The organism is Blattabacterium cuenoti (assembly GCF_014251735.1).
Taxonomy (GTDB): domain Bacteria; phylum Bacteroidota; class Bacteroidia; order Flavobacteriales; family Blattabacteriaceae; genus Blattabacterium; species Blattabacterium cuenoti_C.
Map to the genome: position 1 here is coordinate 173014 of NZ_CP059197.1, position 57671 is coordinate 230684.

56 protein-coding genes and 1 tRNA gene (2 of these 57 only partly in view) are annotated in these 57671 nt (G+C 28.0%); 25 read left to right on the forward strand and 32 right to left on the reverse strand.

Features of this window, described 5'->3' with window-relative positions; genetic code table 11:
* The 5 genes in view from purM to guaA are tightly spaced (at most 46 nt apart) and all read left to right on the forward strand, a layout consistent with a single transcriptional unit that may run on beyond the window.
* On the forward strand, positions 1 to 242 hold the final stretch of the coding sequence (purM, locus tag H0H60_RS00800) for a phosphoribosylformylglycinamidine cyclo-ligase (protein WP_185862826.1). 745 nt of this gene lie to the left of the window's left edge; the window shows 242 of its 987 coding nt (coding positions 746–987); the start codon falls outside the window, past its left edge; its stop codon occupies positions 240 to 242.
* A gap of 17 nt (positions 243 to 259) precedes the next feature.
* Complete coding sequence (locus H0H60_RS00805) at positions 260 to 817, forward strand: formyltransferase family protein (RefSeq protein ID WP_185862827.1); 558 nt, start codon at positions 260 to 262, stop codon at positions 815 to 817.
* A 46-nt stretch (positions 818 to 863) separates the two neighbouring features.
* Entirely contained in the window at positions 864 to 2408 is a 1545-nt protein-coding gene (purH, locus tag H0H60_RS00810; protein WP_185862828.1) for a bifunctional phosphoribosylaminoimidazolecarboxamide formyltransferase/IMP cyclohydrolase, read from the forward strand.
* 6 nt (positions 2409 to 2414) lie between these two features.
* Entirely contained in the window at positions 2415 to 3650 is a 1236-nt protein-coding gene (gene purD, locus H0H60_RS00815) for a phosphoribosylamine--glycine ligase (protein WP_185862829.1), read from the forward strand.
* 36 nt (positions 3651 to 3686) lie between these two features.
* Positions 3687 to 5222 (forward strand): glutamine-hydrolyzing GMP synthase, encoded by a 1536-nt coding sequence (gene guaA / locus H0H60_RS00820; RefSeq protein WP_185862830.1) that lies wholly within the window; start codon positions 3687 to 3689, stop codon positions 5220 to 5222.
* 10 nt (positions 5223 to 5232) lie between these two features.
* Here the strand turns inward: guaA and accD are convergent, their stop codons facing one another.
* The 3 genes from accD to tamL are packed head-to-tail and all read right to left on the reverse strand — an operon-like array spanning position 5233 to position 9529.
* Positions 5233 to 6072: an acetyl-CoA carboxylase, carboxyltransferase subunit beta gene (gene accD, locus H0H60_RS00825; protein WP_185862831.1), complete on the reverse strand. Its 840-nt coding sequence runs from the start codon at positions 6070 to 6072 to the stop codon at positions 5233 to 5235.
* Positions 6073 to 6076: 4 nt separating this feature from the next.
* Positions 6077 to 7144, reverse strand: a complete 1068-nt coding sequence (gene fbaA, locus H0H60_RS00830) for a class II fructose-bisphosphate aldolase (RefSeq protein ID WP_185862832.1) — start codon at positions 7142 to 7144, stop codon at positions 6077 to 6079.
* A gap of 54 nt (positions 7145 to 7198) precedes the next feature.
* On the reverse strand, positions 7199 to 9529 hold the full coding sequence (tamL, locus tag H0H60_RS00835; RefSeq protein WP_238784909.1) for a translocation and assembly module lipoprotein TamL: 2331 nt from the start codon (positions 9527 to 9529) through the stop codon (positions 7199 to 7201).
* A 91-nt stretch (positions 9530 to 9620) separates the two neighbouring features.
* Between tamL and H0H60_RS00840 the strand changes: the two genes are divergently transcribed.
* Positions 9621 to 12209 (forward strand): UvrD-helicase domain-containing protein, encoded by a 2589-nt coding sequence (locus tag H0H60_RS00840; RefSeq protein ID WP_238784910.1) that lies wholly within the window; start codon positions 9621 to 9623, stop codon positions 12207 to 12209.
* 7 nt (positions 12210 to 12216) lie between these two features.
* Here H0H60_RS00840 and lipA read toward each other — a convergent pair whose 3' ends face one another.
* Entirely contained in the window at positions 12217 to 13071 is an 855-nt protein-coding gene (gene lipA, locus H0H60_RS00845; protein WP_185862833.1) for a lipoyl synthase, read from the reverse strand.
* A 137-nt stretch (positions 13072 to 13208) separates the two neighbouring features.
* Between lipA and H0H60_RS00850 the strand changes: the two genes are divergently transcribed.
* From H0H60_RS00850 to H0H60_RS00860, 3 genes are read left to right on the forward strand one after another with little or no spacing between them, the layout of a single operon-like run.
* A complete protein-coding gene (locus tag H0H60_RS00850; RefSeq protein ID WP_185862834.1) occupies positions 13209 to 14312 on the forward strand; it encodes a Nif3-like dinuclear metal center hexameric protein in 1104 nt (367 codons plus the stop codon).
* A gap of 8 nt (positions 14313 to 14320) precedes the next feature.
* Positions 14321 to 15115 carry a zinc ribbon domain-containing protein gene (locus H0H60_RS00855; RefSeq protein WP_185862835.1) on the forward strand — a complete coding sequence of 265 codons (795 nt, stop codon included), beginning with the start codon at positions 14321 to 14323 and terminating at the stop codon, positions 15113 to 15115.
* A 17-nt stretch (positions 15116 to 15132) separates the two neighbouring features.
* Positions 15133 to 15687, forward strand: coding sequence for a thioredoxin family protein (locus tag H0H60_RS00860; RefSeq protein ID WP_185862836.1), 555 nt, complete (start codon positions 15133 to 15135; stop codon positions 15685 to 15687).
* On the opposite strand, the gene H0H60_RS00865 is transcribed toward H0H60_RS00860, so the two are convergent.
* The 4 genes from H0H60_RS00865 to H0H60_RS00880 are packed head-to-tail and all read right to left on the reverse strand — an operon-like array spanning position 15671 to position 19524.
* A complete protein-coding gene (locus H0H60_RS00865; RefSeq protein ID WP_185862837.1) occupies positions 15671 to 16684 on the reverse strand; it encodes a DHH family phosphoesterase in 1014 nt (337 codons plus the stop codon). The genes H0H60_RS00860 and H0H60_RS00865 overlap by 17 nt on opposite strands.
* Positions 16685 to 16692: 8 nt before the next feature.
* Positions 16693 to 18111, reverse strand: coding sequence for a CCA tRNA nucleotidyltransferase (locus H0H60_RS00870; protein WP_185862838.1), 1419 nt, complete (start codon positions 18109 to 18111; stop codon positions 16693 to 16695).
* Positions 18112 to 18117: 6 nt separating this feature from the next.
* Positions 18118 to 18690 (reverse strand): L-threonylcarbamoyladenylate synthase, encoded by a 573-nt coding sequence (locus tag H0H60_RS00875; RefSeq protein WP_185862839.1) that lies wholly within the window; start codon positions 18688 to 18690, stop codon positions 18118 to 18120.
* A 15-nt stretch (positions 18691 to 18705) separates the two neighbouring features.
* Positions 18706 to 19524: a 2,3,4,5-tetrahydropyridine-2,6-dicarboxylate N-succinyltransferase gene (locus H0H60_RS00880; RefSeq protein ID WP_185862840.1), complete on the reverse strand. Its 819-nt coding sequence runs from the start codon at positions 19522 to 19524 to the stop codon at positions 18706 to 18708.
* An 82-nt stretch (positions 19525 to 19606) separates the two neighbouring features.
* On the opposite strand from H0H60_RS00880, the gene ruvX reads away from it, so the two are divergent.
* On the forward strand, positions 19607 to 20035 hold the full coding sequence (gene ruvX / locus H0H60_RS00885) for a Holliday junction resolvase RuvX (RefSeq protein ID WP_185862841.1): 429 nt from the start codon (positions 19607 to 19609) through the stop codon (positions 20033 to 20035).
* Positions 20032 to 20574: a peptide deformylase gene (gene def / locus H0H60_RS00890; RefSeq protein WP_185862842.1), complete on the forward strand. Its 543-nt coding sequence runs from the start codon at positions 20032 to 20034 to the stop codon at positions 20572 to 20574. Before ruvX ends, def begins: the two co-directional genes overlap by 4 nt.
* On the opposite strand, the gene rplT is transcribed toward def, so the two are convergent.
* The 11 genes from rplT to H0H60_RS00945 all read right to left on the reverse strand — a co-directional run bounded on the left by rplT (position 20564) and on the right by H0H60_RS00945 (position 33728).
* Complete coding sequence (rplT, locus tag H0H60_RS00895) at positions 20564 to 20911, reverse strand: 50S ribosomal protein L20 (protein ID WP_185849955.1); 348 nt, start codon at positions 20909 to 20911, stop codon at positions 20564 to 20566. The genes def and rplT overlap by 11 nt on opposite strands.
* Positions 20912 to 20923: 12 nt before the next feature.
* Entirely contained in the window at positions 20924 to 21112 is a 189-nt protein-coding gene (gene rpmI / locus H0H60_RS00900; protein WP_185849956.1) for a 50S ribosomal protein L35, read from the reverse strand.
* Positions 21113 to 21123: 11 nt separating this feature from the next.
* Complete coding sequence (gene infC / locus H0H60_RS00905; protein WP_238784919.1) at positions 21124 to 21654, reverse strand: translation initiation factor IF-3; 531 nt, start codon at positions 21652 to 21654, stop codon at positions 21124 to 21126.
* 54 nt (positions 21655 to 21708) lie between these two features.
* Positions 21709 to 22935 carry a threonine--tRNA ligase gene (thrS, locus tag H0H60_RS00910; protein ID WP_185862843.1) on the reverse strand — a complete coding sequence of 409 codons (1227 nt, stop codon included), beginning with the start codon at positions 22933 to 22935 and terminating at the stop codon, positions 21709 to 21711.
* A 57-nt stretch (positions 22936 to 22992) separates the two neighbouring features.
* A complete protein-coding gene (locus tag H0H60_RS00915; RefSeq protein WP_185862844.1) occupies positions 22993 to 23736 on the reverse strand; it encodes an MIP/aquaporin family protein in 744 nt (247 codons plus the stop codon).
* Between the two features lie 25 nt (positions 23737 to 23761).
* On the reverse strand, positions 23762 to 25258 hold the full coding sequence (gene glpK / locus H0H60_RS00920) for a glycerol kinase GlpK (RefSeq protein WP_185862845.1): 1497 nt from the start codon (positions 25256 to 25258) through the stop codon (positions 23762 to 23764).
* A gap of 37 nt (positions 25259 to 25295) precedes the next feature.
* The gene (locus H0H60_RS00925) at positions 25296 to 26900 is read right to left on the reverse strand and encodes a glycerol-3-phosphate dehydrogenase/oxidase (protein ID WP_185862846.1); all 1605 of its coding nucleotides are present in this window, start codon (positions 26898 to 26900) and stop codon (positions 25296 to 25298) included.
* A gap of 146 nt (positions 26901 to 27046) precedes the next feature.
* Complete coding sequence (gene ffh / locus H0H60_RS00930; protein WP_185862847.1) at positions 27047 to 28399, reverse strand: signal recognition particle protein; 1353 nt, start codon at positions 28397 to 28399, stop codon at positions 27047 to 27049.
* 16 nt (positions 28400 to 28415) lie between these two features.
* The gene (gene argS / locus H0H60_RS00935) at positions 28416 to 30164 is read right to left on the reverse strand and encodes an arginine--tRNA ligase (RefSeq protein ID WP_185862848.1); all 1749 of its coding nucleotides are present in this window, start codon (positions 30162 to 30164) and stop codon (positions 28416 to 28418) included.
* A 3-nt stretch (positions 30165 to 30167) separates the two neighbouring features.
* Positions 30168 to 31229 (reverse strand): branched-chain amino acid aminotransferase, encoded by a 1062-nt coding sequence (locus H0H60_RS00940; RefSeq protein WP_185862849.1) that lies wholly within the window; start codon positions 31227 to 31229, stop codon positions 30168 to 30170.
* Between the two features lie 54 nt (positions 31230 to 31283).
* Positions 31284 to 33728, reverse strand: coding sequence for an alpha-ketoacid dehydrogenase subunit alpha/beta (locus H0H60_RS00945; protein ID WP_185862850.1), 2445 nt, complete (start codon positions 33726 to 33728; stop codon positions 31284 to 31286).
* A gap of 121 nt (positions 33729 to 33849) precedes the next feature.
* On the opposite strand from H0H60_RS00945, the gene ndk reads away from it, so the two are divergent.
* The 3 genes from ndk to H0H60_RS00960 are packed head-to-tail and all read left to right on the forward strand — an operon-like array spanning position 33850 to position 35693.
* Complete coding sequence (gene ndk / locus H0H60_RS00950) at positions 33850 to 34272, forward strand: nucleoside-diphosphate kinase (RefSeq protein ID WP_185862851.1); 423 nt, start codon at positions 33850 to 33852, stop codon at positions 34270 to 34272.
* Between the two features lie 54 nt (positions 34273 to 34326).
* Positions 34327 to 34929 carry a LemA family protein gene (locus tag H0H60_RS00955; protein ID WP_185849966.1) on the forward strand — a complete coding sequence of 201 codons (603 nt, stop codon included), beginning with the start codon at positions 34327 to 34329 and terminating at the stop codon, positions 34927 to 34929.
* A gap of 17 nt (positions 34930 to 34946) precedes the next feature.
* Positions 34947 to 35693: a TPM domain-containing protein gene (locus H0H60_RS00960; protein WP_185862852.1), complete on the forward strand. Its 747-nt coding sequence runs from the start codon at positions 34947 to 34949 to the stop codon at positions 35691 to 35693.
* Position 35694: 1 nt separating this feature from the next.
* Here the strand turns inward: H0H60_RS00960 and H0H60_RS00965 are convergent, their stop codons facing one another.
* A complete protein-coding gene (locus H0H60_RS00965; RefSeq protein WP_185862853.1) occupies positions 35695 to 38334 on the reverse strand; it encodes a valine--tRNA ligase in 2640 nt (879 codons plus the stop codon).
* 24 nt (positions 38335 to 38358) lie between these two features.
* Between H0H60_RS00965 and H0H60_RS00970 the strand changes: the two genes are divergently transcribed.
* Entirely contained in the window at positions 38359 to 38871 is a 513-nt protein-coding gene (locus H0H60_RS00970) for a dihydrofolate reductase (RefSeq protein WP_185862854.1), read from the forward strand.
* Between the two features lie 7 nt (positions 38872 to 38878).
* On the opposite strand, the gene H0H60_RS00975 is transcribed toward H0H60_RS00970, so the two are convergent.
* Positions 38879 to 39502: a bifunctional nuclease family protein gene (locus tag H0H60_RS00975; protein ID WP_185862855.1), complete on the reverse strand. Its 624-nt coding sequence runs from the start codon at positions 39500 to 39502 to the stop codon at positions 38879 to 38881.
* 183 nt (positions 39503 to 39685) lie between these two features.
* On the opposite strand from H0H60_RS00975, the gene H0H60_RS00980 reads away from it, so the two are divergent.
* The gene (locus H0H60_RS00980) at positions 39686 to 40384 is read left to right on the forward strand and encodes a hypothetical protein (RefSeq protein ID WP_185862856.1); all 699 of its coding nucleotides are present in this window, start codon (positions 39686 to 39688) and stop codon (positions 40382 to 40384) included.
* 135 nt (positions 40385 to 40519) lie between these two features.
* Positions 40520 to 41497 carry a pyruvate dehydrogenase complex E1 component subunit beta gene (locus H0H60_RS00985; protein ID WP_185862857.1) on the forward strand — a complete coding sequence of 326 codons (978 nt, stop codon included), beginning with the start codon at positions 40520 to 40522 and terminating at the stop codon, positions 41495 to 41497.
* On the opposite strand, the gene metF is transcribed toward H0H60_RS00985, so the two are convergent.
* A complete protein-coding gene (gene metF, locus H0H60_RS00990; protein WP_185862858.1) occupies positions 41498 to 42457 on the reverse strand; it encodes a methylenetetrahydrofolate reductase [NAD(P)H] in 960 nt (319 codons plus the stop codon).
* Positions 42458 to 42473: 16 nt separating this feature from the next.
* Positions 42474 to 43748, reverse strand: coding sequence for a serine--tRNA ligase (serS, locus tag H0H60_RS00995; RefSeq protein WP_185862859.1), 1275 nt, complete (start codon positions 43746 to 43748; stop codon positions 42474 to 42476).
* Positions 43749 to 43816: 68 nt separating this feature from the next.
* Between serS and rsmA the strand changes: the two genes are divergently transcribed.
* From rsmA to H0H60_RS01010, 3 genes are read left to right on the forward strand one after another with little or no spacing between them, the layout of a single operon-like run.
* Complete coding sequence (rsmA, locus tag H0H60_RS01000; RefSeq protein WP_185862860.1) at positions 43817 to 44590, forward strand: 16S rRNA (adenine(1518)-N(6)/adenine(1519)-N(6))-dimethyltransferase RsmA; 774 nt, start codon at positions 43817 to 43819, stop codon at positions 44588 to 44590.
* Positions 44587 to 45474 (forward strand): bifunctional 5,10-methylenetetrahydrofolate dehydrogenase/5,10-methenyltetrahydrofolate cyclohydrolase, encoded by an 888-nt coding sequence (locus H0H60_RS01005; RefSeq protein ID WP_185862861.1) that lies wholly within the window; start codon positions 44587 to 44589, stop codon positions 45472 to 45474. The genes rsmA and H0H60_RS01005 overlap by 4 nt, the downstream gene beginning before the upstream one ends.
* The gene (locus tag H0H60_RS01010) at positions 45461 to 46075 is read left to right on the forward strand and encodes a 7-carboxy-7-deazaguanine synthase QueE (RefSeq protein WP_185862862.1); all 615 of its coding nucleotides are present in this window, start codon (positions 45461 to 45463) and stop codon (positions 46073 to 46075) included. Before H0H60_RS01005 ends, H0H60_RS01010 begins: the two co-directional genes overlap by 14 nt.
* Here the strand turns inward: H0H60_RS01010 and hisIE are convergent.
* From hisIE to hisG, 8 genes are read right to left on the reverse strand one after another with little or no spacing between them, the layout of a single operon-like run.
* Complete coding sequence (gene hisIE / locus H0H60_RS01015; RefSeq protein WP_185849977.1) at positions 46072 to 46683, reverse strand: bifunctional phosphoribosyl-AMP cyclohydrolase/phosphoribosyl-ATP diphosphatase HisIE; 612 nt, start codon at positions 46681 to 46683, stop codon at positions 46072 to 46074. The genes H0H60_RS01010 and hisIE overlap by 4 nt on opposite strands.
* Positions 46684 to 46691: 8 nt before the next feature.
* Positions 46692 to 47453: an imidazole glycerol phosphate synthase subunit HisF gene (gene hisF, locus H0H60_RS01020; protein WP_185862863.1), complete on the reverse strand. Its 762-nt coding sequence runs from the start codon at positions 47451 to 47453 to the stop codon at positions 46692 to 46694.
* A gap of 8 nt (positions 47454 to 47461) precedes the next feature.
* Positions 47462 to 48187 carry a 1-(5-phosphoribosyl)-5-[(5-phosphoribosylamino)methylideneamino]imidazole-4-carboxamide isomerase gene (hisA, locus tag H0H60_RS01025; RefSeq protein ID WP_185862864.1) on the reverse strand — a complete coding sequence of 242 codons (726 nt, stop codon included), beginning with the start codon at positions 48185 to 48187 and terminating at the stop codon, positions 47462 to 47464.
* A gap of 31 nt (positions 48188 to 48218) precedes the next feature.
* A complete protein-coding gene (gene hisH, locus H0H60_RS01030; protein ID WP_185862865.1) occupies positions 48219 to 48809 on the reverse strand; it encodes an imidazole glycerol phosphate synthase subunit HisH in 591 nt (196 codons plus the stop codon).
* A gap of 21 nt (positions 48810 to 48830) precedes the next feature.
* On the reverse strand, positions 48831 to 49970 hold the full coding sequence (gene hisB / locus H0H60_RS01035; protein WP_185862866.1) for a bifunctional histidinol-phosphatase/imidazoleglycerol-phosphate dehydratase HisB: 1140 nt from the start codon (positions 49968 to 49970) through the stop codon (positions 48831 to 48833).
* Positions 49971 to 50004: 34 nt separating this feature from the next.
* On the reverse strand, positions 50005 to 51090 hold the full coding sequence (gene hisC / locus H0H60_RS01040; RefSeq protein ID WP_185862867.1) for a histidinol-phosphate transaminase: 1086 nt from the start codon (positions 51088 to 51090) through the stop codon (positions 50005 to 50007).
* Positions 51091 to 51099: 9 nt separating this feature from the next.
* Positions 51100 to 52392, reverse strand: a complete 1293-nt coding sequence (gene hisD, locus H0H60_RS01045; RefSeq protein ID WP_185862868.1) for a histidinol dehydrogenase — start codon at positions 52390 to 52392, stop codon at positions 51100 to 51102.
* A gap of 12 nt (positions 52393 to 52404) precedes the next feature.
* Positions 52405 to 53262 (reverse strand): ATP phosphoribosyltransferase, encoded by an 858-nt coding sequence (gene hisG / locus H0H60_RS01050; RefSeq protein ID WP_185862869.1) that lies wholly within the window; start codon positions 53260 to 53262, stop codon positions 52405 to 52407.
* Between the two features lie 185 nt (positions 53263 to 53447).
* Between hisG and H0H60_RS01055 the strand changes: the two genes are divergently transcribed.
* Entirely contained in the window at positions 53448 to 54212 is a 765-nt protein-coding gene (locus H0H60_RS01055) for an exodeoxyribonuclease III (protein ID WP_185862870.1), read from the forward strand.
* A gap of 16 nt (positions 54213 to 54228) precedes the next feature.
* Here the strand turns inward: H0H60_RS01055 and H0H60_RS01060 are convergent.
* Positions 54229 to 54301, reverse strand: a tRNA-Lys gene (locus tag H0H60_RS01060).
* Positions 54302 to 54336: 35 nt separating this feature from the next.
* On the opposite strand from H0H60_RS01060, the gene H0H60_RS01065 reads away from it, so the two are divergent.
* The 4 genes from H0H60_RS01065 to H0H60_RS01080 form a co-directional block, all read left to right on the forward strand.
* A complete protein-coding gene (locus H0H60_RS01065; RefSeq protein WP_185862871.1) occupies positions 54337 to 54852 on the forward strand; it encodes a shikimate kinase in 516 nt (171 codons plus the stop codon).
* The gene (tilS, locus tag H0H60_RS01070; RefSeq protein ID WP_185862872.1) at positions 54849 to 56171 is read left to right on the forward strand and encodes a tRNA lysidine(34) synthetase TilS; all 1323 of its coding nucleotides are present in this window, start codon (positions 54849 to 54851) and stop codon (positions 56169 to 56171) included. Before H0H60_RS01065 ends, tilS begins: the two co-directional genes overlap by 4 nt.
* Before the next feature lie 76 nt (positions 56172 to 56247).
* On the forward strand, positions 56248 to 57312 hold the full coding sequence (gene serC / locus H0H60_RS01075; RefSeq protein ID WP_185862873.1) for a 3-phosphoserine/phosphohydroxythreonine transaminase: 1065 nt from the start codon (positions 56248 to 56250) through the stop codon (positions 57310 to 57312).
* A gap of 11 nt (positions 57313 to 57323) precedes the next feature.
* Positions 57324 to 57671 carry the 5' portion of a YggS family pyridoxal phosphate-dependent enzyme gene (locus H0H60_RS01080; RefSeq protein ID WP_185862874.1) on the forward strand. Its footprint extends 321 nt past the window's final position, so only the first 348 of its 669 coding nucleotides appear in the window; the start codon lies at positions 57324 to 57326; its stop codon lies off the right edge, out of view.

Below are 57671 nucleotides of genomic sequence, written 5' to 3' on the forward strand. Positions count from 1 at the left end.
ATTTGTCAGCTATAGTAGAAAAGAAAAAAATACCTGTTCAACCCGTGTTCAATTATATTCAGGAAAAAGGTTTTTTATATGATCATGAGATGTGGGAGACTTTTAATATGGGAGTAGGAATGATTGTAATAGTACCCGTTCAAGATAAATACTCTCTATTGCAGAGATTATGTGCGTTAGGAGAGAGACCTTTTGTTTTTGGTCATATAGTTAAAGGAAATAAAAGAGTATTTTTGAAATAAAAAATATTTTCATATATATGAAAAAACTAGCTGTTTTAGTTTCTGGAAAAGGAACTAATATGCTGCATATTATACAATCAATTTCTAATGGTGAACTTGACAATTTTAAAGTAAGTTTAGTAATTTCTGATAGAAATTGTCAAGCTATTCAATATGCATGCAAAGAAAATATTAAAACTTTTTCTTTAAGAAGAACTAATACTCTTTCTAAAGAAATCGACCATATTATGATGAAATATATTCCAGATTTTATAATTTGTTCTGGTTTTCTTTCTATTCTGGATGCAGAATTTTGTGAAAAATGGGCTGGAAAAATCATTAATATTCATCCTTCTCTTTTGCCTAAATATGGAGGAAAGGGAATGTACGGAATGATAGTACATCAAAAAGTACTCAATAATCAAGAAAAGATATCAGGAGCTACAGTTCATTATGTGACAAAAGATATAGATTCAGGAAATATAATTTTAAAAAAATCATGTAAAATTTCTTCACAAGAGACTCCCATTTCTTTATCCAAAAAAATATCTATCATAGAAAAAGAGATTCTTATTCAATCTTTAAAGAATCTTTAGCCGATTGTTTATATACCAAATTGATTTATTTAGTTTTAGTAGTGTTATGAAAAGAGCGTTGATTAGTGTTTATGAAAAAAATGAAGAATTATTTGATTTTGTCAGTTTTTTAGATAAAAAGGAATATCAAATTATTTCTACGGGAGGAACTTTTCAATATTTGAAAAAACATGGAATATCTAATCTATTAGAAATAGCGGATATAATCTCATGTCCGGAGATGTTAGATGGAAGAATAAAAACGATTCATCCTAATATTTATGCAGGAATTTTGGCAAATCGTTCCATGGAAAAACATATGAAATATATCCGTTTTCAAAAAATTGATCCCATTGATATTGTCTTAGTTAATTTTTATCCATTTTTTGAAAAGTTATATCAAAAATCATTCAGAATAAATGGAAATAATAATAATTCATTGATAGAATTTATAGATATAGGAGGACCGTCTATGCTACGCGCAGCAGCCAAAAATTTTTTCCATGTCACACCTATTACAGATAAACATGATTACTTGGTAGTAAAAAATGAAATTGAAAACTATGGATTTCCTTCATTAAAGTTGAGAAAAAAATTGGCTGGAAAAGTTTTTAATCTCACTTCTGCTTATGATTCTGCTATTTCTCAATATCTTCTCACAGAAGAAAATTTCCCTACTTATTTACATTGTTCTTATGAAAAAAAAATGAATCTCCGTTATGGAGAGAATCCACATCAAAAAGCAGCTTATTATGTCAGTACTATTGATCGAGGATCAATGCGGGATTTTCATCAATTACATGGGAAAGAGCTTTCTTTTAATAATTTAAGAGACATGGATATAGCTTGGAAAGTCGTATCTCAATTTTCTAAACCAGCTTGTTGTACCGTAAAGCATTCCACTCCTTGTGGAGTTGCATTAGGAAAAAACATTATGGAAGCTTTTCAAAAAACTTATTTTTCTGATCCTATTTCTTCTTTTGGAGGAATTATGGCTGTGAATGTCCCCATCACGAAAGAATTAGCGGAAAAAATAAACAATCTTTTCTTAGAAGTAATTTTGTCTCCAAGCTATGAAACAGAGGGATTGAATATTCTAAAGATGAAAAAGAATCTGAGAATAATTAATATACATGAACCCATTTCTGATAGATTAGAATATGTAAAAATAGATGGAGGTATCTTAGTGCAAGAAGTAGATAATTTTTTTTCTTACGATTATAAAATTGTTACTAAAAACAAATTTTCCGATCAAGAAATAAGATCATTATTTTTTGCTCAGAAAGTAGTAAAATATGTAAAATCAAATGCTATTGTTGTTGCTAAAGGAACACAAACTATAGGAATTTCTGGAGGTCAAACCAACAGAATTTGGGCTGCTTGTCAAGCTATAGAAAGAGCTTTAGAAAAAAACAAAGAAAAAGAAAATTTAGTACTCGTTTCTGATGCTTTTTTTCCTTTTCGTGATATCGTAGATGAAGCAGCTCGTTCTGGGGTCATAAAAGCAATTATTCAACCAGGAGGTTCTATACGTGATGAAGAATCTATAAAAGCCTGTGATGAATATGGAATAGCTATGGCTTTTACGGGAAAAAGACATTTTAAACATTAAAAAATTATGAAAACTTTGATTCTTGGAAGTGGTGGTCGTGAACATGCTATTGGTAAAAAAATATTAAAAGATTTTTCTCCCATGGAAATTTATTTTTATCCTGGAAATGGAGGGACCAGTCAAATAGGAAAAAATATCGAAAATATTCATTCTACATCAGAATTATGTTCTTTTGCTAAAAATAATGCTATCGATATAACTATTGTTGGTTCTGAAACTTTTCTATGGAATGGAATTGTAGACGTATTTCAAAGTGATGGATTGAAAATAATAGGACCGCATCATCTTGCTGCTAGACTAGAAGGAGACAGAATTTTTTCTAAATCATTTATGAAAAAATATGGAGTACGTACTCCTAAATACAAAGTTTTTTCTTCTTATCAAAAAGCTATGGATTTTTTAGATAAAACTACTTATTCCGTGGCTATTAAAACTAGAGGATTAGCCGAAGGGAAAGGGGTATTATTAACACATAATAAGACAGAAGCGGAAAAAGCTTTGAATTCTATCCTGATAGAGAAAAAATTTGGAAAATCTGGAAATCAAGTGATCATAGAAGAACTTATGCAAGGAAAAGAATCCTCTATATTGTCCATATTTAATGGAAAAGATATTATTCCTTTTTTATCCGCTAAAGATTACAAAAAAATTGGAGAAAAAGAAACAGGAAAGAATACAGGAGGAATGGGAAGTATAGCTCCTAATCCATATATGACAAGTGATATTTGGATAGATTTCCAAGAAAATATATTAAAACCAACTTTAGAAGGTTTATTTTTAGAAAAATTAATTTTTTTTGGATTTATTTATTTCGGATTAATGATCAATTCAAATAAGGTTTACTTATTGGAATACAATACTCGTATGGGTGATCCTGAAACTCAAACTTTATTACCATTAATGAATAGTAATTTTATTCACATAATCCAATCCTCTATTCTTCAGAAAGACATATCCATTTCTTGGAAAAAATTATGTTCTTGTTGTGTCGTTTTATCTTCAAAAGGTTATCCGGACAAATTTCAATATGGAAAAGTGATAGAGGGTTTAAACTCTTTAAAAGAACCTTTTTATATCGCTGGAGCTAAAAAAGAAAAAGAAAAATGGATCACGTCAAAAGGACGTGTTTTAAATGTGGTAGGACTAGGCTTTTCCATGGATGAAGCTAGAAAAAATGCTTATAATAAAGTAAAAAAAGTTCATTTTGACAACTTGTATTTTAGAAACGACATCGGTTTATAGTTTATTTTCTTTCTTTGTCATAAGAAAAAAATTATAATGAAAAAAGACTCTATTTTAATATTAGATTGTGGTTCACAATATAGCCATATGATGGCAAGGAGAATTCGAGAAATAGGGGTTTATTCTATTTTGTGTCCCTATGACATTCCTATTCAGAATATCGTCTCGAAAAAACCAAAAGGAATTCTTTTATCAGGAAGTCCTTTTTCTATTTATGATGAAAAACCTCCATTAATATCTAGAAAATTATTTCAATTAAATATTCCTATACTTGGAATTTGTTATGGAATACAACTGATTTCTTTTCTTTTTGGAGGAAAAATAGAAAAATCAAAGTATAAAGAGTATGGAAAAACAAATTTTATTATAGATTGTCCTAAAAATAAATTATTTCATGGAATTCCTAAAAAATCGGTTGTTTGGATGAGTCATTTTGATGAAGTGAAAAATATTCCAAAAGAATTAAAAGTAATCGGACATACCCAATCTTGTGCTATTGCAGCTTTAATTCATAAGAATAAAGATATTTATGCTCTACAATTTCATCCAGAAGTGAATCATACAGAATATGGGATCCATATATTGAAAAATTTTATTCTTCATATATGTAAATGTCATCCAAATTGGAAACTAAATAATTTTGTCCAAAAAACTGTAGAAAAAATAAAAAAATGTGTGTCTAGTAAAAAAGTTATCCTAGGTTTTTCAGGAGGAGTAGATTCCTTTGTAACCGCTTATATTATTCATCAAGCTATTGGAGATTCTTTACATTGTATTTTTGTGGATACCGGGTTTCTTCTGACAAAAGAAAAAGAAAAAATATCCCATATGTGTAAAAAAATGAATTTTTCTATTAAAATAATAGATGCAAGAGAACGTTTTTTATCTAGTTTAACTGGGATTATTGATCCTGAAATGAAAAGAAAAATTATAGGAAAAGAATTTATTTCTATATTTCAAAACGAGTCAGAAAAAATTAAAAATGTAGAATTTTTAGCACAAGGAACTATTTATTCAGATGTGATAGAGTCTTCGACATTTCACAAAAATTTTTCTATTAAATCTCATCACAATGTAGGAGGGTTACCTCATACCATGAAGTTAAAGCTACTTGAACCTTTAAAAGAATTATTTAAAGATGAAGTCAGAAAAATAGGAAAAGAATTAGGAATTCCAAAAGAAATTTTATACCGTCATCCGTTTCCTGGTCCTGGATTAAGTATTCGAATTCTTGGAGAAGTAAATAAGAGAAAAATCTCTATTCTTCAAAATGCAGAAAGTATTCTTTTACAAGAATTAAAAGATTCGGATCTTTATGAATCCGTAAGCCAAGCTTTTATGGTATTATTACCGGTAAAATCTGTAGGCGTTATGGGAGATAAAAGAACCTATGAATATGCAGCTGTTTTACGTGTGACAAAAACGGAAGATTTTATGACCGCTACTTTTTCCCGTTTACCTTACGAATTTTTAGAAAAAATTTCTAATAGAATTACTAATGAAGTGGATGGAATTAACCGTTTAGTATATGACATTACTTCTAAACCTCCAGCAACTATTGAATGGGAATAAACGATTTTTTTTATATCATCATAGAAACAAGATTACATATGTTTTTTTTTAATTCAGTTCTAGAAGAAATTAGATCTATAAAACCATGTTCCAAGAGAAATTCTGCAGTTTGAAATCCTTCTGGAAGATCTTTCCCTATAGTTTCCCTAATAACTCTAGGACCAGCGAATCCAATTAAAGCTCCTGGTTCCGCTATGTTTATATCTCCAAGCAATGCATAAGAAGCAGTTACACCACCTGTAGTGGGATCTGTAAGAACAGAAATGTAAGGAATTTTTGAATCCCGCAATTGTGTTAATCTAGCTAATGTCTTAGCCATTTGCATTAATGAAAAGGAAGATTCCATAATTCTTGCTCCTCCAGATTTGGATATCAATACATATGGAATTTTTTTTTCAATACAATATTTGATAGCTCTCGATATTTTTTCTCCTACAACGGACCCCATAGACCCTCCTATAAACGAAAAATCCATACAGGATATTACCATATCCAAACCTTCCATTTTCCCCACTCCGGTTCTAATAGAATCATACAAATTTGTTTTTTTTCTTGCTTCTTTAACTCTATCTGTATATTTTTTGCAATCTATCCATTTTATAGGATCTTGACTTGTCATTTTAATATTCATTTCTGAAAAATGCCCATTATCAAAAAGAATTTCAAAATATTCTTTGCTGTGAATTCTTACATGATATCCATCTTCTGGACTCACATAGGCATTTTTTTTTAGTTCATCCGTATCTATGATTTTTCCGCTAGGAGTCCTATACCAAAGACCTTTCGGTAAATCTTTTCTATCCTTTATAGGAGTAATAATATTTTTTTTCTTTCTTAAAAACCAAGCCATGGTTTTATAAAGTGTTAATATTATTCATTAATTCAAAATATTTTTTTAGAGAAATTTTAAAAGATTTTTCTCCTTCTCTGAGCCAGACTCTAGGATCATAATATTTTTTATTTGGAATATTTTCTCCTTGTGGATTTCCTATTTGTTTCTCTAAATATTTTTTATTTTTATTCATATAATCCCGAACCCCACAAGTAAATGCATATTGTAAATCGGTGTCTACATTCATTTTTATCACTCCATAACTAATAGATTCTTGAATTTCTTTTATAGAAGATCCTGAACCTCCATGAAAAACCATAAAAACCGGTTTTTCTCTAGTATGAAATGTTTTTTGTATATACTCTTGAGTTTCTTTTAATATAACCGGACGTAGAACCACATTTCCAGGTTTATATACTCCATGAACATTTCCAAATGAAGCAGCTATAATGAATTTTTTACTGATTTTCATCAATCTTTCATAGGCATAAGCTACTTCTTTAGGGTGAGTATAAAGTTTATCATTTTCTATATTAGAATGATCTACTCCATCTTCTTCTCCACCTGTGACTCCAAGCTCTATTTCAATAGTCATCTGAATTTTATTCATTCTTTCAAAGTATTTTTCACAAATTCCGATGTTTTCTTCTAAAGATTCTTGAGAAAGATCTAACATATGTGAACTAAATAATGTTTTTCCGAAACGTTTATAATTTTCTTCATTAGCTTTTAATAATCCATCTATCCATGGAAGGTATTTTTTAGAACAATGATCTGTGTGAAGAATCACCGTTGCTTTATAAACTTCGGCTAATTCATGAATATGTTTAGCGCTTGCTATAGCTCCTTTGATAGCGGCTTTTTGTCCTTCATTGCTTAATCCTTTTCCTGCATTAAAAATAGCGCCTCCATTAGATAATTGAATGATGACAGGAGAATTCACTTCTACGGCTGTTTCCATTACAGAATTCATGGTATTAGATCCAACTACATTTACAGCAGGTATAGCAAAAATGTTTTCTTTAGCATATTCGAATATTTCTTCGACAAGGCTACCAGTAGCTACCCCATAAGGAAATTTTTTAGACATGTGTTTTTAATTAATTAATTTAAGGATGAACAAATGTAAAAAAAGAATTTTTTTCTAAAAGGGTAAAGGGCTATGAATTCCAAAATTCATCAATGGTTCTTGAATTTTTAGATGATGGATGATCCATTTTTTACCATTTTTTTGATATGGGTCATAAAATTTGTATGCAAAATCTATACGAAAGATAAAAAACTTAAGATCATATCGAAAACCTGTTCCTCCCCCTAATGTTAATTCTTTGTAAAAAGAATTCCATTTAAAATTTCCTATTTCTTTTGAATTTTTTTTGTCTAAAAACCATATATTTCCTAAATCTAAAAAAATAACTGCAATCAATTTAGAAAGTATTTCATATCTGTATTCGTGGACTAATAGGATTTTATTCTGAGAGAAAGATGTATTTTCAAAAATCTTTTCTGGTTGAATAATTTTCGTATAAAAAGAGTCCCATGTCCGAAATTCTTCAGATTCTCCAAGAAAATAACTTTTTTCAAATGGAAGTTTTTCATAAGTAAAAATTATCCCAAAAAATAACTTGGAAACTAAAGTGTGATATTTTGCTAAATAATAAAATCTTTTAAAAGATAAATCATATTTAAAAAAAGAATAAGAAGGAATATTAATGAAAGATGTTTTCCGAAACAAAGGGGATAAAATATTTCCAGAAATTTCTATATCTTCACGTAATACAAACGGATTCCTTTTTCTCTTATCAAGAGTTTGATTCATTTCATAATTATAAATAATAGAATTTATGAAATAATCCTCCATTTTTTCGAATGTTTTTTTTATTTTTTTCGTTCGTATCGGATTTTTATCCTCTTTTTTGCAATGAATAATCTCTTTATCAGGAAAAAAAATATCCTCATTATGATTATTTGTTTCCTGTTTTATGTTTTTAACTAATTGAAAATTAGTGATTCTGATTTTATGTTTGCTATAGGAATGATCCTTCCATTCATAATTCAATACATTTGAGAAATGTATTCTTCTTATACCCATATTTTTTTGACTATTTATTTGAAAAATAATGGAAGTCGGAAGTCGATACAAGGTTTTTTTTTGTTCTATAAAAGAAGAAATATAGAATGGATAAATTAATTTCCCTTGTAGGGAAAATTGAGACATATTCAAAAATTCTTTTTTAGAAAAAGTAAAATTTCCTTTTATGGACAACATCAAATTAGCTCCATGTTTTTTAAGGATGTTTCTACTTAATAAAGTTACTCCTGGATGTATTCCAATATCCATTTTGTTAGATATAGAATTTTCTATGTGAAATTTCAATTCATGATCTTTTAGAGTACTTAAAAAAATTTCTACATTTAAGAGATCATTTTTCTTATTATCTATTTTTTCTTCTATCTTAAATTGATCAATATTAAAATTATGCAAAGAATAAATATTCTGTTGAGTACTCAAAATATCCTTTTTTTTATACAAAGATCCAGGTGTAATCGTTAAAATATCCGTAATCATTTTTGGATTAAATTTTTTATTTTTTGGAATAAAAAATTTATATCCATTGTAAAAAATGGAATGATTTTCTTCTTGATTAATTCTTATCACGATTTCATTGAAAAAATATTTTCTATGTTTATTAGGATTAGGGGGATGTTTGTTAGTAGAGCTATTCACCTTGTTTATTTCCATATATAAATTTATTTTTTTATTTCCTATAGAAGGATCTATACGAAATTTTACATCCGATATATCAAAATTATAATAACCATGATCCTCATACATTTTTTTCATTCTTTCTATTTCCAATATTAAATGAGTTTCATTGTATTGTTTTCCTTCTTGAATCAAACTAGAATTAAGCTCATTTAGATATATATCTTTCAACTCTTTTTCTGGAAATTTATAAATAATAGAATTTATGAAATAAGGATTTCCAGTATAGATATTATAAATGATTTTTCCTTTCTTTTCATTTTCTATCAACAAAGAAAAATCTGTATGGACATCCAAAAAACCTTTGGAATAAAAATAAGAATTCAAATTCTGTATAGAATCTTTTATTAGATTATAATCTATAATTATGGGTTTTTCTCCGTTTTTAAAAAGAAACCAATTCCAATAAATTCTTTTTGTAGAATACTTATTTCTTGGAATACGTTTTAATAAATGATTTAGCACTTTTTTATTCCTATGTTCTTTTGGAATAGAAAAAAAGGAAGAAAAAACCTCTTCTAAATCAGGATGAGAAAAATTATACATCATCAATCTTACAGGAAAAAGGTTTAGTATTTTTTTATTCGGTTTTTGTTTCACATAGTTTTCCAAATTAGAAAAATGAACTTTTTTTTCATTTATTATGAAAATATTTTTTGTAAGTAAATATTTTTCTTTTGGGACTTTTTTTGTCAAATGACAGGACATAAAAACCATTTCAAAAAGAATAATAAGTAAAAAAAAATATATTTTCAAAATTTATTATTTGAATTTTTATCTTTAGATAAATCATTAATAAATGAAATTTATTATGCTTGTTCCATCCACATTAAAAATATACAACGCTTCAGCAGGTTCTGGAAAAACTTTTTTTTTGGTAAAAAATTACCTGTATATTATATTAAAAAGTACTCATCCTGAAGAATTTAAACGTATATTGGCGATAACTTTTACCAATAAAGCTTCTGAAGAAATAAAAAAAAGAATATTACAATGTATAAAAGAATTTTCTAATCAAAAAATTAGAAAGGAATATTATTTTTTATTCGATGATCTTATCAAAGATTTGAAATTAACAAAATATCAACTATTTGAACGTGCTAAAAATATTTTATATGCAATTTTGGATGATTTTTCTTCTTTTTCTATAAGCACTATAGACAAATTCACTTATCGTGCTATTCGATCTTTTCTTTACTACAAGAATAATATCCATTTAGAAATGGATACAAACAGATTTTTATGGGAGCTTGTAGAGAATCGGTTAACCAATTCAGAAATATGTTCGCCTCTTTTGGTACAATTTTCTTTGGAAAAATTAAAAGAAGGAAAAAATTGGGACATCAGCAAAGAAATATTTAAAATTGCTCTCCTTATAGTGGAAGAGAATAGTTTTTTTCCTATGAAAAAAATTAAAATGCATTCTTTGGATAATTATAATTGGATCACCTTAAAGAAGACTTTGTTAAATAGAACTCAAGAATTTGAAAAAAAGTGTAAAAAACAAGGCGATAAATTTTTTGAATTTTTAAAAAAAAATTCTATTCAAAAACATTCCTTCCTTTATTTAGACTTCCCAAAATTTTTTCAAAAATTCTGTATGGGAGATATTTTTCTAAATCCTTTCATTAATAATCAACGTCTTGAAAAAAATATTTCAATAGGAGCATTCTATAAAAAAAACACAGATGTCGATCAAAAAAATATAATAGATAAAAATAAAGAAGAAATACTTTTTTTATATCAAGAAGCTAAATTATTATATAAAAAGAATATTTCATCCTATTTATTAGATAAATTTTTTTTAAAAAACTTAAGTATTTTATCCATAATACATGAAATAGAAAAAGAATATCAATCCTTAAAAGAAGAGAAAAAAATTCTTTTAAATGCTGAATTAAATCAAATTCTTTATGAAAGAATTCTTCAAGATCCCTTTCCACACATTTATGAAAAAAAGGGGATACAATATAAACATTATTTAATAGATGAATTTCAAGATATTTCCATTCTACAATGGGAAAATATTCGAATTTTAGTTGAAAATGCTTTATCGGAAAATGGCTCAGCCATGATAGTAGGAGATCCGAAACAATCGATATATGGTTGGAGAGGTGGAGATGCAAAGACATTTCTTCATCTCATTCATTGTTCCTCTAAATATTACCATAAAGAAGTAGCCTCCATAGAGACTAATTTTCGTAGCTTTGAAGAAATTGTCAAATTTAATAATTCCCTTTATCAATCAGCATCTAAATTTTTTCATGATCCTATATACCAAGATATATATAAGAAATCTACACAAAAAATATTAAAAAAACCTGGAGGATATGTAGAATTGAATTTTTTTCGCATAGAAAAAAAAAATTATCAACAATATGTTTATAATAAAATCAAAGAAAAAATTAAAAAATTAATTAGACAAAAGTATAAATTCTCGGATATAGCGATTTTGGTTAGAAGTAATGAAGAAGGTAATTTTTTGTCTGAAAAACTTATGGAAGATGGATATCTTGTAAATACTTCCGTTTCTCTTCTTATAAAAAATCATTTAGAAATAGAAATCATTATACAATTTTTTTATGTTCTTTTCAAACCGTATTCTTACGAAAAGAGAGCTACTTTAATTTTATGGCTATTGAAAAATAAATTAATTCGCACTCAAAAAAAAGATCATGATTTTATAATAGAGACTGTTTTTTTACCATTTGATCTTTTCCTAAAGAGAATTTCTTACAAATATTCATTAGATTTCAATAATCTATTAGATAATCCATCTCTATACAATAGAGCAGAAAATATAATTTCTGGATTTGGATTATTAAACCAATACAATGCTGCTTCTATCTGTTCTTTTTTAGATTTTGTTCATAGATCTATGAAAATTGTAGGAAATTCTATTGGAGATTTTTTAGAATATTGGGAATCCAAAAAAGAAAAAGAAAGTATCACTCTTTCTGAAAAGATAGATGCCATTCGCATTATGACTATTCACAAGTCTAAAGGGTTGCAATTTCCTGTAGTTATTCTACCCTTCGCCGATTGGAATGCAATTTCAAAAAAAAAGGAAGGAACATGGATAGATATCAGTCCTCATTTATATCATGGATGGGAAACTCTATACTTAGATATAGAACCGTATTTTAAATATATAGAGGATAATTTTCTCATAAAAATTTATGAAGATAATCTATCCAAGAAAAGATTTGATAATCTGAATTTATTATATGTAGCTACGACACGTCCCATTGAACAACTTATTATTTTTTCTAGACATGGAAATGATAAATCTGTTTCATTTTACCTTAAAAAATTTCTTCATGAAAAGAAATTATGGAATGAAAACATATTTCAGTATTCTTTTGGAATAGAAAGAATTCTTCAATGATATATTTTTATTTTACATGTTTTTCTGCATGATAAGAAGAACGAACTAATGGTCCACTTTCTACATATTTAAATCCCATTTTTAATCCAATTTCTTTCAATTCTTGAAATTTATCCGGATCAACAAAAAAACGAACTGGAAAGTGTTTTAAAGAAGGTTGCAAATATTGTCCTATAGTTAGGATATCTACTTGAGAATTTTTAATATCTTTCATAGTTTCTAATATTTCTTCTTCTTTTTCTCCAAGACCCAACATGATTCCCGTTTTTGTACGAATATTTTTATTTTTTTCCTTAATATATTGTAGAACTTCAAGACTTCGATCGTATTTAGCTTGAACACGAATTTGTTTTGTTAATCTAGGAACGGTTTCTAAGTTATGAGAAATAACTTCCGGATGGATATCTATAATTTGATTTATTATTTTTTTATTTCCTTTAAAATCAGGAATTAAAGTTTCTATAGTAATATCTGGATTCATATATCGGGTCATTTGTACAGTTTTTACCCATATAGAAGACCCCATATCTTTTAGATCATCTCTATTTACAGAAGTAATAACAGCATGTTTAATTTTCAATATTTTAATAGATCTAGCTACTTTTTCTGGTTCTTGCCAATCGACATTTTCAGGACGTCCTGTTTTTACTCCACAAAACTTACAAGATCTTGTACAAATATTTCCCAATATCATGAAAGTAGCTACTCCTTTTCCCCAACATTCTCCTATATTAGGACAACTTCCACTTTGACATATCGTATTTAATTTATGTAATGAAACCAATTTTTGTAATTCCTTATAATTTTTTCCTATTGGAATTCTCACTCTTATCCAATTAGGTTTTTTTTGAATGAAGTTCATGATAATTTTTTTATGAAAAGGATTCTATTTGTTAAAAAACAAAAATGTAATTTTATGCACTTATTCTCCTAGTTATTTACTCAAAGATAATAAAATCAATTTTTTTTATAAATTTGTTTCTATTTGGTATTTTTTTTATGGAAGTATTAGTAAGAGATATTGCTAAAAAGTTGGAAGATTTAGCTCCTATAGAATATGCAGAGTCCTATGACAATATAGGATTAATGGTTGGTTCATATGATCAAAAAGTAAAAAAAATATTGATAACTTTGGATCTGACGGAAGAAGTTTTTGCAGAGTCTTTAAATAAAAAATGTAATCTTATAATATCCTTTCATCCTGTTATTTTTAAACCCATAAAAAGCTTAACTGGAGATTCTTTTTCAGAGAGAGTTTTAATTTCTGCATTAAAAAATGATGTATCTATTTATGTTATTCACACTAATTTAGACTTGATATGGGAGGGTACTCATTCTTATATATCTAAACTTTTACAATTAACTAGAGAAAAAGTACTTTTTCCTAAGATAGGATCTATAAAAAAATTAACTACTTATGTCCCAATTAATTACTCTGATAAAGTGAGAAGTTCTTTATTTGAGGCTGGAGCTGGAAATATTTCCAATTATAGTCATTGTAGTTATAATTTTGATGGATTAGGAAGTTTTATGGGGAACGAAAAAACAAAACCTTTTTTCGGAAAAAAAGAATGTTTTCATATGGAAAAAGAAACTTGTATTAATGTCGTTTTTCCATCTCATAAATGGAATATAATTAAAGATGCACTTTTTAAAAGTCATCCTTATGAAGAAGTCGCTTACGAGATTTATAATATTGAAAATATCAATCCATATCTAGGAATAGGAATAATCGGATATTTCCTAGAGGATATGAATGAATATGATTTTCTTTCTTATTTAAAAAATAAGATGAATTTATCCTGTATTAGACATTCTCCACTTACAGGAAAAAAAATTCGAAAAGTCACGATGATAGCAGGTTCGGGTCGCTTTGGAATTGAAAAGGCGATAAAGGAAAAATCCGATGTTTTCATATCTTCAGATTTCAAATATCATGATTTTTTCAAATCGGAAAAAAAAATTTTGATTGTAGATGTAGGGCATTATGAATTAGAAAAGAGCACTAAAAATTTATTGAAATCTTTTTTGGATAAAAATTTTATTCATATTCCTGTTTATGAATCAGAAATTCAGACAAATCCAGTTAAATATTTTTATTGAAAAATATTATGGGAAATAAAATACAAGAAGTGGTTACCGTAGTAGATAAATTACGGGTGTTATATAATCTTCAATTAATAGATTCTCGTATAGATGAAATACAAAATTTCCGTATAAATATACCTATAGAACTTAGTAGTTTGGAAGAAGAACTAGATCAAATGAAAAAAAAATTGGAACATCTTCAGGAAGACATTCTTTCTCTCAAACAGAATCTTGATAAAAGAAATAAAGAGGTTAAATCTTCAGAGATTTTGATAAAAAAATACGAAAAACAAAAAGATAATGTAAGAAACAACAAAGAATTATATGCTCTTGATAAAGAAATTGATTATCAAAAATTAGAAATTCAATTATCTAAAAAAAGAATTCAAGAAATTAATCTGAACATTCAGAAAAATAAAGAAATATTAGAAAAAAAAGAAGAAGTTTTTAAAAATAAAAAAGAACATCTTTTTCATAAAAAAAAAGAATTAAATCAGATTCTTTTAGAGAATGAAAAAGAGGAAAAAATTTTACTAGAAAAATCTAATTTTTTTTCTAAAAAAGTAGATAATAATTTATTAAAAACTTATCAAAAAATAAGAAATGGAGTGAAAAATGGAGTAGCTGTAGCTCCAGTACAAAGAGGGGCACCATTAGGTTCTTATCTTGCTATTACGCCTCAGAAATATTCCGAACTTATACAACGTAAGAAACTTCTAATAGATGAACATAGTGGAAGGATATTAATAGATGCGGAATTAGCTGAAGAAGAGAAGAAAAAATCTTTTGTTTTTTCTTCAAAAAAAAAGAAAAAATAATATAATAGAAAATAATTATGGTACGTACTTATTCTTCTGATGAAATTAAAATAAAAATCAAAAATTTTGAATTATTAGAAACGGTTTCAGGAAAGAAAAAATTTCTTCAAGATTTTTTTTCCGATAATGCGACTGTGATTATGTTTATTTGCAATCATTGTCCATATGTAAAACATATTAATACAGAATTGGTACGTTTAGCTAATGATTATCTCCATAAAGGAGTTTCATTTTTAGCTATCAATTCTAATGATATAGAAAAATATCCAGAAGATTCTCCGGAAAACATGCAAAAAATATCTCATCAATTAGGTTATCCTTTTCCTTATTTTTTTGATGAAAAACAAGAAGTCGCTAAGTATTATGGTGCTAAATGCACTCCTGAATTTTTTATATTTAACGGGGTAGGAGATTTATGTTATCATGGACAATTAGATGATTCTAGACCAGGAAATGGAATATCCGTTACAGGATACGATATAAGAAAAGTATTAGAAGGACTGTTAAAAGGAATAGAAATATTTACAACTGCAAAACCTAGTTATGGATGTAATATCAAATGGAAAACATAAGATTTTTATGATAATTAGGAATAATACTTAAAAAATAATCGATAGATTCGGAAAGACTTTTTTCTAAAAGTCCTCCTGCTGCATTTTTATGTCCACCTCCTCCAAAATGCTTTCTAGCAAAGAAATTCACATCGAAATCTCCTCTTGAACGAAAAGAAATTCTAATAGGATATTTTTCTTTTTCCTCAAAAAATAAAACGGAAAAAACTATGTTTTTGATGCATAACCCATAGCTAATGATCCCCTCTGTATCTCCCTGTTTATATGGATAAGAATTTATATCAGAAGCCTTAATGCTTGTATAAGCCGTACGATATTTTTTTATCACTTTCAATTTTTTCAAAGCTTTAGACAAAAGTTTTAATTTATTTTCGCTATATTTTTCCTGTAAATGATTATATATTTTTTCAATATCAATTCCCTTTTCTATTAATTTACCTGCAATAAAATGAGTTTCTGATGTGACAGAAGGAAAACGAAAAAAACCAGTGTCCGTCATTAAACCAACATATAAACATGTAGCTATATTTTTATCAATTTTATCTAAATTTTCCATATTAGATATCAATCTAAATACTAAAATACTAGTAGCTGCAACCGTAGGATCTGAAAACATAAAATCAAAATAAAAAGGATAAGGAGATGGATGATGATCTATTAATATTTTTTTTGCTTTAGAAGCTGTAAAAAATTCCTGCAATATCTTTATCCTTGATAGATTATTGAAATCTATAAAAAAAATATAATCGGAATCCACAATCTTTTTTTTTATCAAAAATTGAGTATTCTCAGAGAAAACAAGAATATCCTTACTTCCAGGAAGCCATTTGAAAAATTCAGAACATTCTGTAGGAGATATTAAATCTACATCATGTTTAAGTTTTCTCAAATAAAATAAAAGTGCTAAAGAGGAACCTAAAGCATCTCCATCTGGATGAGTATGTGGGACTAATACTATTTTTTTTTTCTCATTTCCGTCAATAATAGAAAATAACATATAATTAATTATTTTTTTTTCAATCCTAATTCTTCTCCTTTTTTTAACATAAGAAAATAAGCAGAATGAAATTCATTGGATATTCTTCCTTCTAAAATAGATTCCTTAATAAAATTTTTGATAATTCCTATTTTTTTACATGGATCAATATGAAAAGCATTCATGATATCGTTTCCTGATATAGGAGATTTCCAGTTTTGAATACGATCTCTCTCTTCCAGTTTTTTAATCCTTTCCATGAGAAGAAAGAAATTATTTGTATATCGATTTTTTTTTTCTATATTTTTCGTAGTGATATCCGCTATACATAGTTTGATTAAATCTTCGATGTCTTCACCAATATCAAATAAAAATCTACGGATGGCGGAATCACTAGTGTTATCTCCTATTAACGCAATAGGTTTATAACTATGTTGTATCATTTTTTTTACATATCTCATAGGTTCTCCTTTTGGCAATTTCAAACGTTGAAATATTTTTGGAACCATTTTAGATCCTACTAATTCATGTGCATGAAAAGACCAACCTATTTTTGGTAAAAATTTTTTAGTATAGGCTTTCCCTATATCATGAAGTAGAGCTACCCATCTTAACCAAATAGAATTGGTTTCTTCTTGACTAATGTTATCTACTACTTGCAAAGTATGATAAAAATTATCTTTATGTTTATATCCGTTTTTTTCTTCTATTCCTTGCAATAAAGTTAATTCCGGTAATATCATTGATAATAATCCAGATTCATACAATAAAAATAATCCTATAGAAGGCTTTTTAGATAAAATAATCTTATTGAATTCTTCTGTAATTCTTTCCATAGAAATAATATTTATTCTGTTTCTATTTCTTTGAATAGATTGAAATGAAGATTTTTCAATAAAAAATTGAAGTTGAGTAGCAAATCGGATAGCTCGCATCATTCGCAATGGATCGTCAGAATAAGTAACATCTGAATTTAATGGAGTTCTTAATATTTTTTTTTCTAAATCTGATAAACCTCCAAATGGATCGATTAATTCTCCGTAATTTTTCTCGTTCAAACTAATGGCTAAAGCATTAATTGTAAAATCTCTTCTATTTTGATCATCTTGCAATGACCCGATCTCTACGATCGGTTTTCTACTGGATAAATGATATGACTCCTTTCTAGATCCCACGAATTCTATTTTTTGATTGTTATATTCTAACATAGCAGTTCCAAAACGCTTAAATATATTTATTCTAGGAGAGGGATTAATGTGTTTAGAAACTTCTTTGGCTAATCTAATCCCTTCTCCTATAGTTAGAATATCTAAATCTTTGTATACTCTTTTCCCAAGTAAAAAATCCCTAACATAACCTCCGACTACATAACAATCTTGTTGTATTCTTTTAGCAGAAAGACTAATAATATGAAATATATCTCTATGAATAGCAGAAAATAACTTCATGGAAATTTACATGCGTAATATTTTCACTTTATTTGAAACAATTTTTAGTATAGAAGAACTACTATAACTAGATATTTCTTTTCTACGTAAGTTCACCGCATAATCTATATTATTTAAAATAGAAGGACTGATTTCATCAAATGATTTAGGAGTAGGAAATCCTGATAAATTAGCAGAAGTAGATATAATGGGTCTATCTAGATTTTGAATTAAACGAGAACAAAAAGGATCCATGGTTAAACGGATGGCTAAAGTATTATCTTTAGTATTTAATTTAGAAACTATTTTTCTAGGATTTTCGTATACGATAGTGATAGGTTTTTTTCTATGATTTTCCTGAAGTATTTTTTTGACGAAAAAAGGAATTTCCTCTACTAATTCGCATAAACGATCCATGCTTTCTACTAAAAGAATCATAGTTTTAGAAAAACTTCTATTCTTTATTTTATATATTTTTTCTATAGCTTTTATATTAAAAGCATCACAACCTAATCCCCATACAGTATCTGTAGGATATAATAAACTTTTTCCTTTTTTTAATATTTTTACACTTTTTTCTATTTCTTCGTAAAAAGACATGAAAATTAAAAAAAATTACAAAACAATATTATGAGTTCTCAAGGCTTCATTTAAAGAGGTTTTTTTATTGGTACTATCTTTTCTTTTTCCTATAATAAGAGCACATGGAACATGATATATTCCTGAAGGAAATTTTTTTGGAAAAGACCCAGGAATAACTACAGAATATTTAGGAATGAAACCTTTCCTCTCAACAGGTTTATCATTTGTGACATCAAATATTTTAGTAGAAGCGGTTAAAACTACATTAGCTCCTAACACAGCTTCTCTCTCTATAATAACTCCTTCGACTAAAATACATCTAGATCCAATAAAAACATCGTCTTCAATAATCACTGGAGAAGCTTGTATAGGTTCTAAAACTCCTCCTATTCCAACTCCACCACTTATATGCACTCTACTTCCAATTTGAGCACAACTCCCTACTGTAGCCCATGTATCCACCATCGTTTTTTCTCCTATATAAGCTCCTATATTCACGTAAGATGGCATAAGAACCACTCCATGAGAAATATAAGATCCATAACGTGCTACAGCAGTGGGTACTACACGAATCCCTTTCTCTTTAAATTTATTCTTAATCGGAATTTTGTCATAAAATTCTAATGGACCTAATTCGACCACATTCATCTCCATAATGGAAAAATACATAATTATCGCCTGTTTTATCCATTCATTTACCCTCCATTTTCCATTTACAAACTCTGAAACTCTTATGGTTCCTTTTTCTAAAAGATCCATAACATGAATCACACGACGACTACTGTCTGTAGACAATTCTTTTCTATTTTTCCAAGCTGTTTCTATATCTAATTTAAGCTGATCTATTTTCATGAAATCCTAAAAACCTTTAAAAAACAAAATTAGTAAAAATAAAATAAGATAACAAGTATATATTTGTTATATTTTTACAAAAATGACAAGAATATTGGGAATAGATTACGGAAAAGTAATAACAGGTTTATCTATAACAGATCCTTTACAAAAATTTGCATTTGGACTAAATGCCATTCCGACTAAAAATTTAATGAATTTTTTAGCTATTTTTATAGCTAACGAACCTATAAAAAAAATTGTTATAGGATTACCCAAAACATTAAACAACAAAAATGCTTTAATAGAAAAATCTATTCAGAACTTTATTTCTGAATTTCATAAAAAAAATCCTAAAATTAGAATAGATCGAATAGATGAACGTTTTACATCTAAAATGGCCTTTTATACTATGATAGAATTAGGTTTGAAAAGAAAAAAAAGAAGACAAAAAGGAATTATAAACAAAATTAGTGCAACAATTATTTTACAATCTTATCTTACAAAAAGAGAAAAAAAAATTAATCTATGATATTACCTATAGTCGTTTATGGAAATCCTATTCTCAGAAAAAAATGCATAGACATAGACATTAACTCTTGTAGAAAAAAAATACAGGAATTAGTCAAAGATATGTTTGAAACTATACACAAAGTGAAAGGAATTGGATTGGCTGCTCCTCAAATTGGGAAAAATATACGACTTTTTATAGTTGAGACTCCCTATTTATTAGAAAATGGAAAGGATATCAATAATTATAAAGAAGTTTTCATTAACGCTAGAATATTAAAAATTCATGGAGAAGAATATGAATTTAATGAAGGTTGTCTTAGTATTCCTGGTATCATGGGACATGTCAAAAGAAAATCTCACGTATTAATAGAATACTATGATCATAACTGGAAAAAAAAGAAAAAAACTCTAAAAGGAATATGTGCTCGAGTGATTCAACATGAGTATGATCATATGGAAGGGAAACTTTTTATAGATTATTTATCTTCTAGAAAGAAAAAACTCATAGAAAAAGAATTAAAGACCCTATTGGATAGAAACAAAAACCCTAAAATGTGATATATTCTACTATTTTTTTAAAAGTATTCGGATCATTCATAGAAAAATCGGAGAGAACTTTTCTGTTAAGTTTAATGTTTTTATCAGATAATTTTTTCATAAATACAGAATAAGACATTCCATATATACGAGCTCCAGCGTTTATACGTTGAATCCAAAGAGATCTAAAATATGTTTTCTTTTTTTTTCTTCCTGAAAAAGCATAGCTAAAAGATTTCTCTACGGCGTTTTTAGCCACGGTATAAACCTTGCTTCTTGCTCCATAAAATCCTTTTGCATATTTAAGTATTTTTTTACGTTTTCGTCTAGAGTAAACCGCATTTGTAGATCTCGGCATAACTTTTATAAGTTAAAATTGTTTTTTTATATTCTTTTTATCTGAACCTTTCAATAAAGAAAATTTAGAAAGATGACGTTTTCTTTTTTTCGATTTTTTAGTCAAAAGATGATTTTTAAATGCCTGTTTTTTTTTTATATGGCCATTAGCTGTTTTTTTAAATCTTTTTTTTGATCCTGATTTTGTTTTCAATTTAGGCATATAAAATATTATTAAAACTTCTTTGGAGCTAAGATCATATACATTCTTTTTCCTTCCATAACAGGCATTTGTTCCACTCTTCCATATTCTTCAATTTCTTCTGCAAATTTTAACAATTTTATTTTTCCTTGATCTTTATATACTATTGAACGACCTTTAAAAAAAACAAAAACTTTCACTTTATCCCCACGCATTAAAAATTTTTCCGCACTCTTTATTTTCACTTTTCCATCATGATCTCCTATTTGTGGACCAAATCGAATTTCTTTAGTATTTACTTTAATTTGTTTTGCTTTAAATTGTTTCTTTTTTTTCTTCTGCTCATATAAAAATTTTTTATAATCCAGTATTTTACATACTGGAGGATCCACTTTAGGATTAATTTCTACCAAATCTAATTCCTTATCTATAGCAAATTGAAGAGCATCCTGGATAGAATAAATCCCGTTTTCTACTATATTACCAACTAAGCGTACTTGATCAGAATCAATATGGGTATTAATGCGATGTCCCTCTTTTTTTTGTGGTAATGGACGATATATCCTCTTTTTTTTATGCCCTCTAGAAAATTTCTTTTTTATGATAATTTTATAAATTTAATTAGTTTCTTTAAAAATAGCATCTATTCCATTATAAATAGTAAATATTCCTATATGACCTAATCCATGACGTCGTAATGAAATCATTTTATTTTTTTCTTCTTTCTCCCCCAAAATAATCATATAAGGAATTTTGTTTTCTTCAGAATCCCTGATTCTCTTATCAATTTTCTCGTTTCTGTCATCAATAAACACACGAATATTATGATTTAACATCAAATTTAAAATTTTTTTTGCATAAATTATATATTTATCACTTATAGGAAGAATAACGGCTTGATTAGGAACCAACCACAATGGAAGATTTCCTTTTGTGTGTTCTATAAGAATGGCAATCAGACGTTCCAAAGAACCCAAAGGAGCACGATGAATCATAACTGGACGATGTCTTTCATTATTTTTTCCCTTATAATATAAATCAAATCTTTCAGGTAAATTATAATCTACTTGAATAGTCCCTAGTTGCCAATTTCTTCCCAAAGAATCTCTGATAAGAAAATCTAATTTAGGACCATAAAAAGCGGCTTCTCCATAATGAACGGATGCATCTATTTTTTTATCTTTAACAGCTTGTAGAATAGCATTTTCAGCCATTTCCCAATTTTTGTCTGATCCAATATAGTTATGGATTTTTTTGGGATCTCTCAATGAAACTCTAATCGTATATTCCAAAAAACCTAAACGACGAAATACGTAAAAAACTAAATTTATGACTTTTTTAAACTCTTCCAATAGCTGATCATACGTACAAAAAATATGAGCGTCATCTTGTGTAAAACATCTTACTCTTGTAAGACCATGAAGTTCTCCACTTTGTTCATACCTATAAACGGTTCCAAATTCTGCAAAACGTTTAGGAAGATCTCTATATGACCATTCTTGAGAACGATAAACTTCACAGTGATGAGGACAATTCATTGGTTTTAATAGAAATTCTTCTTCTGAATGAGGAGTTTTAATCGGTTTAAAACTATCTTTTCCATATTTATCCCAATGTCCACTTCTCACATATAATTTCTTATGTCCAATATGTGGAGTCATAATCATCTCATATCCTGATTTTTTCTGAATATCCGTTAAAAATTCTTCCAAATTTCTTCTGAAAATTGTTCCTCTAGGTAACCATAATGGCAATCCCGTTCCAACTCTATCAGAAAAAACAAAAAACTTTAGTTTTTTCCCTATTTTTCTGTGATCTAGATCAGGAACTGAATATTTATTCATTATACAAATCAAATAAGTAAACTACAACTTTAACAAAAAAAAAGTTACGAGTTTTTTTCATTTTATTGATAAATATAATGCAGCTGCTATTACACTACCAATAATAGGTCCTAATACAGGAACAAAAGCGTAATCCCAGTTGCTATTTGCTTTTCCACCAGATATAGGAATTATAGAATATATAATTCTTGGACCTAAATCACGAGCAGGATTAATAGCATAACCCGTCGTACCTCCTAAAGATAATCCAATTCCTAATATAATTAGAGCTGATGGAAAAGCTCCTAAATATCCTAATCCTGCAAGGGAATATTTTTTTTTATGAAAAAAAATGGATTCTTCTGCAAGATATAAAGTCACAAACATAAAAATAAAAGTCGCTAATATTTCACTCAATAAATTATAATATAAATTTCTTATAGAAGGACTTGTAGTGAATACAGATAATTTATCTTGTTCATTTTTAGTTTCTGAAAAATGATCTTTATATAAAATCCAGACTAATAAAGATCCCAACATTGCCCCTATCAATTGAGATGCAATATAAACAGGAACAAGATTCCATTTCAATTTTCCAATTATAGCAAAACCTATCGTGACAGAAGGGTTTAGATGTCCACCACTATAAGGTGCGGAAACTAATATTCCCATAAAAACAGCTAATGCCCATCCCATAGTAATAGTAACCCATCCACCATCTCCATGTCCTTTTGTTTTAGACAATAGAACATTAGCCACTACTCCATTTCCTAAAAAAACCAAGATCATGGTTCCTATAATCTCTGCAGATATTTTTGTCATTTTATTTTTATATTAAAGAACAACTTTATTTACTAGACCAAGAACGTGTTGTTTTGATTGCTTTTTTCCAACCTTGAATTCGTTCCCAACGACTTGACATCCCTTTTGGTTCAAAAACATGTTCTAATTGCCATTTATCTTGAATATCTTCCAAACTCGTCCAGTAATTAACAGCTAATCCAGCTAAATAAGCGGCACCCGCTGCTGTAAGTTCAGATATTTTGGATTTAACTACTTTTACATTCAAAATATCAGATTGAAATTGCATTAATAATTTATTAACCGTTGCTCCTCCATCTACACGAAGTTCTTTTATAGAAATCCCAGAATCTGCTTCCATAGCTTTAAGCACATCCATATTTTGAAAAGCAATACTTTCCAAAGCCGCACGTACAAAATGAGCAGAAGAAGTTCCCCTAGTAATTCCAACAATAGTCCCTCTAGCTTTTTGATCCCAATAAGGAGCCCCCAAACCAGAAAAAGCCGGAACCATATACATCCCTTCCGTATTATCTACTGAAGATGCTAATTTTTCCGCTTCACTTGAAGATAACAGTAAACCTAACCCATCTCTAAGCCATTGCACAACTGCTCCAGCAATAAATACACTTCCTTCTAAAGCATATTGAACCTTATCTTTAATTTTCCAAGCAATGGTAGTTATTAAATTATTTCGAGAGAAAACAGGATTTTCTCCAACATTCATTAACATAAAACAACCTGTTCCATAAGTATTTTTGACCATTCCAATTTTAGTGCACATTTGACCAAATAGAGCGGCCTGTTGATCTCCAGCAATTCCAGATATTGGAATTTGATGGGATAAAATATGACCCGTTGTATAACCAAAAATTTCACTAGAAGACTTTACTTCTGGAAGCATTGTTTTTGGAATGTCAAATAATTTGATTAAATCTTGATCCCAACTAAGAGTATGAATATTAAAAAGCATGGTTCTAGATGCATTAGTGACATCCGTTACATGAATTTCCTTACCGGTTAAATTCCATATTAACCATGAATCTATAGTTCCGAAAGCTAATTTTCCAGAATTTGCTTTTTTCCTAGCTCCTGGAACATTTTCTAATATCCATTTAATTTTAGTAGCAGAAAAATAAGGATCTATAATAAGACCGGTTTTTTTGCGAATCATTTCAGTCAAACCTTCACATTTCATCTGATCACAATAACTAGATGTACGTCTGTCTTGCCATACGATCGCATTAGAAATAGGTTCTCCCGTTTTTCTATCCCATACAACGGTTGTTTCTCTTTGGTTAGTAATTCCTATAGCAACAATGTTACTACCTTCTAAATTTGCTTTTAAAATTGCCTCTAAAGCTACTGAAGCTTGTGTAGACCATATTTCTTCTGCATTATGTTCTACCCATCCAGGATAAGGATAAATTTGTGTAAATTCTCTTTGAGCTACGGATATAATATTTCCAACCCAATCAAAAACAATAGCTCTAGAACTAGTAGTTCCTTGATCTAATGATAGCACATATTTTTTCATAAGCATATAATGATGGTATTAAACTTCTCTCTGACTTAAAATATTAAACTACTGGATAATAATATTGCATAGCTAACTCTTTGAAAGCAGCTACCTGTGATTTTTCCCATGTTTTATCTCGAGAAAGTTCTTGAGCCATTAATGCTGCTACTCGTGGTGCTATATCTATCGCTTTTTTAGCATTTAAAAATAATAAACGAAACCTTCTTGCTAAAACATCTTCAATCGTTCTAGCCATTTCATAACGGACCATCCATCTCACTTCTGCTTCAGTACAATAATAAGAAGGACACTTAGATATTAAGGACTCTCCCCATAGAGGATTTTCCTCAATTAATTTTTGAATATGAGATTCATCTTCACCATATTTTTTCCAATGAAAATTATGATTCTTGCATGAAGAGATGGATCCATAAATTTTCATATTTTTTGTGATAGAAGGAACTTTATTTAATTTCCCTATCTCAATAGCTTTATTGACAGTTTCTTCTGCCATTTTTCTATATGTCGTCCATTTTCCACCTATGATAGTTACTAGTCCAGAAGGACTAATCATAAGTTTATGAGATCTAGATATATCTTTAGTCTGAGTGGTAGAAGAAGAAGAAAAATGACGGGGAACAAAAAGAGGACGCAAACCTGAAAAAGCACTTAGAATATCCTTTCTTTTCGGTGTATATACAAAATATTGCTTAAAAGTATGTAAAATAAAATCTATTTCTTCTTCTAAAGGTTTAGGTTCAAGATCACTTTTATCCAAAAAAGTATCTGTAGTTCCTATTAAAACATGATCATACCATGGTACACTAAAAAGAATTCGACCATCCGTCGTTTTTGGAATAACTATCGCATTGGAACTGCTAAAAAATGACTTATTTAAAACAATATGCGTCCCTTGACTAGGTTTTATTAAAATGGGCCATGTAGATTCATCCATTTTAGAAATAGAATCTGAAAAAACCCCTGTGGCATTAATAACTGTTTTTGAATAAATAGAATACTTTTTTTTGGTTTCAAGATCATAAGCTATCACTCCAGATATTTTTCCTATTTCTTTAATAAGATTTTTTACTTGAAAATAATTTAATACTACTCCTCCTTGCTGAACACAAGTTTGGGCTATATTAATAGCCAAACGAGCATCATCAAACTGTCCATCATAATATAAAATACCTCCTTTCAAACTATTGGGTCGAATTTCAGGAAACATTTTCAGTGTTTCATTTCTAGATAAAAATTGAGATTTTCCAAAACTCAGAGAACCAGCTAACCATTCATAAAATTTCAAACCAGCCCAATATAAAAGCCCCATTCGCCAACTAAAAATAGGAATAACAAATCGTTGTTTTTTTACCAAATGAGGAGCATTTTTCAACAAATGTCCTCTTTCCTGTAAAGCTTCATAAACTAATTTTATATCTCCTTGAGCCAAATATCGTATTCCTCCGTGAACTAATTTAGTACTACGACTAGAAGTTCCCTTAGAAAAATCAGACTGTTCCAAAAGAAGAGTTTTATATCCTCTAGAAGCTGAATCCAAAGCGATTCCCAATCCTGTTGCCCCACCCCCAATAACAACAACATCCCAAATATTTATATTTTCTAAAATACCTAAAAATCTTTCTCTATTTAAAAAACCTTTCATCATGATTTACTCATTCATGTACATATAAATTCATCCAGAACAGGATACTCCCATTGGGATCTTAAAAAAACATTCATATCAAACGAACAAAATTAAAAATATTTTCAATAAAAGAAAATTTTTATTAAAATTAATCCAATATAAATAACCTATATCCTATTTTCTTTATTAATCATTTTCGATAAAAAATTTTTTATTATTTGTGATCCAGAATTAGCATTAATAGTTTTCATCATTTTACTTATATTATAAAATTTTTTTAAAAAAAGGTCAATCTCCCTTAAGGAAACTCCAGAACCTTTTGAAATTCTTTTTTTTCTTCTCACATCATCAAGCATTTTTGGATGATTTCTCTCATATGGAGTCATAGATAGAATTATAGATTCTATCTCTTTGAAAGAATCTTTTTTTTCGTTCTTATGCTCAAAAAATCTATCCATGCCAGGAATCATGGACATAAGATTTTTCATACTTCCTATTTTTTTCACTTGTTGAAGTTGCTCCAAAAGATCATCAAAATTAAAACGATTTTTTGAAATCTTCTTATAAATATTTTTAGTTTCTTCCTCGTTAAATTGTTCTTGAACTTTTTCTACTAAAGAAACGATATCCCCCATTCCTAAAATACGATTAGCTATTCTTTCTGGGTAAAAAATTTCTATATCTTCTATTTTTTCTCCATTACTAATAAATTTTATAGGTTTTCCAATGACACTAGACATAGTAATAGCTACTCCTCCTCTACTATCCCCATCTAATTTAGTCATTACTATCCCATCAAAATTCAGAGTATGAGAAAAAATTTGAGCCGTATTTATAGCGTCTTGTCCGGTCATGGAGTCTACAACGAATAAAGTTTCATCAGGATTATAATCCTGATAAATTTTTTGAATTTCATTCATCATCTTTTTATCAATAGCTAATCGACCTGCAGTATCAATAATAACGACATTATATTTTTTTTCAGAAGCGTAAATAAGAGATTTTTCAATAATCTCTATTACATTCTTATTTCCTTTTAAAAAGAAAACAGGAAGATGAACTTTATCTGCAATAATTTTTAGTTGATCTATGGCTGCAGGACGATAAATATCTGCAGCTACTAATAAAGGATTTTTATTTTTTTTTCTACACAAAAAATAAGCAAGCTTAGAAGAAAAAGAAGTCTTTCCACTTCCTTGTAAACCACAAATCAAAATAATGGAAGGGTTATTAGAAATATTTATTTCTCTATTTTTTTCTCCCATAAGGGAAACTAACTCATCATATACAAGTTTTATAATTAGTTGTCTTGGATTTAAAGAAGTTAGTACTTTTTTACCTATAGATTTTTCTTTAACTCTTTGAACAAAGGTTTTAGCAATTTTGTAATTAACATCAGCATCAATAAGAGCTCTACGAATTTCTTTCATAGTCTCTGCAATATTTGTTTCAGTTATTCTACTATTTCCCTTCAAAATATGAAAAGCTTTATTCAATTTTTTTTGTAAATGTTCAAACATAAACGTTTATTTTTTTTTACATACGATCAAGCATTTTGATGCCTAATAAATTCATTCCAGATTTTAAAATATTCCCTGTCACATGAATAATATTCATACAAATATTACTATGAATGACATCTAAAGGGTTTATTATTCTTGTATTTTGATACAAATGGTTAAATATCTTAGCTACTTCATATATATAATTAGCTACTAAAGAAGGATTCAAATCTATTGCAGATTTTTTTAATATTAATGGATATTTTTGAATAATTTTAATCATATTTTTTTCATGTATATCCAATTCTGCATTAGACCAATCCTTATGAGTCAAGGAACACAAATAAGTAAATTTTCGTTCAATAGAACGAATTCTCGAATAAGTATATTGGATATATGTAGCTGTCTTCCCCTTAAGATCTATAGATTTATCAGGATCAAAAATGATCCTTTTTTTAGGATCTACTTGCAAAAAATGGTATTTTATAGCTCCTACTCCTATTATTTCTGCATATTTTTCCTGTTCTTCTTTAGGAAAATCTTTTAAAAAATTTTTTTTTACAATAGAAGACATTTCTAATATCAAACTATCAGCATCTATAATATTTCCTTTTCTGGATTTCATTCTACCACTTGGTAAATCTACCATTCCATAAGAAAGATGAGTTAATTTTTTTACCCATATGCATCCTAAACGTTTCAGGATAGTAAAAAGTACTTTAAAATGATAATCTTGTTCTTTTCCTACAATATAAATGAGTTGATCAATATCATACTTTCTAAAACGTTCTACAGCAGTTCCTATGTCTTGGGTTATGTATACAGAAGTTTCATCTGATCGTAATAAAAGTTTTTGATCAAAACCTTCTTTAGTTAAATCAACCCAAATAGACCCATCTTTTTTTTGAAAAAAAATTCCTTTTTTCAAACCATTTTTTATGATATTTTTTCCAATTTCATAAACATCACTTTCATATTCTACTTGGTCAAAAGTTATTCCTAATTTTTTATAAGTTTCTTTGAACCCATCATAAACCCATTTATTCATTATATTCCAAATATTTCTAGTTTCATCATCTCCTGATTCCCATTTTTTTAATAAATTTCTAGCCTTTTTTATAATTGAAATATGATCCTGATTATTTTTAGAAAATTTTTGAACTTCTTCACAATAAATTTTCTCAAATAAATTATAATATTTTCCCACGAAATGGTCTCCTTTCATACCTATCCTATCAGGGGTATCTCCTTTTCCCAATTCTTTCCAAGCTATCATAGACTTACATATATGTATTCCTCTATCATTAATTATCTGTATTTTAGTTGTTTTATATCCAACCATCTTCAATATTTCGGATAAAGAATCACCAATAAGACTATTTCTTATATGACCTAAATGAAGAGGTTTATTTGCATTGGGAGAAGAATATTCAATCATGATATTTTTATCAGACAATTTTAAATCATCAAAATTTTTATTTAACATCTTTATAAGAAGATAAAGATAATAACTGTCCTTAAAAATAAAATTTAAAAAACCTCCAACAATAGAAAAACTAATCATACCTTTTAATTGATCCCTTACGTAATTTCCAATATCTTTTCCAATTTCTTCTACAGGTTTTTTTAATATTTTAGACAAATAAAATAAAATAAAAGTAACATCTCCTGGATGTTCTTTTTTAGTATATTGAAAATCTAATCTAGGACAATGGTCCAATCTGTATAAAATAGAGATGGATTTTTTGATTGATTCCTCTATGGATGGAAAATCATCATTCATAGATTACAGAAATATTTTTAATTTTAAACGCCATCCAAAAGGATCTTCCGATAAGTTATGCTGAATGTTTAATAGTTTTTTTTTCAAAAAAATAGATATTCTTTCTTCATCTGGTATATCTGGTAAATAAAAATTTTCTCCTTGATAACTAATAGTTTGAAAATAATTAACCACTACAGCTGTTCCACAACCAAAAGCTTCTTTTAATACTCCTTTTTTTAATCCATCTATTATTTCTGAAACACTTAAATCTCTTTCTTGTATATCTAGTCCTTCTTTCTTAGCTAAAGAAAGAAGACTTTGACAAGTGATTCCACTTAATATATTTTCATTAGCTCGTGGAGTAATGAGTTTATTTTTCAACCAAAAAAAAACATTCATCGTTCCCGATTCTTCAATCCATGTGTGAGTGGAGGAATCAGTCCATAATATTTGATCGAAGCCTTCTTCTCTTGCTAATCTAGTAGGATAAAAAGAAGAAGCATAGTTCCCAGCAGCTTTAGTAAATCCAACTCCTCCTGATGCAGAACGACTATATTTTTCTTCTATTTTTATTTTTAATGGATATTCATAATAAGCATCTGCAGGGGTAGATATAATCATAAATAAATAATCCTTAGATGGTTTAGCCGATAAAACTCCATCCATTGCAATTAAGAAAGGACGAATATATAAAGATTGTCCATAATGTTTTGGTACCCAATCTCGATCTATATCTATTAATTTTTTTAATCCATTCATAAATATGGATTCTGGAATAGAGGGCATTTCTAAACGTTTAGCAGATCTATTTATTCTTTTAAAATTTTCTTCTGGACGAAATAAAAAAACTTCTTCATTTTTATCTTTATAAGCTTTCATTCCTTCGAAAACTGCCTGTCCATAGTGAAATACAAGAGATTTTGGAGAAATGTTTATATTTCCAAATGGTTTAATGATTGAATTTTTCCATTCTCCATTTATAAACTCTGAACAAAACATGTGATCTGAACAATGATTTCCAAAAGAAATATTGTTAAAATCTATCTCATCTATCCTAGAATGTAAGGTTTTTTCTATTTTCATAACGGCAAAAAAGACTTTATCTTTTCAAAGATAATTAATAATAAAAATAATTTTCTAACTATCATGCATGATTTTTAATACTTTTTCTACAATATTTTCAACAGATGGTTTTGAAAAATAATCTCCATCAGATCCATAAGGAGGACGATGTTCTTGAGCCGTAATTGTAATAGGAGGACTATCTAAATAATAGTATCCGTTTTGTTCTTCTAATATTTTTTGAAGTATATAAGCAGATGCACCTCCTGGGACATCTTCGTCTATAATTAATAATCTATTTGTTTTTCTTAAGCTTTTTCCAATATCCTTTTGAAGATCAAAAGGCAATAGCGATTGAATATCTATTATTTCAGGATAAATATTGATTTTAGATAATTCATCTGCAGCCTCATGAACAATTCTCCATGTAGAACCATAAGTAACAATCGTAATATCTTTTCCTATTCTAGTCACTTCTACTATTCCAATAGGAGTTCTAAAATAACCTAAGTTTTCTGGAAGTTTTTCCTTTATTCTATAACCATTGAGACATTCAATGACTAAAGCTGGATCATCTCCAGCTAAAAGGGTATTATAAAAGCCCGCAGCTTTTACCATATTTCTTGGAACAAGTACTAAAATTCCTCTTAAATAATTGATTATTCCTCCCATAGGAGAACCAGAATGCCATATTCCTTCTAAACGATGTCCTCTTGTTCGAATAATAACGGGAGATTTTTGCCCACCTTTTGTTCTGTATTGTAAACAAGCAAGGTCATCACTCATAATTTGTAAAGCATACAGAATATAATCTAAATATTGAATTTCAACTATAGGACGAAGTCCACGCAAAGCAAGACCAATCCCCTGTCCAAGAATAGTAGATTCACGTATTCCCGTATCAAAAACTCGTGATTCTCCATATTTTTTTTGAAGACCTTCTAGTCCTTGATTTACGTCTCCAATTTTCCCGACATCTTCTCCAAAGATTAAAAGATCAGGGTATAATTCTAATAACTTATCAAAGTTATCTCTTAAAACGATTCTTCCATCTACTTCACAAGCATTTTTCTTGTCATATACCGGAAAAATTTCGGTAATTTTTACGGAAGATTTTTCAGAAATGCTATATAAATGTGAAGAATAATTCTCTTGTTCTTTATGGTATTTTTTTTTCAACCATTTTATCAGACATTCTTTCTGATAAGACTCTTCTTTCGAAAGAAGATACAAAGATCTTCGTACAAGACGAAAGATTGATTTTTTCGTATGTAACTGTTTAATCGTAAGCAATTCTTTGACATATTTTTTTATCCATTTTTTACGTGGAAAAGTATATTCCAATTTTTGCAAAATACTAACAGCTTCATTCTTTATTTTTTCAATAGGCTTTTGAAACGCTTCCCAAGCTTTTTTTTGTTCTTGAAGAACATATTCTTTGGCTTCTATATCTATTTTATCCAGATCATCTACATCCGCAATCTTTTGAACAATGTCCGTATTTGTTTGAAACTGAAAATTCAAAATCCAATCCCTAAATTTTTTGATTCCATCGTTTTTTATTTCCCATTCTAAACGCTCTTTAGATTTATATCGTTCATGTGATGAAGAGGTCGAATGTCCTTGTGGTTGAGTGAGATCCGTAACATGTATTACAACTGGAATATGCTCATGACGAGCTATTTTATCTGCTTGTACATATGTTTTTGTAAGATCCATGTAATTAGATCCATTTACACGAATAATTTCTATTCCATTTTCTTTTTGAGTTCTCTGAAATCCGGATAAAAGATCGCTAATATTTCGTTTTGAAAATTGATACTTATTAGGAACGGATATTCCATATTCATCATCCCAAATAGAAAGGATAATAGGTATTTGTAATACGGAAGCGGCATTCACCGTTTCCCAAAACAAACCTTCAGAAATGCTTGCATTTCCAATGGTTCCAAAAGCTACTTCATTTCCATTATGAGAAAACATTTTATGTGTTTTTTTCAAATTTCTTAAATTTTTGTAAATTTTCGAAGCTTGAGCAAGACCTAATAGTCTTGGCATTTGTGCAGCTGTCGAAGACATATCTGCACTAGAGTTTTTCTGGTTAATGAGGTTTTTCCAACTTCCATCTTTGTTCAGAAGACGTGTTCCAAAATGAGAAGTCATCATCCTACCAGAAGAAACAGGTTCTGCTTCTAAATTAGAATGTGCATATAATTGAGAAAAAAAACTTTTTACATTTAAAACTCCAATAGCCATCATAAAAGTTTGATCTCTATAATATCCGGATCTAAAGTCTCCATTTTTAAAAACTTTAGCCATAGCTAGTTGAGGGATTTCTTTTCCATCTCCAAATATTCCGAATTTCGCTCTTCCATTTAATACTTCTTTACGACCTAAAAGACTGGTTTCACGACTGATTCTTGCTAATTTATAATCATTCAAAATCATTTTTCGAAACAAATCGAAAGAGGTTTTTCCTTCATATCCCCCTATACTAGATTTTATACTATTTTTATTCATGATCATTAATACTAATTTTTTTTGTATGAAAATACAGTTTTCATATTTTCTTACAAAAAAGAAAAAATGAAGTTTATTTTTGATATATTGCTTAAAAAAAAAATAAACAATGATCTCTCACATGATGGGGAAAATCACATTGGCTGTTATCAAACCGGATTCTGTTGAAAAAGGATATATAGGGCCTATTATGTCTCATATAGTCAATGCAGGGTTTTATATTCGGGCGCTGAAAATGACGGATATTTCTAAAAAATCTGCCAAGAAATTTTATGCAGAACATAAAGAAAGTCCATTTTTCGATTCTTTAGTGAATTTTATGTCTTCTGGACCAATAGTTTGTATTATTCTCGAAAAAGAAAATGCAGTAGAAAATTTTAGAACTTTAATAGGAAATACAAATCCTATTCATGCAGCCGCAGGAACGATACGAAAATTATATGCAAGTTCTTTAGAAAAAAATGCGATTCATGGATCAGATAGTAATCAAAATGCTTTTAGAGAATGTCTCTTTTATTTCTCTCATCGAGAAATTTTCTGGTAATTCAACTTAATTACAAAAATTTGTATTTTGGTAATATAGAATTAGGAAGATAAAATGAAAAAAAGTTTTTTAATTACGATTTATACTATTTTAATCTTAATATTTATAATCAGTTTATGGATAACTGGAACATATAATCAACTAGTCAAATTAAATGAGAATATCAAAACACAATGGAGTCAAGTGGAAAACGTTTATCAAAGACGAGCAGACTTGATTCCAAACTTAGTAAAAACGGTAAAAGGATCCGCTTCTTTTGAAAAGAACACTCTGAATCAGCTAATAGAAGCAAGAGCAAAAGCCACTTCCATGAATATAAATCCAAATAATTTAAATCAAGATCAAATAAGCAAGTTTCAAAGAGTACAAGAAGGATTACAAAGTTCTCTTAGCAGATTATTATTAATTGTAGAAAATTATCCTCATCTAAAATCCACACAAAATTTTTCCGAATTACAAAATCAACTAGAAGGAACAGAAAATCGTATTAATGTGGAAAGAAACCGTTTTAATGATCAAGTAAATCATTTTAATACTTATAGAAATAAATTTCCAAAAATTATCATCGCGAATTTTTTTCCTCAATTTAGAGAAAAAGGATATTTCCAATCTCAAATCGGATCAGAAAAAGCTCCTATTGTAAATTTTCAGGATTAGCAAACAAAAGATTTTAGATGAAAAAAATCCTAAAAGGAATTATTAAATTCTTACTCATTTTACTACTAATTTTCACAAATTCAGTACAAGGACAATTGAATATCCCTGAAAATCCAAAAAAAATATATCCCGTTAACGACTATGCAGGAGTATTATCACACATTCAAATACAAGAATTAAATGAAAGACTCATTCAATATTCAAAAAAAACATCCACAGAAATTTTAATTTCTATTGTTCGAGATCTTTATGGAGAAGATCCAAATTTTTTAGCTTCTAAATGGGGAAATAAATGGCATATTGGAAAAAAATATAAAAACAATGGAATTATCATCTTATTATCTATAAACGATAAAAAAATATCCATTCAAAATGGATACGGAATAGAGCCATACTTGACCGATTTTACCACTCGACGCATCATCCAAAAAATAAAACCTCTTTTAAAGAAAAATCTATACTATAAAGCTATAGATATAAGTATTAAAGAGATATTTAGAATCATGAAAAATGAATATATAAACAAGGAAAACAAAAAAAATCATTTTTCCAAATGGAATTTTGTTTTTTCTATTAGTGTTTTTTTGATGATGTTTTTTTTCATATGCTTATGTAAAAAAAGAATAGATCCTTCATTATTAAATACATTATTTTTAACGAATATTCTACTATTCAAAAAAAAATATTCCGATAATGAAGATAGTTTTGATGGATTCGGAGAAGGTGGAAATTTTGGAGGTGGTGGATCATGCGACAACTGGTAATCTAATCTGTATTTTTTTTTGTTAAAAATTCTTCAAGATAAGCTATACTTTTCAAAGTATCACTTTCTTTCTTTTTTTCTTTTAAAAGGATTTCTTTTGGAACAGACCTCACATATTTATTGTTGGATAAATTATTCCGGATCATAGATAATAAATTATAAAAATATTGAATTTTTTTTTGAATCTGAATAAGATCCATTTTCTTATAAGAAGACTTGATAGATAAAAAGTATTTATCCGTTCCTAAAAAAAAGGAAAAAAATTGTTCTTTTTTAGGTTTTTTTAACACATGAATTATTTGAGATAAATTTGCTAATTTTAATATTATAGAATGGTATTCTTTCTCTGCTCCTTCTTTCACATAAAATAAAACTAAGCTTTTTTTATAAGGAATATTTATTTTATTTCTTATAGAACGTATTTGAGATATAATTTGAACAGCCCTATCAAAAGAAACTAAAACATTCTGATTATAGGATTTTTTTTTAGGCCAAGAAGAAATAATTAACGCTTCCTCTCTTGTTCTTTTTTTAAGAAGATTCCAAATTTCTTCTGAAAGAAAAGGCATATATGGATGTAATAATTTTAACACATTCTCAAACCACTTAATTGTATTTGAATAAACGGATTTCGATATACATTTTCCAGAAACAGGCTTAATAATTTCAAGAAACAAAGAACAAAAATCATTCCAAATTAACTTGTATAAAATCATCAATGATTCATCAAATTTATATTGATGAAAATATTTTTCAAAAATTTCCAAAACATGATAAAAACGATTTTCAAACCATATAATAGCCTTTTTAGATGCTTCAGGAAAATTTTGATTTTTTTCTTCTATATCCCAACTTTGTATCAAACGAAAAGCATTCCATATCTTATTAGAAAAATTTCTTCCTTGTAAACAGATATTTTCCTCAAAATGAAAATCTTTTCCTGCACTAGCTCTGAGCATAATTCCCATACGAACGGCATCTGCTCCATATTTTTCAATTAAATCTACAGGATTTGGAGAATTATTTAGAGATTTAGATATTTTCTGATTTTTATCATCTCTTACTATTCCAGTAAAATAAACCTTCTTAAAGGGTTTTTTTTTTCGGAAAAAAAAACCAGCCATAATCATACGTGCAACCCAAAAAAACAAGATATCTGAACCTGTGACCAAATCTTCAGTCGGATAATAATAAGATATTTCTTGATTATGAGGATGAAGAATTCCATCAAACACAGACATAGGTAAGATCCAAGAAGAAAACCATGTATCTAGAACATCTGGTTCTTGTTTAATTTGATCATAGTTTAAATGAGGATCATGACTCTTCATTTTCGCTTTTATTAACGCTTGTTCCAAGTTTTCTGCTACTACAAAATCATTTTTTGAATTTCCATAATAATAAACGGGAATACGATGTCCCCACCACAATTGTCTAGATATATTCCAATCACGAATTTTATCCATCCATTGAAAATAAATTTTTTTAAATCTACTTGGATAAAATTGTATATCTCCATTTTTAACCGCTTCTATAGCAGGAACAGACATTTTTTTCATCTTTAAAAACCATTGAAGAGACAATTTTTGTTCTACTACGGTTTTTGTTCTTTCTGATAATCCAATTTTGTGATTAAAGTTATCTACCTTAGCTATAAACCCTAAACTAGATAATTCTTTTATTATATTTTTTCTCACTTCAAAACGATCCATTCCTTGATAATGAAGACCTTTTTCATTGATAGTCGCATTTTCATTAAAAATGTCAATTATGTCTAAATGATATGTATCAGCAATCGCTTTATCGTTTATGTCATGAGCTGGAGTGATTTTTAAACATCCTGATCCAAAATATGGATCTACATATGAATCTTGAATAATAGGAATCAATCGGTTTATTATTGGTATTCTAGCGTATTTTCCCTTTAAATGAAAATAACGATTATCATCTGGATGGAAACAAATCGCTGTGTCCCCAAACATTGTTTCAGGACGAGTCGTAGCAATAGTCACAAAATATTTTTCCCCTTCTATTGGATATTTTATATAAAAAAGTTTTCCTTTTTGTTCTCGATAGAATACTTCTTCATCAGAAATAGTAGTTTTCGCTTCTGGATCCCAATTGACTACACGATACCCCCTGTATATATATCCTTTATCATATAAATCTATAAAAACTTTTGTAACAGATTTGGACAAATTATTGTCCATAGTAAATTGAACCCGGTTCCAATCACAAGAACAACCCAATTTTTTTAGTTGATTTAAAATAATGTTCTTATGTTTATCAGACCATTCCGAAACATGTGATAAAAATTTATCTCTTCCTATAAGGATTTTAGACAATCCTTTTTCCTTTAATTGATGAACTACTTTTGCTTCTGTAGCAATAGAAGCATGATCCATCCCAGGAATCCAACATGGATTGTATCCTTTCATTCTTGCATATCTAATCAATACGTCCTGTATAGTATTATTCAATATATGTCCTATGTGAAGAACTCCAGTAATATTCGGAGGTGGCATCAAAATTGTATAAGGATCCTTATTTCCTGGTAAAGAAAAAAAGTAATCCCCTTTCATCCAATGATGATAGATTCTTTTTTCTACAGATTTTGGATCATATTTAATTGGAATGTCCATAAATTTAAAAATATATAAAAAAAAATGAAAATTATACTTATTTCTGCTGTTTCTAGCAATGGTTTTATAGGAAAAAATAATCAATTAATGTGGCATTTACCTAATGATTTAAAACGTTTCAAAAATATGACTTTTGGAGAAACCGTTGTTATGGGTCGGAAAACTTTTGAATCCATTGGGAAAATTCTTCCAGGAAGAAGAAACATTATACTAACAAAAAAAAATAAAATAGATTTATTATCCTCGACTAATAATACCGATCATCTCTGTCCTTTAGAGGTTTATTCTTCTTTGAAACAGGTTTATGACTTAACCTATAAGAAAATATTTGTGATAGGAGGAGAGAAAATATATGCTTCCACTATAGAAAAAGCCCATGTCATAGAATTAACTGTCATTCACCAAAAATTTTACGGAGATGCAAAATTTCCAAAAATTCATCTTAGCAAGTGGAAAAAAAAATATGAATCTTTTCATGAAAAAGATAAAAATCATTTATATAATTATAGTTTTATACGATATGAAAGAAAGGGCTAATTATTTATTATTCTCTTCTATCTAGTTCTTTTTTGATCCTAGCTGCCAATTCATAACACTCATTGACCACTGCATGATTTAATAAAGCGTTAAGATCTCTTTCTGTCATTTTCTCTAAATCTTGTTGACTTTTTTCTTTGTTAAAAACAAGTGGAACAGAATTTTCCATTCCTCCTTCTGAAGGTTGCTCATTTTCTTTATTATCGATAGGAAATCCATTTTCGAAATAAATTCCAGCCTTATCAAATATTTCTTTTGTAGTATAAATGGGAGCTTGAAATCGCACAGCTAAAGCTACTGCATCGGATGTTTTGGAATCTATCTTATGTTCTTTATTTTCTCCTTCAAACAATATATAAGAAAAAAATATCCCATTTACTAATTTATATATTACAACTGCTTTTAACTTTATATGAAATACTTTCGCAAAAGTGAGAAATAGATCATGTGTAAAAGATCTGGATGGATCTCTTTTTCCTAAAGCATAAGCAATAGATTGAGCTTGCAAACTCTCTATGATAATAGGAAGTTTTATTCTTCCAGATTCTTCTTCCAATAATAAAACATATATCCCAGATTGTATTTGACTTAAGGATATTCCACGTATAGCTAATCTGATGAGTTGTTCCATAGAATATATATCGATATATTATATCATCAAATATACTAAATTTGGAAGTAAATTTTATGGATTATTCATTTTAAAATAGAAATATATAAAATTCTTTGTAAAAATTGTTGTTATATGTAATAATTTTTTTTATATATTTAAGAATCGTAACTATAACTATGTAACTATTTAAAATTTTTACTTATGAATACTTCTATTAGATTTATAATTCCAACAATTTTTCTATCGTTAGGAGTTTGTCTTATCTCCTGTAATGATGAGATCACTTCTGCTGATGAATCTGGATTAAAAAATAAAAAAACAACGGAAGATTCACCTTCTATTCCTCCTCCAGATCCTTCCTTTGCTAGCTCTAATCCAACAAGCCCTCCACCATCTACTCCTATACATCCTTTCCCTTCCATTCCTACTGACCCTACTAATGGTGGTGGAAATACACCACCTTCTTCAATTCCTGTTAATATTGATCCCGAAGATTTATCTAAAAGAATAAAAGAGATAGGTGAAAAAATAGAAAAATTAGAAAAAGAGAGTGAATTTCATCATAATGAATTTTATCATATGGTTGGGGTACAAAAAGTAATATTGAATGAAGTGAAAAGAAAAAAAACGGTGATGAAATCTAAACCTTATGGTTCAGAAGAACAATTAAAAGCTCAAAAAGAATTTGAAGAGCAAAAAAAATTAGGGAAAGAAAAATTAAAAATACTTAAAGAAAAAAATGTGTTTTTGAGTCAACTAACTAAATCGATAACAGAAGCTAAAAATGAACAACTCGCTCTTCAGAAAATGCAAGAAGATTTACAAAAAAGAAATAAAAATAAAACAACCAACAACAACGAGAATACAGATCAAACAACAACACAGGACAAAAAGAACTGATTGATTGATTATTCTCAAAAAAAAAACGGAAAAGGCAGATATTAGATTATACTTCCTTTTCCGTTATTATTTTATATTGTTTTTTTTTACTTCTTACCTTACTTAACAGTTGAGAACTTTTACATTTACATTATGATGAAAGAAAAAACTTTTCGTGAAGTCATAGCAGAAGCGATGAGTGAAGAAATGAGAAGAGATGACGCTGTATATCTTATGGGAGAAGAAGTGGCTCAATATAATGGAGCTTATAAAGCTTCTAAAGGGATGCTCGATGAATTCGGCCCAAAAAGAGTTATTGATACACCTATATCAGAATTAGGATTTTCTGGAATAGGAGTAGGTTCTGCCATGAACGGTTGTAGACCTATTATTGAATTTATGACTTTTAATTTCTCTTTAGTCGCCATGGACCAAATTATTAATAATGCGGCAAAAATACGTTATATGAGTGGAGGTCAATGGAATATCCCTATTGTTTTTAGAGGTCCAACTGGATCTGCTGGACAATTAGGAGCTACACATTCTCAATCTTTTGAAAGTTGGTATGCGAGTTGTCCTGGATTAAAAGTAGTAATTCCATGTAATCCATATGATGCAAAAGGACTTTTAAAATCCGCTATAAGAGATAATAATCCCGTAATTTTTATGGAATCTGAACAAATGTATGGGGATAAAATGATGGTTCCAGAAGAAGAATATATTCTTCCTATTGGAAAAGCTGAAGTAAAAAAAGAAGGAACAGATATTAGTTTAGTTTCTTTTGGAAAGATTATGAAAATGGCCTTAAACATTGCCAATAAATTAGATAAAGAAAACATTAGTGTAGAAGTCATAGATATTCGGACTATTCGTCCATTAGATTATGAATCTATACTTTTTTCTGTGAAAAAAACTAATCGTTTAGTAATTTTAGAGGAATCATGGCCATTTTCTTCAATAGCATCGGAAGTCTCTTACATTATACAAAAAAAAGCATTTGACTACCTAGACGCTCCTATCAGCAGAATCACTCTACTTGATACTCCTGCACCTTATGCATCTAATTTAATTAAAGCTTGGTTCCCAAATGAAGAAAAAATAATAAAAGCTATAAAAGAAACCCTTTACATTTAATTAATATACAGCTTGAACTATCTTATAAATATTTTCTGGTTTATCCATGGTGTAATAATGGATCACCTCTACTCCAGAATCTTTTAGTTCTTTAGATTGTTGGATAGCCCATTCAATTCCAATATGAGAAACCATTTTTTTATCTTTTGCTTTTTCAATTTCCTTCACTAATTCATGAGGAATATTTAAATAAAAACGAGAAGGAAGACTATTTAACTGTTTTTTAGAAGTAATTGGTTTAATTCCAGGTATTATAGGCACAGAAATTCCCTCTGATCTACATTTTTTGACAAAAGAAAAGTATTTTTTATTGTCAAAAAACATTTGAGTCACAATATAATTAGCCCCTGCTTCCACTTTTTTCTTTAAAAAGAATAAATCACTTTCCATATTTGGTGCCTCGAAATGTTTTTCTGGATATCCAGCTATCCCAATACAAAAATCAAATAATGGAGAGTCTTTTTGTTCAAAAGTATTATCAAGGTACTTTCCATTATTCAAGTTTTGAACTTGTTCAACCAATTTGACAGCATATTGATGACCGTCTTTTTGCGCAAAAAAACTCTTTTCAGATTTTAGAGGATCTCCTCTAAGAACTAAAACATTATCTATTCCCAAAAAATTTAGATCTATCAAAGCATTTTCCGTCATTTGTCTATTGAACCCGCCACAAATAAGGTGTGGAACCGCATCTATTCCATATTTATTCATAATAGCCGCACAAATTCCTACAGTTCCTGGACGTCGTGAAATAGTTCTTCTTTGTAAAAGTCCGTTTTCTTTTTCTACATAAACAAATTCTTCACGATGATATGTGACATCAATAAAAGGAGGATAAAATTCCATTAGAGGATCTAATGTATAAAAAATATCTTTGATATCATGCCCTCTTAAAGGTGGTAATATTTCAAAAGAAAATAAACTCTTTTTAGCTTTAGCTATATGATCAGTTACTTTCATAACATAAAAAACTTTTTTATTTAATATTATTAAATCCTGTATAAGGAACTAAAACCTTAGGAATATTAATTTGATTGACTGTTTGATGATTTTCCAATAAAGCGGCCATAATCCTTGGTAAAGCAAGAGCGCTCCCATTAAGAGTATGACATAATTCCATTTTTCCTGTAATGGTTTTATATCTAAGATTTAATCTATTAGATTGAAAATTAGTACAATTAGAAATGGAACTTACTTCTAACCATTTTTTTTGTGCCATAGAATAAACTTCAAAATCATAAGTTATTGCAGAAGCAAATCCTAAATCTTTTCCCATTAAACGAATAATACGAAACGGCAATTCCAAAGATTTCAAAATGTTTTGAACATGGAAAATCATTTCCTCTAAATAATAAAAAGAAGTATCCGAAGTAGTAACTTGAACAATTTCTACTTTTTCAAATTGATGCAATCTATTTAATCCTCGTACTTTAGATCCATAAGATCCAGCTTCTCTTCTAAAACAAGATGTGTAAGTAGTTGCTTTTATAGGTAAGTCTCTATAATTTAATAGATGATTTCTATAACAATTCATAAGAGGGATTTCTCCAGTTGGAATAAGATAAAAATTGTCTTTTTCTATTAAATACATTTGACCTTCTTTATCCGGGATTTGTCCTGTAGAATAGGCTGATATTTCATTAATAAGATAAGGGAAACTATACTCTTTATAGGAAGCTCCTATATTTTTATCTAAGAAATATTGAATTAAACTTCTTTGCAGTTTAGCCCCTTTTCCAATATATACGGGAAATCCAGATCCACATATTTTTGTACCTATGGATAAATCAAATAACTGAAATTTTTTTGCTAACTCCCAATGAGGAAGGGCATTTTCAATTTTTATTGAATGATGAGCTTCTTCTTGAAAAATAAAATCGTCTTTTTCTAGATTTTTTTTTACTACTTCATCAGGAATATTAGGAATTTGATATAATTTTTTTTCTAAATCTTGAATAAGATTTTTTAATTGAATATGAAGATTTTTTTTTTTCTTTTTTAATGAAATTGATTCCTCTTTTAAAGATTTTATTTGAACTTCTTTTCCATTTTCATCACCTATAATATGACTTATTTTTTTGGAAATTTTATTTTCATTCTCTGAGATTTTATTGATCTCATATTGTATTTTTTTTTTGCTTTTATCTAAGTTTAATATTTCATCTATTAAGTGTTTTTTATCAAATTTTCTTTTTTCTAGTCCTGATAAAATTTTTTCCCTGTTTTTACGTATAAAAGAGACTTGAAGCATAGAGAAAATTAAAATCGTATTTATAAGTGTTTACAAGATACAAATAATATATTTTCTATCTTTGCATAATGCGTGAATCTTTTTTTCATAAAAAATTTGATCAATATTTTTTAAGAGATAAAAATATAGCTAAGAAAATTGTTAATAATCTTTCTTTTCAAAATTATAATACTGTAGTTGAAATAGGTCCAGGATTAGGAATATTAACTCGTTATTTATTAACTCCATGGCATAAAGTATTTTTAATAGAAATTGATAAAAAATTAATCCTTTTTTTAAGAAAAAATTTTTCAGTTTATAAAAATCAAATTATACACAAAGATTTTTTAAAATGGGATCCTGAAGAAATGAATCTAAAAAATTTCGCAATAATTGGGAACTTCCCTTATAGGATTTCTTCTCAAATATTATTTCAGATATTAAAATATAATCAATATATCCCAGAATGTATTGGAATGTTTCAAAAAGAAGTAGCAGAACGTATAACATCTCATGAAGGGAATAAAACCTATGGAATTTTATCTGTTCTCGTACAAACATTTTATGATGTGAAATACCTCTTTACAGTCAAAAAACATGTTTTTTTTCCTATTCCAAATGTAAAATCTGCCGTAATTTCCTTAAAGAGAAAAGAAAGAAAAATTATCTGTAATAAGGATCTTTTATTCCAATGTGTAAAAATTGCTTTTAATCAAAGAAGGAAAACATTGAAAAATGCTTTACAATATTTTATTAAAGAAATACCAAATTCTTATAATCTCCCATTCTTAAATAAAAGAGCAGAACAATTATCTGTAAAAGATTTTCTTCAATTAACAAAAGAAATAGAAAATAGAAAATGACTCAATTATTAAATGGAAATAAATTAGCAATCGATATAAGAAAAGAAATTTCCAAGGAAATAGAAAAAAACATACGAAATAAAAAAAAGCGACTTCCTCATCTTGGAATCATTTTGTTAGGAACTAATAGTTCGAGTTTAACCTATGTAAACAGTAAAATACAAGAATGCAAAAATATCGGAATAGAATCTTCATTAATCCATTTGCAAAATGATAGTTCAGAAAGGGAATTATTAAAAGAAATTCAAAAAATGAATAATAATCCGTTAATAGATGGTTTTATAGTTCAATTACCTCTTCAAAAACATATCAATTCAGATAAAATAATTATGTCTATTAATCCAAAAAAAGATGTAGATGGATTTCATCCAGAAAATTTTGGCAAAATGTCTTTGGATATGAAGGCTTTTGTTCCTGCAACTGCATTAGGCATATTAACTATTTTAGACAGATATAAAATAGAAATATCTGGAAAACATACTGTGGTTATTGGAAGAAGCCGTATAGTAGGAAGACCTATAAGTATTTTGATGAGTAGAAAAAACTATCTTGGAAATAGTACGGTTACTCTTACTCATAGTCATACTCCAAATATAGATTACTATACAAAACAAGCTGATATCATTATAACTGCGGTTGGTAGTCCTGGTTTTTTAACAGGACAAATGATTAAAAAAGGAGCTATAGTTATAGATGTCGGTATAACTATAGTAAAAAATGGTAAAAAATCATTTTTAAAAGGAGATGTTGATTTTAATAGTGTTTATGGAAAAGCTTCTTATCTAACCCCTGTTCCAGGTGGGGTTGGCCCTATGACCCGCATTATGCTTATCAAAAACACTTTAATGGCAGCATTAAATAGATTAAATAATGAAAATCAATAATGTTTCTTTTCCTATTAAAGAGACTTTTTATTCTATACAAGGAGAAGGTTTTTTTTCTGGAATAGCAGCTTATTTTATTCGTTTTGAAGGGTGTAATATACAATGTGATTGGTGTGATACAAAAAGTAGTTGGAAAATAGAAAAAAAGGATTTTTTAACAGTTCATCAAATTATTAATCATATCAATGAAAAGGTAAAAACTATTGTAATTACTGGTGGAGAACCTATGATGTGGAATTTAACTCCTTTAACCAGTATTCTTAAAAAGAAAGGATATCGCATTCATGTTGAAACTTCTGGTTCTTATCCAATTCACGAAAAAGATATAGATTGGATAACCATTTCTCCTAAAAAGAAAAAACGTCCTTTAAAGGAAAATTATGAAAAAATGAATGAGTTAAAAATAATTATTTGTAATGATAGCGATTTTTCTTTTGCAGAAGAACAAGCTTTTTATGCTAAAAAATCCAATTGTGTATTATGTTTGCAACCTGAATGGAAAAACAACATTAAAATACTTCCAAAAATAATTTCTTATATAAAAAATCATCCTAAATGGAAAATATCTCTTCAAATTCACAAAATATTAAATATTCCTTAATGGTTTTTACTTTTATGTCTCTTTTCTAAAAGATTAATTACATCATGGATGGTCACCCCTTTACTATATAAAAGAAGAAGATAATGAAATAATAAATCCGCAGATTCATTCAAAAAAAGACTTGGATTATCATCTTTAGATTCAATAATCATTTCAACAGCTTCTTCTCCTAATTTTTGAGATATTTTATTAATACCTTTTTTGAATAATTTAACAACATAAGAATTTTCATCTTTTTGATTGACTCTATTAGAAATTATATTCTCCAAATGAAATAAAAAATTCATTTTGTTCATTTCTTTCCAACAGGTATCCGTTCCTTTATGGCAAATAGGACCTGTAGGTTCTGCTTTAATTAATAAGGCATCTTGATCACAATCAATCAATATATTTTTAATTAAAAGATAATTTTTACTAACTTCACCTTTTGTCCACAGTCTTTTTTTAGATCTACTATAAAAAGTCACTTTTTTTTCTTCAATACTTTTTATATACGCTTCTTCATTCATATAACCAAGCATTAAAACTTTATTAGTTTTGTAATCTTGAATAATAACAGGAATCAAGTCGTTTTTAAAATTTATTCTTTTTATTGAAACATATTTCATTTTTTCATTTATTTTTTAGTTCTGACGGGAATATTATGATAGTTTAAATAACATTTTAATTCAGGTATTTCTATTTCTTTATAGTGAAAAATACTCGCAGCTAGAGCTGCATCGGCTTTTCCACTTTTAAATACTTGATAAAAATCTTCTAATTTTCCAGCACCACCTGAGGCTATAATAGGTATAGAAAGTTTCTCAGAAATTTTTTTAGTGATATCTAAAGCAAATCCGTTTTTTGTTCCGTCATGGTTCATCGATGTTAATAATATCTCTCCGGCTCCCCTATCAGCTCCTTCTTGAGCCCAATCTAAAGCTTTTATACTGGTATAAACTCTTCCTCCATTTAAATATACCCTCCATTCATTTTCTTCATATTTTGCATCAATTGCTAAAACGATACATTGACTTCCAAATCTTTTAGAAAGAATTTCTAAAATTTTTGGTTTTTTAAAAGCTGCAGTATTAATAGATATCTTATCTGCTCCGGCATTTAATAATAATTCCACATCTTTTTCTTCCTCTATTCCTCCTCCTACTGTAAAAGGAATATTAATATGACGAGAGATTTCTCTAACTAAACTGGATAAAGTCTTACGTTTTTCATTTGTCGCTGTGATATCCAAAAAAATTAATTCATCCGCACCTTGTTGCGTGTACCAACTGCCCAATTTTATGGGATCTCCAGCATCTTTTAGATGTTGAAATTTCACTCCTTTTACAGTTCTTCCATTCTTTATATCTAAACAAGGTATAATACGTTTAACTAACATAAATAATTTTATTTATATTCCTTCCAATTTCTAAGTTCTGACAACGATATCTTATTTTCGTATATGGCCTTTCCGATAATAACTCCATGACATCCTAAATCGTCTAATTTTTTTAGATCCTCTATATCCCTTACTCCTCCACTTGCAATAAATTCAATATCGGGAAATCTTTGAATGATCTCCTCATATAAGGAAAAAGAAGGACCAGAAAGGTTCCCATCTTTATATATATCCGTACAAAAAATTTTTCTTACCCCATGACTTTTTTTTTCTTTTAAGAAATCCCAAAAAGAAATTTCATATAATTTCGTCCATCCATTAACAGCTATTTTATTGTCTCTAACATCTACTCCGAGAAGTATTTTTTCTCCTCCATAAGTATGGATCCATTTTTTAAAAAGAAATGGATCTTTCACTGCAATACTCCCAACAGTTGCCATGCTACCTCCATTTTCAAATACAATACGTACATCCTCATCTGTATGAATTCCTCCTCCGAAATCAATAATTAAATGTGTGAATTTTGCTATTTTTTCCAAAACTTTCCAATGAATGACTTTTCCTTTTTTTGCACCATCTAAATCAACTAAATGTAATCTAGATATTCCATGATCTTCTAGTAAAAAAGCAACATCTAACGGATCATTATTATAAATTTTTTTTCTTTTATAGTCTCCCTGTATCAAACGAACACATTTTCCATCAATAAGATCTATAGCTGCGATAATCTGCATTATATGAGTAATTTATATTATTATTTATATTTTATAATCGAATAAAGTTTTCCAATATTTTATGTCCTACATAAGAAGATTTCTCTGGATGAAATTGTACAGCATAAAAGTTTTTTTTTTGTATTGCAGCACTATACGAGATGATATAATCTGTTTTAGCTACGGTATTTTTTCCCAAAGGGGCATAATAACTATGAACAAAATATTGATAACTTCCATCTGGAATATTTTCAAATAAAGGTCCTTTTAGCTTGTGAATTGTATTCCAACCAATTTGAGGAATTTTTTCATTTTTATTTTCTGAATGAAATTTTTTCACGAACAAATCAAAAACCCCTATGCAAGTAGTACTACTTTCTTCTGAATACTTGCATAGCAATTGCATTCCCAGACATATTCCTAGTACAGGTTGTTCTAATTTAGATATTATTATATCTAATTTTTTTTCTCTCAAGTATTTCATAGCAAAATTAGCTTCTCCTACTCCAGGCAGAATAATTTTCTCTGCATTTTGAATATATTTTGGTGAATCGGTAACAATAGCTTCTACTCCTATTCTTTCCAAAGAAAAAAGAACAGATTGAACATTTCCAGCAGGATATTTTACAATAATCGTTTTCATAATTTTTTCATTAAAACATTTTTACAACATGCCTTTAGAACTAGGTAATTTTTTATTATTGGTCATTTTTATGGCCATTTTAATAGCTCTAGCAAAAGCTTTAAAAATAGATTCTATCTTATGATGATCATTTCTCCCAATAGCGTGAACATAAAGATTACATTTTGCAGATGATGAAAAAGATTTAAAAAAATGAATAAACATTTCCGTAGGAACTTTCCCTATCTTGTCTCTAATAAATTTTGCATTCCAAGTTAATTGACTTCTACCTCCAAGATCTAATGCAACTGTAGCCAAACAGTCATCCATAGGAAGAGTAAAAAAACCATAACGTTCTATTCCTCGTTTATCTATAGATTGATAAAAAATTTCTCCTAAAGTAATTGCTGTATCTTCAATGGTATGATGTTCATCTACCTCAAGGTCTCCTATTGTATGAATATTTAGATCAATAAGACTGTGAAAAGCCATTTGTTCCAAAAGATGATCTAAAAAACCCAATCCTGTTTGTATTTCTGCTTTTCCTTTTCCATAAGGTTGAATAGTTATTTTTACATCTGTTTCTAATGTTTTTCGTTTATGTTGAAAAATTTTTTTAGTAGATACAGATTTTAAATATTCATAAATTCTTTCCCAATTATCGGTTTCTAACGCGATGACCTTTTCTAAGGATTTTTTTTCTATAGATAAGTTTTTTTCTTCTACAAGAAGATGAGGATTGATCCATATAGATTTACATCCTAAATTTTTAGCTAACAACACATCAGTTAATCTATCTCCAATAACAAACGAATTTTCAAGATTGTAATCCAAATGAAAATAAGAAGTTAGCATTCCTATTCCAGGTTTTCTTGTAGAAGAATTTTCTTCTGGAAAAGTTCTATCTATATGAATAGAAGAAAAATGAATTCCTTCCGTTTTTAATATTTTTAGAATATGATTATGTATAGGCCAAAAATTTTTTTCAGGAAATTTATCCGTTCCTAATCCATCTTGATTGGTAACCATTACAAAATCATAATTTAATTCATGAGCTATTTTGGTTAAAAAAAATATAACTCTTGGGTAAAAATTCAGCTTTTCAAGAGAATCAATTTGATAAGTAGGTGGGGATTCTTGGATGATAGTTCCATCTCTATCAATAAATAATATTCTTTTCATTATCCTTTTTTTATATCCTGATATGTTGAAACATTTAAATACAATTTTCAGAGTATTCTTTGATTTGATCTATTAAATATTCATTTTCTTCATGAGTTCCTATTGTGATTCTTAAACATTCATTACACAAAATGATTTTTGAACGATCTCTAACTACAATATTTTTTTCTATCAAATATCTATAAAGGTTTTTTGATGAAAAGGAAACTTTAACTAGTAAGAAATTGGAGGAACTAGGATAAACTTTTTGTATAATAGGAATTTTACTTAATGCCTCCTCCATATATTTCCTTTCTGAAAGGATACTTTTTAAGTAGTAAAAAAATAGATCTTTATTATCAAGTGCCTGAATAGCTATTTTTTGCGAAATATTACTGACATTATAGGGATGTTTAATTTTATTCATCCATTGAATAATATTCTCAGAAGTAATAGCTATTCCTATTCTTAATCCAGCCAATCCCCAAGATTTAGAAAGCGTTTGCAAAACGATTAAATTAGGATATTGATCTATTTCTAGAGAAAAAGATTCTTGATCTGAAAAATCAATATAAGCTTCATCCAAAACAACGATTCCTGTAAATTTATTTATAATATTTTGAATATCTTTTTTTTTCAAATCATTTCCAGTCGGATTATTCGGAGAACAAATAAAAATTATTTTGCTGTATTGATTAATAGTCTTTTCTATTTGTTTCAAATTTAATTGATATTCATTCTCAGTTAAAAAAACTTTGACTACATCTACTCCATGAATTTTTCCACTTACTTCATACATTCCATAAGTAGGAGGAAAAATAATAGAATGATCTATTTTTGGACGAGAAAAAATACGATAAATTAAATCAATAATTTCATCACTTCCATTTCCCAAAAATATTTTAGATGAAGGAATATTTTTCACCTCAGATATTCTTCTTTTTAATTCTTTCTGTAATGGATCTGGATATCTGTTATATGAATTATAAAAAGATAAAGGAGCTCCAAAAGAATTCTCATTTGCATCTAAAAAAATGGAATTCTTTCCTTGGCTGTATTCTTCTCTAGCAGATAAATAAGGATCCACATTCAGAATGTTGTCCCGAATTAAAGATTTTAAATCAAAATTATTACTATTCATGATACATTTTCATTCATTTTTTAATCGAATATCAATAGATTTTTTATGTGCTATTAAGCCTTCTGTAGAAGATAGAACACTAACACATTTTGATAAACCTCGTAATCCTTTTTTAGAAATCTTTTGAAAAGTTATTTTTTTGATAAAACTATCTACAGATACTCCACTATAAGACTTTGCATAACCATAAGTAGGAAGCACATGATTGGTTCCAGAAGCATAATCGCCCACACTGACTGGAGAATAATTACCCAAAAATACAGATCCAGCATTTTTTATTTTCCCACCCCAATAAGAAGCATTATGACAATTAATGATTAAATGTTCTGGAGCCACTTGATTGATCAAATCAATGCTTTCTTCCAAAGAAGAAAGAACAATCATTTTGCTTTTTTCCAATGATTTTTTCATAATATTTTGTCTAGTGGAAAAACTAGTTAATTGTTTTTTTAATTCTTTTTTTATTTTTTCCATACAGGATATACTTATGGTAATTAGAAGAATATAACTTTCTGGATCATGTTCTGATTGAGAAATTAAATCAGAAGCCACATACTCTGGATTTGCTGTTTGATCTGCTAAAATAACCACTTCTGAAGGTCCAGCCGGCATATCTATAGATACTATTCCTTTTTGTGCTACAATTTGTTTAGCTAATGTAACATAAGAGTTTCCTGGACCAAATATTTTATAAACAGAAGGAACACTTTCAGTTCCATATGCCATAGCTGCAATAGCTTGAGCTCCTCCTATTTTATATATCCGATTGATTCCTATATATTTAGCTGTATATAAAATGGATGAATCTATTTCTCCATTTCTATTTGGAGGAGTGCATAAAATAATATCTTCGCAACCAGCTAATTTACTAGGAACTCCTAACATTAATACAGTAGATAATAAAGGTGCAGAACCTCCAGGAATATACAAACCGACTTTTTCTATAGGAACAGATTTTCTCCAACAAATAACTCCTGGAAAAACTTCTATTTTTGATTCTTTCTGTATTTGTTGTTTATGAAAAGATTGGATATTTTCATATGCTACTTCAATAGATTTTTTCAAACAATCTGAAATGTTTTTACTGGATTTATTTATTTCTTCTTCCGTAATTTGAATATGTTTTAAATTCACATGATCATATTTTTTTGTATAGCTTTTTAGAGCTATATCTCCGTATAGTTTTACATTATTTATAATAGGTAAGACAAAATCACTCAATCTAGAAACATCTCGTATAGATCTTTTTATAATAAATTTCCATGTTTTGAATGGAGGATGTATGTACACTTGAATGTCCATAAATAGTATCTGTTAAAGTATAATTTTTTCTATTGGAAGTACTAATATATCTTGTGCCCCAAGCGCTTTTAAATTTTCTACAATTCCCCAAAAATCATTTTCATTGACTACAGAATGCACAGAACTACATTCTGAATTTGCTAATGGAAGAATAGCTGGACTTTTAATTCCTGGAAGATAAGATATTATTTTTTCTAATCGTTCATTAGGGACATTTAAAAGAATATATTTGTTGTTTTTAGCTTTTTTTACAGCTCGTATTCTAAATAGAAGTTTATCCATGATGATGTTTTGTGGTGATCCCAAATGAAGATGAGATGCGAGAACAGCTTCAGATTGAAGGATGGTTTCTACTTCTTTTAATCCATTCATGAAAAGTGTAGAACCGCTACTCACTAAATCACAAATACAATCTGCTAATCCTATTCCAGGAGCAATTTCTACTGCCCCAGATATTTCGTGAATTTCCGCTTTGATATATTTTTTTTCGAAAAATTCTCTAACTAAAAAAGGATAACTAGTTGCAATACGTTTTCCATTTAAATCATTTATATTTTTGTATATCAAAGATTTAGGAACTGCTATGGAAAGACGACATTTTCCAAATCCCAAAGTTTCTTTTATTTGTATTTTTTTTCTTTTCTCTAAAAGCACATTTTTTCCTACAATTCCTATATCCGCTACTCCATCTTCTAAATATTGAGGAATATCATCATCTCGTAGAAAAAGGATTTCCAGCGGGAAATTAAGAGCTGTTGTCTTTAATTTATCTATACCAATATTAATCTCAATGCTGCAATCTTTAAGCAACTTGATGGAGTCCTCATAAAGACGACCTGATTTTTGAATAGCTATTTTAAGTTTATCCATATAAAAAATAATAAAAGCTTACAAAAAGTAAGCTTTTTATTTTAGTAATCTTTATAGATTTAATGCATTACAGCAAATATAAAAAACTATTTTGAATATTCTTTAACATTTTTGAAACTCTATTGATTCATTATTGTGAAAATGATTTATATGATTACTTTTAATTAATAAAATCTTTTTTTTATATGAAAATTGTTAGTTATAATATTAATGGAATTAGATCTGGAATAAATAAAGGATTACTCGATTGGATTGAATCTTATAAACCAGATATTCTATGTTTACAAGAAATAAAGGCATCTAAAGAACAAATTAAAACAAACTTATTTGATCATCTTGGTTATTATCATTATTGGTCCCCTTCAACGAAAAGAAAAGGATATAGTGGGGTAGGCATTTTATGCAAAGAAAAACCTCATCACGTAGAATATGGAATAGGAATAGAATCTATTGATACAGAAGGTCGAGTTATACGTATTGATTTAAAAAAAATATCAGTGATAAGTCTTTATATTCCTTCTGGAAAACATCTAAAAAATAGATTAAATTTTAAATTATATTTTATGGATAATTTTTTTTCTCACATAAAAAAAATTCAAAAAAAATTAAAACATCTAGTCATTTGTGGAGATTATAATATTTGTCATCATGAAATAGATATCCATGATCCTATACGAAATAGAAAAATATCCGGTTTTTTACCAGAAGAAAGAAAATGGATGAGTAAATTTTTGAATTTAGGATTTATAGATAGTTTTAGAAATTATGTGAAAGAAGCTAATCATTATAGTTGGTGGAGTTATTATTCTAATGCCAAGAAGAATAATAAAGGTTGGAGAATTGATTATGCAATGGTTAGTAGGTCTTTAGAAAAGAAAATGAATAAAGCTTATCTATTACCTGAAATCGCATATTCAGATCATTGTCCAACTGCATTAGAAATAAATTAAAAAAAAATAGGAAATATGACCTGACTGGGATTCGAACCCAGGACCCTTACATTAAAAGTGTAATGCTCTACCAGCTGAGCTATCAGGTCTTCATAATTTATCAAATATACTATAATAAATTTTTATGAAAGTTACTCTAATCGGATATATGGGGAGTGGAAAAACTTCTATAGGAAAAATTTTATCTAGAGAATTAAAATTGGATTTCTATGACTTAGACGCTATTCTTGTAGAGGAGCAAAAGGATTCTATTTATAATATATTTAAAAAAATAGGAGAAAATCATTTCAGAGAAATAGAACATTTAATGGTTAAAAGATTTTTAAAAACACATCAAAAATATATTTTGTCTGTTGGTGGTGGAACCCCTTGTTATCATAATAATATGGATTTATTAAATAAATTTTCAAAAACTTTTTATCTGAAAACTCAGAGTTATATTTTATTTAAAAGATTATACAAAGAAAAAGAAACTAGACCTTTAATAGCTCATTTATCCAAGAAAGAATTATTTCAATTTATCATTCAACATTTATCTAAAAGAATCTTTTTTTACGAAAAATCTTATAAAAAGATAGAGGTTACTGGAAAATCTAAATGTCAAATAGTTCAAGAAATTCTAAAACATTTATATATATGAATAATTTATCATATGATCATTTTTTTTTAGATAAAATTATAAAATCTTTTTCATTAGGAGAAAAGAAAAAAATTTGTGTAGCTGTAAGTGGTGGATTGGATAGCATGGTTCTTCTGAATTTATTACTTCTTGTCCCTAATCTTACATTAGGAGTAGCTCATTGTAATTTTACTCTTAGAGATAAAGAATCTAATGAAGACGAAAATTTTGTGAAGAATTTTTGTGTGAAAAAACATATTTTATGTCACGTCAAAAGATTTAACACTTTTGATTTTTCGAAAAAAAAAAAGTTTTCTATACAAATGGCAGCCAGAAAACTTAGATATGATTGGTTTGAGGATTTATTAAAAAAACATTCTTATGAGAATATGGCATTGGGACATCATTTAAGTGATTCAGTAGAAACTTTTTTTATCAATATAATGAGAGGGACAGGACTCAAAGGGCTATTAGGTATTCCTATAGAGAATAGAAAATTTATTCGTCCTCTTTATAGTTTTACTAAAGAAGAAATTTTGCAATATGCTAAAATGAGAAAAATAAATTGGAGATTAGATAGTAGTAATCAAGAAAATAAATATTTAAGAAATAAAATACGTTTAATCACATCTACTTTTCCAGATTATTTCTACAAAGGATTTAAAAAAAGTATAAAATATCTCCATAAGGAAAATTTAGTTATAGAGAAAGAAGTAACAAAAATTCACAATAAGATTACTTTAGAGAAAAAAGAAAATCCATTTTTTTGGAAAATTAAATGCGAAAAAATTAAGGAATTACAACCATTATCTTTTTATTTATTTAAATTATTTTTTCCATATGGATTTTCTAATACAGAAAATTTAAAAAACCTCCTTTATGCACAATCTGGAAAACAACTATTCTCAAAAAAATATAGGCTGATCAAAAATAGAAATTTTTGGATTTTGGTAAAGAATAAAAATATTTCAAAAAAAATATATATTATATCGAATCTAAAAGATTATAGAAAAATTTCTTTGCCTATTCATATAAAATTTTTTTTGGATCCAAAAAAAGAAAATATAACAGAAGCATCCTTCATCGATTTTGATAAAATTGAATTTCCTTTACAATTAAGAACATGGAGAAAAGGTGATTTTTTTTTTCCTGTAAATATGAAAGGAAAAAAAAAATTAAGCAAATATTATAAAGATAAAAAATTTTCTATTTTTGAAAAGGAACATACCTGGTTATTAGTTAATGGAAATGATAAAATTATTTGGATTATAGGAAATCGTTTAGATGATAGATTTAAAGTAACAGAAAAAACAAAGAGAATATTGGGAGTAAAAATATAATTGATTTATTACACCTTATTCATGCAAATCCCATTAGTATTTTTTTTAATTTTGGAAAGAATTAGTTATTCTATTTATGAAAATACATAATTTCAATGCAGGTCCTTCTATTTTACCAAAACAAGTGATTATAAAATCAGCTCAATCTGTCGTTGATTATAATCAATGTGGATTATCTTTACTTGAAATATCTCATAGAAGTAAAGATTTTTTAGAAATAATGGAAAAAACTACTGATTTAGTAAAACGTGTGATGAATTTAAATGAGGACTATGCTATTTTATTTCTTCAAGGAGGAGCTACATTGCAATTTAGTATGGTCCCGTATAATTTAATGAAAAAAGAAGCAGCTTATTTAGACACAGGAATATGGGCTTATAATGCAATTAAAGAAGCAGAAAAATTTGGAAAAGTAAGAATCCCTTTTTCTGGAAGAAAAAAAGACTATACATATATATCAAAAACTTATCATGTTCCAGATGAAGTAGATTATTTTCATTGCACTTCGAACAATACCATTGTAGGTACACAAATAAAAAAATTTCCTCATACTACTATCCCAATAGTTTGTGATATGTCCTCCGATATTTTTAGTAGAAAATTAAATTTTTGTCAATTTAGTTTAATCTATGCTTCTGCTCAAAAAAATGTCAGTTCTGCAGGAATGACTATTGTTATAGTAAAAAAAGAAATTTTAGGAAAAATTAAAAGAAACATTCCTTCTTATCTTGATTATAATATTCATATAAAAAATAACAGGATTTTAAATACGCCAAATGTATTTTCTATTTATACCTCTATGCTAACTCTAGAGTGGATAGAAAATAAAGGAGGTCTTTCAATTTTAGAAAAAGAGAATCAAAAAAAAGCCAAATTATTATATGATGAAATAGATAACAATAATTTATTTGAAAATAAGATTCATAAAGAAGATCGTTCGAATATGAATGTTTCCTTCTTTTTAAAGAAAAAAAATCTAGAAAAAGAATTTAATTCCATGTGGAAAAAAGAAAATATTGTCGGATTAGATGGTCATAGATCTTTAGGAGGATATCGTGCGAGTATATATAACGCACTTCCATTAGAAAGTGTCCAATTTTTAATTGAAATAATGAAAGAATTTGAAAAAAAATTTTCGTAAAAATCAAAAAAATGAAAGACATTGAATATAGATTTTTTTCCATAAAAAAATCCATACCTAAAAACATTAAAATTTTAGCTGTATCTAAAAACCAAAATATCTCTTCTATAGAGAAACTCTATCAAATAGGACATAGAGATTTTGGAGAAAACTATGTTCAAGAAATGATCCAAAAATATCAAAAATTACCAAAAGATATTCGTTGGCATATGATTGGAGTGATTCAGAAAAATAAATTGAAATACATAGCTCCTTTCATTTATCTCATCCATAGTGTTCAAAATATGGAACATATTCAAATAATTAATAAAGAAGCATTAAAACATAATCGTGTGATCAACTGTCTATTACAAATAAAA

Bases quoted from the DNA above. Each gene is read 5' to 3' on its own strand.
- H0H60_RS00875 (WP_185862839.1), bottom strand. From the start codon at position 18,690: ATGTCTTTTTACGAAGAAATAGAAAAAAGTGTAAAAATATTAAAAAAA.
- guaA (WP_185862830.1), top strand. From the start codon at position 3,687: ATGAAAAAAGACTCTATTTTAATATTAGATTGTGGTTCACAATATAGC.
- rsmA (WP_185862860.1), top strand. From the start codon at position 43,817: ATGCGTGAATCTTTTTTTCATAAAAAATTTGATCAATATTTTTTAAGA.
- hisIE (WP_185849977.1), bottom strand. From the start codon at position 46,683: ATGAAATATGTTTCAATAAAAAGAATAAATTTTAAAAACGACTTGATT.
- hisA (WP_185862864.1), bottom strand. From the start codon at position 48,187: ATGCAGATTATCGCAGCTATAGATCTTATTGATGGAAAATGTGTTCGT.
- glpK (WP_185862845.1), bottom strand. From the start codon at position 25,258: ATGCTTATGAAAAAATATGTGCTATCATTAGATCAAGGAACTACTAGT.
- hisC (WP_185862867.1), bottom strand. From the start codon at position 51,090: ATGAATAGTAATAATTTTGATTTAAAATCTTTAATTCGGGACAACATT.
- H0H60_RS00870 (WP_185862838.1), bottom strand. From the start codon at position 18,111: ATGAAGTTATTTTCTGCTATTCATAGAGATATATTTCATATTATTAGT.
- H0H60_RS01055 (WP_185862870.1), top strand. From the start codon at position 53,448: ATGAAAATTGTTAGTTATAATATTAATGGAATTAGATCTGGAATAAAT.
- H0H60_RS01065 (WP_185862871.1), top strand. From the start codon at position 54,337: ATGAAAGTTACTCTAATCGGATATATGGGGAGTGGAAAAACTTCTATA.
- rplT (WP_185849955.1), bottom strand. From the start codon at position 20,911: ATGCCGAGATCTACAAATGCGGTTTACTCTAGACGAAAACGTAAAAAA.
- H0H60_RS00975 (WP_185862855.1), bottom strand. From the start codon at position 39,502: ATGGAACAACTCATCAGATTAGCTATACGTGGAATATCCTTAAGTCAA.
- rpmI (WP_185849956.1), bottom strand. From the start codon at position 21,112: ATGCCTAAATTGAAAACAAAATCAGGATCAAAAAAAAGATTTAAAAAA.
- H0H60_RS00880 (WP_185862840.1), bottom strand. From the start codon at position 19,524: ATGAAAATAGATCAGCTTAAATTAGATATAGAAACAGCTTGGAAAAAT.
- H0H60_RS00855 (WP_185862835.1), top strand. From the start codon at position 14,321: ATGGGAAATAAAATACAAGAAGTGGTTACCGTAGTAGATAAATTACGG.
- H0H60_RS00840 (WP_238784910.1), top strand. From the start codon at position 9,621: ATGAAATTTATTATGCTTGTTCCATCCACATTAAAAATATACAACGCT.
- accD (WP_185862831.1), bottom strand. From the start codon at position 6,072: ATGGCTTGGTTTTTAAGAAAGAAAAAAAATATTATTACTCCTATAAAG.
- H0H60_RS00850 (WP_185862834.1), top strand. From the start codon at position 13,209: ATGGAAGTATTAGTAAGAGATATTGCTAAAAAGTTGGAAGATTTAGCT.
- def (WP_185862842.1), top strand. From the start codon at position 20,032: ATGATATTACCTATAGTCGTTTATGGAAATCCTATTCTCAGAAAAAAA.
- H0H60_RS00915 (WP_185862844.1), bottom strand. From the start codon at position 23,736: ATGACAAAAATATCTGCAGAGATTATAGGAACCATGATCTTGGTTTTT.
- purH (WP_185862828.1), top strand. From the start codon at position 864: ATGAAAAGAGCGTTGATTAGTGTTTATGAAAAAAATGAAGAATTATTT.
- hisF (WP_185862863.1), bottom strand. From the start codon at position 47,453: ATGTTAGTTAAACGTATTATACCTTGTTTAGATATAAAGAATGGAAGA.
- metF (WP_185862858.1), bottom strand. From the start codon at position 42,457: ATGAAAGTAACTGATCATATAGCTAAAGCTAAAAAGAGTTTATTTTCT.
- H0H60_RS00945 (WP_185862850.1), bottom strand. From the start codon at position 33,728: ATGAATAAAAATAGTATAAAATCTAGTATAGGGGGATATGAAGGAAAA.
- purD (WP_185862829.1), top strand. From the start codon at position 2,415: ATGAAAACTTTGATTCTTGGAAGTGGTGGTCGTGAACATGCTATTGGT.
- hisH (WP_185862865.1), bottom strand. From the start codon at position 48,809: ATGAAAACGATTATTGTAAAATATCCTGCTGGAAATGTTCAATCTGTT.
- thrS (WP_185862843.1), bottom strand. From the start codon at position 22,935: ATGAATAAATATTCAGTTCCTGATCTAGATCACAGAAAAATAGGGAAA.
- serC (WP_185862873.1), top strand. From the start codon at position 56,248: ATGAAAATACATAATTTCAATGCAGGTCCTTCTATTTTACCAAAACAA.
- hisD (WP_185862868.1), bottom strand. From the start codon at position 52,392: ATGGACATTCAAGTGTACATACATCCTCCATTCAAAACATGGAAATTT.
- lipA (WP_185862833.1), bottom strand. From the start codon at position 13,071: ATGAACTTCATTCAAAAAAAACCTAATTGGATAAGAGTGAGAATTCCA.
- H0H60_RS00965 (WP_185862853.1), bottom strand. From the start codon at position 38,334: ATGGACATTCCAATTAAATATGATCCAAAATCTGTAGAAAAAAGAATC.
- H0H60_RS00960 (WP_185862852.1), top strand. From the start codon at position 34,947: ATGAAAAAAATCCTAAAAGGAATTATTAAATTCTTACTCATTTTACTA.
- H0H60_RS00925 (WP_185862846.1), bottom strand. From the start codon at position 26,900: ATGATGAAAGGTTTTTTAAATAGAGAAAGATTTTTAGGTATTTTAGAA.
- H0H60_RS00980 (WP_185862856.1), top strand. From the start codon at position 39,686: ATGAATACTTCTATTAGATTTATAATTCCAACAATTTTTCTATCGTTA.
- H0H60_RS00940 (WP_185862849.1), bottom strand. From the start codon at position 31,229: ATGAAAATAGAAAAAACCTTACATTCTAGGATAGATGAGATAGATTTT.
- H0H60_RS00865 (WP_185862837.1), bottom strand. From the start codon at position 16,684: ATGTTATTTTCTATTATTGACGGAAATGAGAAAAAAAAAATAGTATTA.
- argS (WP_185862848.1), bottom strand. From the start codon at position 30,164: ATGAATGATGATTTTCCATCCATAGAGGAATCAATCAAAAAATCCATC.
- hisB (WP_185862866.1), bottom strand. From the start codon at position 49,970: ATGAAAAGAATATTATTTATTGATAGAGATGGAACTATCATCCAAGAA.
- H0H60_RS00955 (WP_185849966.1), top strand. From the start codon at position 34,327: ATGAAAAAAAGTTTTTTAATTACGATTTATACTATTTTAATCTTAATA.
- H0H60_RS01010 (WP_185862862.1), top strand. From the start codon at position 45,461: ATGAAAATCAATAATGTTTCTTTTCCTATTAAAGAGACTTTTTATTCT.
- tamL (WP_238784909.1), bottom strand. From the start codon at position 9,529: ATGTCCTGTCATTTGACAAAAAAAGTCCCAAAAGAAAAATATTTACTT.
- ruvX (WP_185862841.1), top strand. From the start codon at position 19,607: ATGACAAGAATATTGGGAATAGATTACGGAAAAGTAATAACAGGTTTA.
- ffh (WP_185862847.1), bottom strand. From the start codon at position 28,399: ATGTTTGAACATTTACAAAAAAAATTGAATAAAGCTTTTCATATTTTG.
- H0H60_RS00860 (WP_185862836.1), top strand. From the start codon at position 15,133: ATGGTACGTACTTATTCTTCTGATGAAATTAAAATAAAAATCAAAAAT.
- fbaA (WP_185862832.1), bottom strand. From the start codon at position 7,144: ATGTCTAAAAAATTTCCTTATGGGGTAGCTACTGGTAGCCTTGTCGAA.
- H0H60_RS00970 (WP_185862854.1), top strand. From the start codon at position 38,359: ATGAAAATTATACTTATTTCTGCTGTTTCTAGCAATGGTTTTATAGGA.
- H0H60_RS00985 (WP_185862857.1), top strand. From the start codon at position 40,520: ATGAAAGAAAAAACTTTTCGTGAAGTCATAGCAGAAGCGATGAGTGAA.
- tilS (WP_185862872.1), top strand. From the start codon at position 54,849: ATGAATAATTTATCATATGATCATTTTTTTTTAGATAAAATTATAAAA.
- H0H60_RS01005 (WP_185862861.1), top strand. From the start codon at position 44,587: ATGACTCAATTATTAAATGGAAATAAATTAGCAATCGATATAAGAAAA.
- serS (WP_185862859.1), bottom strand. From the start codon at position 43,748: ATGCTTCAAGTCTCTTTTATACGTAAAAACAGGGAAAAAATTTTATCA.
- ndk (WP_185862851.1), top strand. From the start codon at position 33,850: ATGATGGGGAAAATCACATTGGCTGTTATCAAACCGGATTCTGTTGAA.
- H0H60_RS00805 (WP_185862827.1), top strand. From the start codon at position 260: ATGAAAAAACTAGCTGTTTTAGTTTCTGGAAAAGGAACTAATATGCTG.
- hisG (WP_185862869.1), bottom strand. From the start codon at position 53,262: ATGGATAAACTTAAAATAGCTATTCAAAAATCAGGTCGTCTTTATGAG.